This window comes from Aeromonas eucrenophila (genome assembly GCF_000819865.1).
GTDB lineage: Bacteria > Pseudomonadota > Gammaproteobacteria > Enterobacterales > Aeromonadaceae > Aeromonas > Aeromonas eucrenophila.
Genome location: NZ_CDDF01000006.1, coordinates 57672 through 109196 on the forward strand (window position 1 = coordinate 57672; position 51525 = coordinate 109196).

Here is a 51525-nt window from a genome sequence, read left to right on the forward strand (position 1 = left end):
GATTGTTTGCCCTCCATTAGGACGGGCGCCTGGTCGAAACCTCTATTGAGCGTTCCGGCCTTGTTACCTATATAGGGGTCAGCTTTTTGCTTTCAAGGGAGATTTTTAAAAAATTTTTCCCCGCTCACTCTCGCGCTACAATTTGGCCCGATTGTGATGATTATCGGCCCGCGGGCCACTCATGCCCTCGCTCACCCGGCGCCATACTGGTTGCACTTCCCCCAACCCGCAGAGAAGAACGCCATGAAAATCACCCAGGTTCGCAACGCCACCCTGCTCGTCCACTACGCCGGAACCCGCTTCCTGATCGATCCCATGCTGGCACCCAAGGGAACCTATCCCGGCTTCGAGGGCATGGCCAACAGCCACCTGCGCAATCCCCTGGTCGAGTTGCCGCTGCCCATGGCGACCCTGCTCGAGGTGGACGCCGTGATAGTGACCCATGACCACCTGGACCACTGGGATCCCGCGGCGCAGCAGCTGGTCCCCAAGCACCTCCCCTTGTTCGCGCAGCACCAGCAGGACGCCGATACCCTGCGTGCCAGCGGCTTCCAGGATGTGCGCCTGCTGGGCAGCGCGGGGGAATTTGCCGGTATCCGGCTGCAACAGACGGAAGGTCAACACGGCAGTGACAAGATCATGGCCGTGTTGGGAGAGCGGCTGGGAGAGGTTTGCGGCGTGGTCTTCTCCCATCCAACCGAGAAGACACTCTACCTGGCCGGCGATACGGTCTGGAACGAGCGGGTGGCCCAGAGCATGACACGGCACAACCCCGAGGTGATAGTGCTCAACTGTGGCGATGCCCATATTCCCGGGCTCGGCCCCATCATCATGAACAAGGAGGACGTACTGGCGGTGCACCAGGCGGCCCCGCAGGCCACCCTGATCGCCAGCCACCTGGAGGCCGTCAATCATGCCCTGCTGTCCCGACGCGAGCTGCGCGACTACCTTGGCGAACAGGGCATACAGCAGCGGGTACTGGTGCCGGAGGATGGTGAGACCCTGGTGCTGTGAGCAAGAGGGCCATGCAACTGCATGGCCCTTCGTCTTTTCGTGACCAGAGATTATCATCCTTGTGCAACGAGCAGAGGAGTCTACCGCCATGCCCAGCCCGATAGTCGCCGTGGTGACCTTCGATCAGTTCAGCCCCTTCCATTGTGCCGTGCCCTGCCTCATCTTCGGCGACATGATGATGCCGGGTCAGCCCCTGTTCGAACTCAGACTCTGCGCCGGTGACGACATCCGTCAGCCCGGCTCCTCACAAGGCTTCTTCATCCATCCTCCCCACGGGCTCGACGCCCTGGCCGAGGCGGACATCATCATAGTCCCCTTCTGGCGGGATCCGGCCGAGCGCCCGACCCAACCCTTGCTCGACGCCCTGGTGGCCGCCCACGACAGAGGAGCCCAGGTGGTGGGGCTCTGCCTCGGCACCTATGTGCTGGCTTACGCCGGCCTGCTGGAGGGACGCAGGGCCTCCACCCACTGGGAATACGAGCAGGACTTCATGCGGCGCTTTCCCGGTGTGCGGCTCGATACCAATGCCCTCTACGTGGACGATGAGAACCTGATCACCTCGGCCGGCACGGCGGCCGGGCTGGATTGCTGCCTCTATCTGGTGCGCCAGCATCATGGCAGCCGGATAGCCAACAAGCTGGCAAGACGGCTGGTGGTGCCACCCCATCGAGAAGGGGGCCAGGCCCAGTTCATCGAGCAGCCGGTGCCCGCCTCCACCCGGGACGCCAGAATGAATCAGCTGTTGGATCATCTGCGCGGCCATCTGGCGCAGCCCCACAACCTGGACAGCCTGGCGGAGCACTGCCTGATGAGTCGGCGCACCTTCACCCGCCGCTTCCAGCAGGCGACCGGCCTCTCCGTCGGTGACTGGCTGCTGGCCGAGCGGCTCAGGCGCAGCCAGGAGTTGCTGGAATCCAGCTCTCACTCCATGGAGCGCATCGCCGAGCTGGTGGGGTTGAAGACGGCCACCAGCCTGCGCCAGCACTTTCGCACCCGCTTCGGGGTGTCTCCGAGCGAGTGGCGTCGCACCTTTCGTGGCGACAGGCTGTAACCCTGCTCTTGCCGCTCAACCCGCTCGGCAACACCAGCCAGACCTCAGGGCCGGATTGAACTGGCCTGACGCCAGCGCATCGGAGTGGGTGTTTCACGTGGAACGTGGCTCTTTATACCCAAGTCCTGAAAACAAAAAGCCGGTCACGAGGACCGGCTTTTTTATTGCTCTACTGAGTCGTTAGACGTCGAGGTTCGCTACCCGCAGGGCGTTGGTCTCGATAAAGTCACGACGCGGCTCAACCGCATCACCCATCAGGGTGGAGAACAGCTGGTCGGCACCGACGGCATCGTCGATGGTGACACGCAGCATGCGGCGCGCTTCCGGATCCATGGTGGTTTCCCACAGCTGATCCGGGTTCATCTCACCCAGCCCTTTATAGCGCTGGATGTAGATGCCGCGTTTGCCTTCGCTCATCAGCCAGTCGACGGCTTCCACGAAGTTGGCGACCGGTTTGACCTTCTCGCCACGCTTGATAAAACCACCGTCCTCGATCAGGTTCGCGATCTCCTTGCCCAGAGAAACCAGCTGACGGTATTCACCGGACTGCAGGAAGTCGTAGCTGATCGGGTATTCACGATCGACACCGTGCTGACGCACCACGGCGTGCGGCACGAACAGGCTGCGCTCTTCGTCGCGACGTACCTGGATCTGGTACTGGACGCCGTGGTTGCTCTCGTTGAGCACGGCCTCCATGCTCTGGCACCAGGCCAGCAGGTCGCTCTCGCTGGCCAGCAGGGCTTCGTTCAACTCAGGCTGATAGATCAGCTGGGTCAACACGGCCTCGGGGGCACGGCGGGACATGCGGCCAATCAGGTGAGACACGGCGCGATGCTGGTTGACCAGACGCTCCAGCGCCTCGCCACCGATGGCCGGGGCAGACTCGTTGACGTGCAGGGTAGCACCGTCCAGCGCCATGGCGGTCTGGTACTGCAGCAGCGCATCTTCGTCTTTCAGATACTGCTCCTGCTTGCCCTTCTTGACCTTGTACAGCGGCGGCTGGGCGATGAAGACATAGCCACGCTCGATGATTTCCGGCATCTGGCGGTAGAAGAAGGTCAGCAGCAGGGTCCGGATGTGCGCACCATCGACGTCCGCATCCGTCATGATGATGATGTTGTGGTAGCGCAGCTTGTCCGGGTTGTACTCGTCACGACCTATGCCACAGCCCAGGGCGGTGATCAGGGTGCCCACCTCTTGCGAGGAGATCATCTTGTCGAAACGGGCCTTCTCCACGTTCAGGATCTTGCCCTTGAGTGGCAGTATGGCCTGGTTCTTGCGGTTGCGACCCTGCTTGGCGGAGCCGCCAGCAGAGTCCCCTTCCACTATGTAGAGTTCGGACAGGGCCGGGTCTTTCTCCTGACAGTCCGCCAGCTTGCCGGGCAGACCGGCGATGTCCAGTGCACCCTTGCGGCGAGTCAGTTCACGCGCCTTGCGGGCCGCCTCACGGGCACGGGCCGCGTCGATGATCTTGTTGACCACGATCTTGGCATCGCCCGGGTTTTCCAGCAGGAACTCCGCCAGCTTCTCACCCATCGCCTGTTCAACGGCGGTCTTCACTTCGGAAGAGACCAGCTTGTCCTTGGTCTGGGAGGAGAACTTAGGGTCAGGTACCTTGACCGAGATGACCGCAATCAGACCTTCACGTACGTCGTCGCCGCTGGCGGCCGACTTGGCCTTCTTGCTGTAGTCCTCTTTGTCCATATAGGTGTTGAGGGTACGGGTCAGCGCGGTACGGAAGCCCACCAGGTGAGTACCGCCATCCCGCTGCGGGATGTTGTTGGTGAAGCAGTACACCCCTTCCTGATAGGCATCGTTCCACTGCATGGCGACTTCGACGCCGATGCCGTCCTGCTCGGTGGAGAAATGGAACACCTTCTGGTGGATCGGAGTCTTGTTCTGGTTCAGGTATTCGACGAAGGCCTTGATGCCACCCTCGTAGCAGAAATGCACCTCGCGGCCATCGCGCTCGTCTTGCAGACGGATGGAGACGCCAGAGTTGAGGAAGGAGAGTTCGCGCAGACGCTTGGCCAGGATCTCGTAGTGATACAGGGTATCGCTGAAGATGGTCGGGCTCGGCCAGAAACGCACCTCGGTACCGGTACCGGAAGAGCTGTCGCCGATCTGCTTGAGCGGTGCCTGCGGCTCGCCCAGGTGATAGGTCTGCTCGTAGACGTGCCCGTTACGACGAATGGTCAGCAGCAGCTTGTCGGACAGGGCGTTAACAACGGAGACGCCCACGCCGTGCAGGCCGCCGGACACCTTGTAGGAGTTGTCATCAAACTTACCGCCCGCGTGCAGCACCGTCATGATGACTTCGGCGGCGGAGCGACCCTCTTCCTCGTGGATGTCGACCGGAATGCCCCGGCCATTGTCACGTACGGAGACGGAACCGTCTGAATGGATCTTGACCAGAATATCGGAGCAGTAGCCAGCCAGAGCCTCATCAATGGAGTTATCGACGACCTCGAACACCATGTGGTGCAAACCCGAGCCATCGTCCGTATCGCCGATATACATCCCCGGGCGCTTGCGGACCGCATCCAGGCCCTTCAGCACCTTGATATTCGAGGAGTCGTAAGTATTTTCACTCATAGCTTACTCTCTGCCTTCTCTAACGTTTCGGAGATCTTGCCTTGTTCCACGTGGAACAGCTTGCAGTCACTCGCATCCATCATGTCTGCGAGCTGACCGGTATCGATGGCGGTGATAAACACCTGAGACGCACACTGCTTCAGCCTTGCAGCCAGCAGTCGGCGCTTGTCGACATCCAGTTCAGAGGCAAAATCATCAATTAAAAAAATACAGCCACGGCTGCTATGTTGATTCAAATAGAGCCCTTGGGCCAGTCGCATGGCGCAGACCAGCAACTTCAGCTGACCCCTGGACAAAATATCCTGAGCGGGCACACCGTTCGCCTTGAGTCGCACATCGGCCTTCTGCGGGCCTACCCCTGTGTAACCCAGCGAGCGATCCCGCTCGAACCCCGCCTCCAGCAAGTCGCCGAGGGGAGTCTCTTTCTCCCAGCCCCGATAAAAACCGAGGCTGATGTCGAATTCCGGCAGAAAATCCGCCGTCATTTCCTTGATCAGAGGCGTAATGGCCTGACAATAACTGGCGCGAAATGCCGCCAATTCACTACCTAGCCGCACCAATTCCTGATCCCAGAACGCCAACTGGCGATACTGACTGCTTTGACGCAGCAGGGCATTACGTTGTTTCAACAGCCGCCGCACTCGCCCCCACAGGGAGAAGAAGGTCGGCTCCTGATGAAAGACGCCCCAATCCAGCCAGGCTCGACGGGCCTGGGGCCCACCGGTCAGCAGGTTGAAGCCATCGGGATGGATCAACTGTACCGGCAACAGCTCGGCCAGATCGGCCAACCGCTGGGCCTGGGCCCCGGCGATCTTGAGCTGGGTCTCGCCACTCTTGTCCTTGGCGAGCCCGATGGGCACCTGGCGCCCCTCCAGCTCGCACTGGGCAAACAGGGTGAAGGCCCGCTCCCCCTGGCGGATGACCCGCCCGGTCAGGTGAGTACGAAAAGAACGACCGAGACCGAGGTAGTGAATGGCTTCCAGCACGCTGGTCTTGCCGCTGCCATTGCACCCGACCAGGATGTTGAGGCCGGGGGACAGCTTGAGACTGGCCTGCTGGATATTGCGAAAGTCGCTGAGCTGGAGCTTGACCAGGGACACGACTAGATCCGCATCGGCATCACCACGTACTGAGCATCTTGGCTGTCAAAATCCTCAATAATGGCACTGCTGATGGAATCGCTCAGGCTGATCCGGATCTGGTCACATTTTAACGTATTCAACACGTCCAGCACATAGGAGACGTTGAAGCCGATCTCCATCTCGCCAGCCTCGTATTGTACGTCAAGCAACTCTTCCGCTTCTTCCTGTTCCGGGTTGTTGGCGGTGATGCGCAGCAAATGTTGCTGCAAATTGAGACGCACCCCACGGAATTTTTCATTGGAGAGGATGGCGGCACGGGCGAAGGCCTGGCGCAGATCCTCGCGGCCGGCGATCAGGGCCTTGTCACTGCCCCGCGGTATGACGCGGCGCCAGTCAGGGAAGCGACCATCCACCAGCTTGGAGGTAAAGATGAAACCGTCCAGCGCGGCGCGCAGGTTGCTGCGACCGATCTGCAACCGTACCGGCTTGTCTTCCGCTTCCAGCAGGCGCACCAGCTCCAGCACTCCTTTACGGGGCAGGATGACCTGATGATCGGGCAGCGAATCCTGCACCACCTCGCGGCGGCAGGTGGCCAGCCGGTGACCATCGGTCGCGACCGTGCGCAGGCCGTGGCCCTCGCTCTCGAACAGCATGCCGTTCAGGTAGTAGCGCACGTCCTGGCTGGCCATGGAGAACTGGGTCGCATCGATCAGCTTCTTCAACTCCAGCTGACTGATGTCGAACTCGAGCACGGACTCCCAGTCCTCGATGTTCGGATACTCGGTCGCCGGCAGGGTAGACAGGTTGAAGCGGGAACGACCGGAACGGATGATCAGCCGCTCGCCCTCGGTGTTGAGGCGAATGTCCGCCCCTTCCGGCAGGCCGCGGCAGATATCCAGCAACTTGCGGGCCGGCACTGTGGTGCGGCCATCCTGACTGTCGCTGTTGAGATAGACCTGACCGATCATCTCCACCTCGAGGTCGGTCCCGGTCAGCGACAGCAGACCGTTGCTGACATCGAGCAGGACGTTGCCGAGGATGGGCAGGGTCGGCCGGCCGCCCAGGGCACCGGACACCAGTTGCAGAGGACGTAACAGGGCCTCACGGCTAATTTCGAGCTGCATCTGTGCTCTCCGTTGTGATTAGGAGGAAAAAGTTCGGATCAGGTTGGAATATTCAAACTGCATCTGTCCACTCGGTTCCGTTATCAGGAAGAAAGGGTACGGATCAGATTGGAATAGTCTTCCTTGATGTCGTGACTCTCCTCCTTCAGCTGCTCGATCTTGCGGCAGGCATGAAGAACGGTGGTGTGGTCACGGCCACCAAAGGCATCGCCTATCTCCGGCAAACTGTGGTTGGTCAGCTCCTTGGCCAGGGCCATCGCCAATTGGCGTGGACGGGCGACGGAGCGTGAACGGCGCTTGGACAGCAGATCCGCCAGCTTGATCTTGTAGTACTCCGCCACCGTCTTCTGGATGTTGTCGATGGTGACCAGCTTCTCCTGCAAGGCCAGCAAGTCCCGCAGCGCTTCACGCACGAAATCGATGTTGATGGCGCGGCCGGTGAAGTTCGCGTTGGCGATCACCCGATTGAGGGCGCCTTCCAGTTCACGGACGTTGGATCTCAGCCGCTTGGCGATGAAGAAGGCGACTTCGTCCGGCAGGTGGATCTGGTTCTCGTCCGCCTTGCGCATCAGGATCGCGACCCGCGTCTCCAGCTCCGGCGGCTCGATCGCCACGGTCAGGCCCCAGCCGAAGCGGGACTTGAGGCGATCCTCGACCCCGTTGATCTCCTTCGGATAGCGATCCGAGGTCAGGATGATCTGCTGGTTACCCTCGAGCAGCGCATTGAAGGTGTGGAAGAACTCCTCCTGGGAGCGCTCCTTGTTGGCGAAGAACTGGATGTCATCGATGAGCAGGGCATCGACGCTGCGGTAGTAACGCTTGAACTCTTCGATGGCGTTATTCTGCAGCGCCTTCACCATGTCCTGAACGAAACGCTCGGAGTGCATGTAGATGACTTTGGCGTCTTTCTTGCGTTCCTTGATGGCATTGCCAACGGCGTGCAACAGGTGGGTCTTGCCCAGGCCGGTGCCGCCATAGAGGAACAGCGGGTTATAGGCACCACCCGGATTGTCCGCCACCTGACGAGCCGCCGCACGAGCCAACTGGTTGGACTTACCCTCGACGAAATTCTCGAAGGTATAGTTCACGTTGGTGTTGCTCTTGTGGTTCGGCTCGGGCTTGGTTTCCGTCTTGCTTTCCCAACTCTTGTGAGAGTTATTCACAGGCGCAGCACCACGCGTCGGCGCTCTGGCGACCGCGACGGGATGGGGACGATTACCGATGTCAAAACGCAGGGTGGGACCATCGACCCCACAGAGCTCGTTGATGATGCCGTTGACCCGGAGCAGGTACTTGTCGCGTACCCAATCCAGAACGAAGCGATTAGGTGCATACAGGGTCAGAGTATTGTCACTCAACTCCGCTTGAAGCGGCCGGATCCACATGCTGAATTCTGCCGAGGGCAACTCATCTTGCAGCCGGTTTAGGCACTGCTGCCATAGCGAAGCAGTCACTCTAGACTCCCGTCAATTGATTAACTAAAGACCGGCTATTCTACGTTTTTAGCGGCTGGATCTCCAGTTGCCGCCACGGGGATCCAGCAAATAAGATCCTTGACTTTCAAGGATCCAACGCCCCAGGATCTGATTTCATCCCCAAAGTTACCCACAGCCCCCAGCTGGGGTGTGGACAGAATGTTTCCATGTTGTCCCGGTTATTTTATATAACCAAATATCATTTATTCTTTATATTTTATTCCAATAACATCTGCGCCAACCCGTTATTACAACTAAAAATACAGAACTACAGAGAGAGGAATCCCATGAAATCGACCATCAAGCTGATATCCGGCGCCGCCATTCTGCTGGCCACCCTGTCTGGCCAGGCCATCGCCCAGGAAACCATCAAGGTCGGCATGTCCGGCAAATATTTCCCGTTCACCTTCGTCAAGCAGGACAAGCTGCAGGGCTTCGAGGTAGACATGTGGAACCAGATCGGTGAGCGCGCCGGCTACAAGGTCGAATTCGTCACCGCCAGCTTCTCCGGCCTGTTCGGCATGCTGGAAACCGGTCGCGTCGATACCATCTCCAACCAGATCACCATCACCGACGAGCGCAAGGCCAAGTACGCCTTCTCCCAACCCTATGTCTATGACGGCGCCCAGATCGTGGTGCGCAAGGGCAACGACAGCATCCACGGTCTCAAGGATCTGGAAGGCAAGACTGTCGCGGTGAACCTCGGCTCCAACTTCGAAGAGCTGCTGCGCAAGAACGACCCGAACAAGAAGATCGACGTTCGTACCTATGACTCCAGCTTCGAGCAGGACGTCGCCCTGGGCCGCATCGATGCCTTCGTGATGGACCGCGTCTCCACCGCCCAGCTGATCAAGGAATCCAAGCTGCCGCTGCAACAGGCTGGCAAGCCATTCGAGACCATCGAGAACGCCCTGCCCTTCCTGAAGACCCCGGAAAAACAGGCCGTGCTGAAGAAAGTTGACGATGCCCTGACCGCCATGCGTAAAGACGGCTCCCTGCGTCAAATCTCCGAAAAATGGTTCGCTGCGGACATCACCACTAAATAAATGATGCATTTCGATCTCGAGTACACGCTCGGGCTGTTCCCCATCCTGCTCAAGTATCTGGGCACCACGATGGAAATGGCCCTGTGGGGATTCGTATTGGCACTCGTACTGTCGCTGGCCCTGGCGATAGTGCGGGTGTTTCGCGTTCCCGCGATTCACTGGCTGGCGATGCTGTATATCTCGTTCTTTCGGGGTACTCCCCTGCTCGTCCAGCTGTTCCTGCTCTATTACGGCCTGCCGCAACTGTTCCCCGTCTTCGTGGGGATGGATGCCTTTACCGCCGCCATCATAGGCCTGACCCTGCACTTCGCCGCCTACATGGCCGAGTCGATTCGGGCCGCCATTCTGGGCATCCACAAGAGCCAGATGGAGGCAGCCCTCAGCATCGGCATGAGTCGCTACCAGGCGATGCAGCGGATCATACTGCCGCAGGCGGCCCGCATAGCGACTCCGTCTCTGATGAACTACTTCATCGACATGATCAAGAGCACCTCCCTGGCCTTCACCCTGGGGGTCGCGGAGATCATGGGCAAGGCGCAGATGGAAGCCGCCTCCTCCTTCAAGTTCTTTGAGAGCTTCATGGCGGTGGCGCTGGTCTACTGGGTCGTGGTCATCTTCTTCACCCGCTTGCAGCATCTGCTGGAAGTGCGTCTTAACCGCGCCTATTAAGGAGGGCCGATGATCAAACTTAGCGGCCTGTCCAAGGCCTTTCACGGCAATCAGGTGCTCAACGGCATCGATCTGGAGGTCAAGAAGGGGGAAATAGTGGTCATTATCGGCCCCTCGGGGACCGGTAAATCGACCCTGTTGCGCTGCCTGAACCTGCTGGAGACCCCGGATGCCGGTGCACTTGCCATCGACGACCTGCAGTTGGATCTGGCCCGTGCCAGCGAGCAGCAGGCCATCGAACTGCGCAAGCGCGCCTCCTTCGTGTTCCAGAATTACGCCCTGTTTGCCAACAAGACGGCGCTGGACAACATCGCCGAAGGGCTGATCACCGTCTGGAAGCAGCCCAAGGCGGAGGCCCGCGCCACTGCGCTGGGCATCCTCAAGGACATAGGGCTCGCCGACAAGCAGGATGCCTACCCGGCGTCACTGTCAGGCGGCCAGCAGCAGCGCGTCGGCATAGGGCGCGCCATGGCGGCCCACTCCAAGGTGATTCTGTTCGATGAACCCACCTCTGCACTGGATCCCGAATGGGTCGATGAAGTGCTGGGCCTGATGAAACTGCTCGCCAGCCAGCACCAGACCATGGTGGTGGTGACCCACGAGATCGAGTTTGCCCGTGATGTCGCCGATCGGGTGATCTTCATGGAAGGAGGCAGGATCGTGGAACAGGGCCCACCGAGCCAGATATTGGTCGATCCGCAGGATCCCCGTACCCGGGAATTCCTGCGGAAAGTGCTTAAATAGCTCTCTCTTTGGCGGCCTTGCCGCCTTTTTTCTTGGAGGATCCTTGTTTAACCCCGGGTTGCCAGTATAATTCGGGACCCTTGATCCTTCGGATCCTGTCAGCTTTCACCGTCTCTTTGATGAGTCAGTGCAAGATGAGGGGTGCGGCGGATTGACGAGAAGCCGAACTCTGTTTAGAATTCGGCCTCTTTTGCTAGTCGTCACACGCTATAGCTGGCGCGTCGGCTAAGTGTGACAATCAAAACTGTACAGAAATACGGAATCGAATCATGAAACGTACTTTTCAACCGTCCAACCTGAAGCGCAAGCGCTCTCACGGTTTCCGCGCTCGCATGGCTACTGCCAACGGTCGCAAGGTTCTGGCCGCTCGTCGTGCCAAGGGTCGTGCCCGCCTGGTAGTCTAATGCCTACCCAGCACACCTTCTCTCGGGAGTTACGTCTGTTAACTCCCGAACACTTCAAACGCGTTTTCGCCGAGCCTGTCCGGGCCGCTTCTCCGCAAATTACACTTCTTGCTTGCCCCAACACTCTCGAACATCCCCGTCTTGGCCTCGCCGTGCCCAAAAAAGCACTCAAGCGTGCGGTCTGGCGTAACCGTGTCAAACGAGTGGTACGGGAGAGCTTCCGTCTCAATCAGGCCAATCTGCCCGCTATCGACATCGTCGTTATCGCCAAGGGTGGCGTCAAAGAGATGGATAACGAGGAGTTGTTCAAGTTACTGGAAAAGCTATGGCGCACTCTGTCACGCCGTTGCAATGGGTAGCTATCAAACTGATACGCCTGTATCAGCTAATCATTAGTCCCCTGCTCGGGCCGCGCTGCCGTTTCACTCCGACTTGTTCCCAATTTGCGATAGAAGCCATCCGACTTCACGGTTTCATAAAAGGCGTTTGGTTAGCTAGCAAACGTCTATTAAAATGCCATCCCTTATCCGAGGGTGGTTATGACCCGGTTCCGCAACCAAAGCGAAGAAACTGAAGACTATGGAATCACAACGCAATTTACTTCTGATCGGTTTGCTGTTCGTGAGCTTCTTGCTCTGGCAACAGTGGGAGTCCGACAAGGCTCCGAAGCCCGCCCCGGTTACCGTGGCCCAAACCGAACATTTCGTGCCTGAAGCCGGTCAGACCGGTGATATTCCTCAGGTTTCCGAGCAAGCCAACGCCACCGCCGCACGCAAGCTTGTGACTGTCTCCTCCGACGTACTCAAGCTGACCCTGGATACCCAGGGTGGTGACATCGTCTCTGCCGAACTGCTGGCCCACAAGCTGGAAGAAGGCAAGGAACAGGCGTTCACGCTGCTGACCAGCCAACCTGCGCACATCTACGTTGCCCAGAGCGGCCTGGTGGGTCGTGATGGCCCGGACAGCCAGCCTCAGGGTCGTCCTACCTATGAAGCCGCCCAGACCAGCTACCAGCTGGCCGACGGTCAGGATCAAGTCGTGGTTCCCATGACCTGGACCGACAGCAAGGGTGTGGTCTTCACCAAGGAATTCGTGCTCAAGCGCGGTGACTATGCGATTGGCGTCGATTACAAGATCGACAACAAATCCGCCGAACCGGTTCAGGTGCAGTTCTATGGTCAGCTGAAGCAGACCGTGACCACGCCGAAGGATCAGGAAGGTCATGCCATGGTGGCCAGCGCCTACCGTGGTGGTGCCTTCTCCAGCGAAGACACCCGCTACAAGAAATACACCTTCGACGAGATGAAGGATGCCGACCTGAACAAGACCACCAAGGGTGGTTGGGTCGCCATGCTGCAACACTACTTCGTCTCTGCCTGGGCGCCGAATGCCGACGACACCAACAGCTTCTACAGCCGCGTGATCCCGGGTAAAGACCAGGCCATCATCGGCTACAAGGCGCCACTGGTTGACGTAGCCGCCGGCCAACAAGCCGAAGTGGGCAGCAAGCTGTGGGTTGGTCCCAAGCTGCAAGACCAGATGGCCAAGGTGGCAAACCACCTCGACCTGACCGTCGACTACGGCTGGCTCTGGTTCATCGCCCAACCGCTGCACTGGCTGCTGACCGTGTTCCACGGTTTCGTCCAGAACTGGGGTGTGGCCATCATCATGCTGACCCTGCTGGTGCGCGGTATCATGTTCCCGCTGACCAAGGCCCAGTACACCTCCATGGCCAAGATGCGCATGCTGCAACCCAAGCTGGCTGCGCTCAAGGAACGCTTCGGTGACGATCGCCAGAAGATGTCCCAGGGCATGATGGAGCTGTACAAGAAGGAGAAGGTCAACCCGCTCGGTGGCTGTCTGCCGATCCTGGTGCAGATGCCCATCTTCATCGCCCTCTACTGGGCACTGATGGAGTCGGTTGAACTGCGTCATGCGCCGTTCGCCCTGTGGATCACCGACCTGTCGGTGAAGGACCCCTTCTTCGTACTGCCGATCCTCATGGGTGCCTCCATGTGGTATCTGCAGAAGATGAGCCCGACCACCATTACCGACCCGATGCAGCAGAAGGTGATGCAGTTCATGCCGATCATCTTCACCTTCATGTTCCTCTGGTTCCCGGCTGGTCTGACCCTGTACTGGCTGGTGAGTAACGTCATCTCCATCACCCAGCAGACCATCATCTATCGTCAGCTGGAGAAGAAAGGCCTGCACACCCGCAGCTAATCTTCCTCGATGACAAAAGAGGCGGCCTTCGGGCCGCCTTTTTTATTACAATGTCCGCAATCACCGAACAGACGAGTCAAGCACATGACAACAGATACGATCGTGGCACAGGCCACCGCCCCCGGTCGGGGTGGCGTCGGCATAGTCCGGGTCTCGGGCCCCGCCGCCCAACAGGTCGCCGAGGTGGTACTCGGCAAGTTGCCTCGAGTGCGTTACGCCGAATATCTGCCGTTCAATGACGAGCAGGGCCAGCCGCTGGATCAGGGCATAGCCCTGCTGTTCAAGGCCCCCAACAGCTTCACCGGCGAAGACGTGCTGGAGCTGCAGGGTCACGGTGGCCCTGTCATCCTGGACATGCTGATCCGTCGCATCCTGCAGATTGACGGCATCCGCCCCGCTCGCCCCGGCGAGTTCAGCGAGCGCGCCTTCCTCAACGACAAGCTGGATCTGGCCCAGGCCGAGGCCATCGCCGATCTGATCGAGGCCTCCAGCGAGCAGGCCGCCCGCAGCGCCATGCACTCCCTGCAGGGCCAGTTCTCCGGCAAGGTGCAGCAGCTGGTGGAGAGTCTCACCCGGTTGCGGATCTACGTGGAGGCCGCCATCGACTTCCCGGACGAGGAGATCGACTTCCTCTCCGACGGCAAGGTGGCGGGGGATCTCTACGCCATCATGGACGAGCTGGATGCCGTGCGTGGCGAGGCCAAGCAGGGCGCCCTGCTGCGGGAAGGGATGAAGGTGGTGATCGCCGGTCGTCCCAATGCCGGCAAGTCGAGCCTGCTCAACGCCCTGGCCGGCCGCGAGTCCGCCATCGTCACCGAAATTGCCGGCACCACCCGCGACGTGCTGCGCGAGCACATCCACCTGGATGGCATGCCGCTGCACATCATCGACACCGCCGGCCTGCGCGATACCCAGGACAAGGTGGAGCAGATCGGCATAGAGCGCGCCTGGGCCGAGATAGAACAGGCCGATCGGGTGCTGTTTATGGTGGATGGCACCACGACCGATGCCATAGACCCCCACGAGATCTGGCCGGAATTTGTTGATCGGTTGCCAAAAAACATCGGCCTCACGGTGGTGCGCAACAAGGCCGATCTGACCGGCGAGGATCTGGCACCGAGCCAGGAACTGGGCCACGCCGTCTACCGCATCTCCGCCAAGACCGAGCTGGGGCTGCCCGCCCTGCGGGAGCACCTGAAGGCCTGCATGGGCTTCCAGGGCAACACCGAGGGGGGCTTTATGGCCCGCCGTCGCCACCTGGATGCGCTGGAGCGCGCCGCCGAACGGCTGCTGGTGGCGAAAGAGCAGCTTGAGGTCTACGTGGCCGGTGAGCTGGTGGCCGAGGAGCTGCGCCTGGCGCAGGAGTCGTTATCCGAGATCACCGGTGAATTCAGCTCGGACGATCTGCTTGGCCGCATCTTCTCCAGCTTCTGCATCGGCAAATAACGCCGCACGGCAGACAATAAAAAGCCCGGGTTCATCCCGGGCTTTTTTGTGCGTTTTTTCTGCGAAAACCTATAGCCGGCGCAGGCACCACATGAAGTAAGCGCCCCCTAACAGGGTGGAGACCAGCCCGACCGGCACCTCCTGCGGGAACAGCACCTGCTGGCCGACCCAGTCCGCCAGCACCATCAGCAGGGCGCCGCAACCGGCCGCACCGAGCAGGTGCCAGCGCGCCCGCACCAGCCCCATCAGCTTGGCCATGTGCGGCGCCAGCAGGCCGGCGAAGGAGAGCGGGCCTATCACCAGGGTCGCGCTGGCGGTGAGCACCGCCACCAGCAGCAGTATGATGAGCTGGGCACGGTTGAGGCGGATACCGAGGGCCGTAGCCACCGCCGGTCCCATGGGCATCAGATCGAGCCAGCGGCTCACCAGCAGGCAGACCCCCAGCATCAGCAGCGCCAGCCCAGTCAGGCCATAGCCCACCGGCAGGGTGACGTAATAGGTGGAGCCGGACATCCAGGAGAGCAGCTGCTGCACCCGCAGATCGCCGTTGGCGAGTGCTATGGCCTGCAGCGGCTCGAACAGCGCCGTGATGGCGATGCCGGACAGCAGGATCCGCTCCGGCTGGAAGCCGTGCTTGCGATTGACCAGCACCAGCAGCAACAGGCTACCGAAGGCCCCCAGCAGGCCTCCCAGCAGCAACATGGGCAGTGGCAAGGCGGGCAGCAGCAAGGCCGTCGCTATCACCCCCATGAAGGTGCCGCCGCTCACCCCCAGCAACTCCGGGCTCGCCATGGGATTGTTGCTGACCCGCTGCAACAGGGTGCCCGCCAGCGCCAGCAGCACGCCGGCCGCACCGGCCGCCAGGGTGCGTGGCAGGCGCCACTCCAGCTGGGCCTGCCAACGCAGCCAGCTCGGCCAATCCCAACCGTGCATCCCCTGGCCAAACAGCAGGGAGCCCAGGATGGCAACGACCAAGCCGACCAGCATCAGACCGATGAGGCGACGCGGTGCTGGGTGGCGCTCCACCAGCAGTCCCCCGCCGGTTCTGGGGGCTCCGGACTTGAAGGAGAGGCGCGGGATCAGCCAGAGCAGCAGCGGTGCCCCCAGCAGCGCCGTCATGGCGCCGGTCGGGATCAGCACCGGCCAGAACCGGCTCAAGGATTGCAACAGCAGATCGGTGGCCGCCAGCAGCAGAGCCCCCAGGATGGGGGCCCACAGCAAACGCTGGCCGAGTCGTCTCACCCCCAGCATCCGCACCATGGCCGGCGCCGCCAGCCCGATGAAGCCGATCAGCCCCACCACGCTCACCACGCAGGCGGTGACGAAGACCGCGAGGCCGAGCCCGGCGAAGCGCAACTGCTTGAGGGAGACTCCGAGACTGCGGGCGCTGGCGTCGTCCAGCTCCAGCACCGCGAGCGGGCGGATCAGCAAGGCGGCCAGCAAGCCGGCCACCGCCAGACGCGGCAGCAGATAGCCGACGCCGCTCCAGCTGTTCTGGGCCAGTGAGCCACTGCCCCACACCAGCAGGCCTTTCAACTCTTCCTGGAAGAACAGCAGCAGCCCCATGCTGATGGCCGCCAGATAGAGGTTGATCACCAGGCCCGCAAATACGATGACCACAGGGTTGAGCTGACGGCGCCAGGCCAGGGCAAACACCAGCCCCATGGCGAGGCTGCCCCCGGCCATGGCGATCCACTCCCGGCCGAGCAACAGCCAGGAGGGGGCAAACAGGGTCACCACCATCAGCGCCAACTGGGCGCCGGAGGCGACCCCCAGGGTGGTGGGGGACGCGAGCGGGTTGCGCAGCACCTGCTGCAACAGGGTGCCGGCCAGTCCGAGGGCTGCGCCGGCCAGCAGACAGATCGCCAGCCTCGGCAACCAGCTGAAGTGGATCACCGCCTGGCGGGCATCATCCAGCTGGGGCGAGAACAGGGCCTGCCACCAGAGTGCCTGCGGCAGCTGGCGCGCCAACTCACCACCGGCCAGCAGCAGCGTCAGCGCCAGCAGAGCGAGTCCCGGGCGCTGCAAGGGGGAAGAGATAGCGCGGTTCATCGGGCGGCTCCCTGGGTGACCAAATCGGTGCCGGCCTCGCCCTGCAGGGCCTCACTCAGCAAGGTAGCGAAGCGGCGGGCGGCGAGCATGCCACCAAAGCTCCATGTAGCAGGCAGATGTATTACCGGAGCCTGCTTAACCAGTGGTAGATGCTGCCACAGCCCGGGCTCCTGCAGACGCTCGCTCACCCCCACGGGCACGGGATCGACCACCACCAGCCTGGCCTGTGAAATGGACAGGAACTGCTCGAGACTGGCGACCGAGAAGCCCCAGGCATTGGTCTCCCCCTGCCAGGCATTGCGCAGACCCAGCCGGTTCATCACCGCCTCGAACAGGCTGTGGCGGCCAAATACCCGCACATGGCGCTCATCGATGAACTGCACCACCAACAGGGGCGGCAGATCCCCGGGCAGTTGTCCCTTCATCTGCGCCAGATCCCGCTCCAGCGTGGCGAGCTGTCGCTCGGCTTCGGCAGTCTTGCCCACCAGTTCGGCTATGGTCAGGGTCGCCTCGTGCAGCCGCTGCCACAGATCGGTATCGGGTTCATAGAGCGCGATGGATTGCACCGGTGAGATACGCGACAGGGTCGGCTCAAGGGGCGCCGCCAGCGGTGAGATGAGGATCAGATCGGGCTTTAGCTCGGCCAGCAGCTCGCGATTGGGCTGGGCCCGCAGGCCTATGTCCACCACCTCGGCGGGCAGCCTTGGCTCTCCCACCCAGGCGCGATAGGACTCCACATCCCCCATCGCCAGCGGGGTCACGCCCAGCGCCAGCAGGGTCTCGGCTATGGTCCAGTCGACGGTGGCGATGCGGGGCACAGCCTGGTGCTCGCCAGACGGAGCAGTATCGCCGCTGGCGTTGCTCGCCGGACCGGCCTGCGCAGCCAGCGGTGCCAACAGGCAGAGCAGCCAACCCGCCTTTTTCAATGAAGCTCTCAAGATAGCGAACCTTGTCTAAACGATGGCGATGGCGTGGTCATGGGCCGGGTGGCGAATGACCTCCATGGGGATGCCATAGATGGCGTGCAGGGTCTCGCTGGTCATGATCTGTTCCGGCTCACCATGGATCAGCAAGCGACCGCTGTGCAGCGCCACCAGTTGATCGCAGAAACGGGAGGCCATGTTGATGTCGTGGATGACGATGATGACCCCGAGGTTGAGCTGCCGGCTCAACTGCTTGACGAGTGTGAGCACCTCCACCTGATGGGCCACGTCCAGGGCGGCCAGCGGCTCATCCAGCAGGATGAAGCGGCTCTCCTGGGCCAGCAGCATGGCCAGCCAGACCCGCCCCCGCTCGCCACCGGACAGGGTATCCACCAGCCGATCCGCGAAACGCTCGGTATGGGTGAGGGCGATGGCCTTGTCGACCTGGCTATGATCCTCCTCCCCCATGCGGCCCAGCAGGCCACGCCAGGGGTAGCGCCCCATCTCCACCAGCTCCCGGCCGAGCAGATTCTCGGCGCTCGGCAGATGTTGTGGCAGATAGGCCACCTGGCGGGCGAAGTCCCTGTTGCTCCAGTCGGGCAGCGGCTTGTCATCAAACAGGATCTCGCCATCGCTCAGGGGCTGCTGGCGGGCCAGCAACTTGAGCAGGGTGGACTTGCCGGAGCCGTTGTGGCCGATGAGGCCATAGACCTGGCCCTGCTCGAAGCGCAGGTCGGTGGGGTGCAGCAGTTTGCGGTCGTTCACCGCAAAGCTGGCGGCTTTCATCTCAAACATGATTCATTCCTGTACTGAAGGGGGCAGGCTCTCACCTCCCCCTTGCGGCCGGTGTCAGACCGGCACCTCGCTATCCAGATGGGCGACGGCATCCTGGCTGACCCGCTCGCGCCGTTCGCCAGTCAGCTCGGTGAGCTGCCCCTGGCGCATCTCCAGCAGGCGGTCCGCCTGGGAGAAGTAGAGATCGTCGTGACTGATGGCGATCACCGTCTTGCCCATCTCCTTCAGCCGTGGCAACAGCACCTGATAGAAAATGCGGCGAAACTGGGGATCCTGATCCGCGGCCCATTCGTCGAACAGCATGATCTCGCGCTGCTCCGCCAGCGCCAGCAGCAGGGCGACCCGTTTGCGCTGGCCCTGGGAGAGTTCGATATCGGTGATGAAGTCGTCCTCGATGCGCAGCTTGCTGCCCATCTGCAGCCGCTCCAGCCACTCGGCGATCAGTGCCTGCTTCGGCTCTGGCCCCAGCAGGTGCTGGAACAGGTGATAGTCGGTGAAGATGGCGGAGAACAACGCCAGATAGGCGTTGCGATCCGCGATCGGCTCGCCATCCAGCAGGATCCGGCCAGAGACCGGCTGATAGAGCCCGGTCAGCAGCATGGCCAGGGTCGACTTGCCGGAGCCATTGCCCCCGATGATGAAGATCTGCTCCCCCCGCTCGATGGTGAGATTGATGGGGCCCACGGCGAAGCCACCCTCTCCCTGATAGTGGAAGCTCACTTCCTCCAGCTGAATACGCTGCCAGGCATGAGGGGCCGGCGGCAACGGGAAGGCGGGATCCGGCTCGGCCAGGGTCAGGGTCGCTATCTTGTCGAACGCCACCTGGGCGGCGATCAGGGTCGGCAAGGCGCCTATGCCCTGCAACAAGGGGGTACGCAGGAACAGCAGGGTCAGGGCGAAGGTGGCGGCCACGTTGGTGTTGGCCCAGCCCAGGCCGTTGGCCAGGAAGAACACCAGACCTATGGCCCCCAGCATCATGATGTTCGACCAGTTCACCGCGCTCAGGTGATAGGTATCTGCGCTGATGATGTGGCGGCGATAATCCTGCGCATTGCGCTCATAGAGCTGGTGGTAGACGAAGTGAGCACGCTCGCGGTTGAGCGCCAGCTCCTTGCTGCCGGCGATGATGGCCTGATAGTTCTGATAGAGCTTGTCTTCGGCCTGCCGCATGCGGGACAGGTGGCGATAGACATGGTTCACCAGCAGCCAGCCCACCACCATGGTGAAGGTAACCCAGAGTGCGGTGACGCCGAGCAGGGCCGGCGACAGCCAACCGAGGTAGAGGGCTGAGCCCAGGGTGAGCACCAGCCCCTGCACCAGCTCCGGCAGGCGCACGAAGGCGATGGTGATCTGGCCGATGTCGCTGGAGAGGGAGGCCAGCAGCGGCCCCTGCCCTATCTGGCGAATGCGGGCGACATCGGTGTCCAGCAGCTGTTTGAGCAGGCGGCCACGCAGACGATAAACGAAATGATGACCGAGTGTGGTCAGAGCCAGCTGAGAGCCGAGCGTGATCACCAGCAGCAGCAGAATGAGACCAAGCAGTTGGCCGAGCACCGGTAGCGGGTCGCCAATTGATTCGATAAGGGATTGATTGATAAAGGCAATAACACCTATCCCGCTCACTGCACTGAGCAGGCTGAGCAGGCTGATGACGATGAAGGGCCAACGGTATTGGCGGTAAACGAGTGACAAGAGTTCCATGACAGGCCTGTGTACAAAAAGAAGGAGGGCGGGAGCTAATGCTCCCGCCCGGCCTGTATCTTACCAGCGGTAGTTGACGGTGCCGACTATGCTGCGCGGCTCACCGTAGTAGCAGTAGTAATCACAGCTCGCTACGTAGGTGTCGTCCAGCAGGTTGTTGACGTTGATCTGGGCACGCCAGTTCTTGGCAAAGTCATACCCGATCATCGCATCCCACACCGTCTGGGCCGGCACCTGGGCCGAACCATAGATGGGGTTGTAGTTGGCATCCACGGCGCCTATACCGACGCTGGAGCCGATGTAGCGCACCCCGGTGCCGACTTCGAGCCCGGAGACAGGACCTTGCTGCACCTTGTAGTTGCCCCAGAAGGAGGCCTGGTGGCGCGGGATCAGGCTGGCTTGACGATCGCCATTGCCGGTGTCGTTGGTCTTGGCATCGGTGTAGGTATAAGCAGCGGTCAGGCGCAGTGCGGCTGTGGCTTGCACGCTCCCTTCCAGCTCGACACCCTGGGAGGTCACTTTACCGGCCTGGGTCTGCTGGCCGGTACCGGTGGAGACCAGCGAGTTGGTCTGCTCCAGATCGAACAGCGCCAGGTTGATGTAACCATCGAGGAAGCTCGGCGCATACTTGATGCCGGTTTCGTACAGCTTGCCTTCCAGCGGCTTGTAGGAGCTACCGGTGTTGGGATCTATCCCAGCCAGCACTTCGAACGACTCCGCATAGGTGAAGTAAGGAGCTAGGCCGTTGTCGGCCAGGTACATCAGGCTGCCGGAGAGCGAGAGGTTGTCGTCGTACTGCTTCTCGTCCTTGCTCTTGGCTTCGCTGATGTTGTGGGTCTCCACGTAGTCGAAGCGACCACCGGCGGTCAGCAACCAGCGATCATCCCAGCGGATCTGGTGCTGGGCATAGAGGCCGCTCTGGCCCTTGGTGCTCTTCTGATAGGTGGCGGTGGACTCATCAAAGCCGGGGAAGCCGCTGTAATCCGGGTTCATGGTATCGATGGATCCCATGGTGTAGTTGTCGGCCTCGACCCCTTCGTTCACGTGGCGCTGCAGATCGATCCCCATCAACAGGGTCTGCTCGGTGCGATCCGTGCTCCAGTAACCCACCATCTGGTTGTCCATGGTGGCACTCTTGGTGTCCCCATCACGGTAGACCAAGCCACGGTAGGCGGTGGTGCCTTGATAGGTCGGGAAGATATAGGTCTGGCGCAGCAGCAGATCGTTGTAGTTGAAGCGGACGTTCTGCTTGAACTCCCAAGTCTGATTGATCTCGTGGGCCAACTCATAGCCGGCGGAGATCTGGGTGTTGCGGTTGCGATCGTAATCCGGCTGGCTCAGGTTGGTGCTGGGATCGATCTGGCCACCCTCGGTATTGAGGGTACCGTAGACGGGGAAGAAGCCGTTGGTCGGCACCCCTTCGTCGTGGAGGAAGCTGCCAAGCAGGGTCAGGCTGGTGCGATCCGAGATATCCAGGGTCACGCTCGGTGCCAGATAGGTGCGCTCGTTGTAGGTGCCATCCAGCACGCCGTCACGCTCTTTATAGAGAGCAACCATGCGATAGCGGCTGTTGTCGGTCAGCTCGTCGGAGAAATCAACCCCGACCTGACGCAGATCCCGGTTGCCCAGCTGCAGATTGACCAGGCCCTGGGGGGTCTCGGTGGGGTGCTTGCTGATGGCATTGATCACGCCGCCGGGAGGGGCCTCACCGTAGAGGATGGAGGCCGGCCCTTTCAGCAGTTCCACGCTCTCCATGCCGAAGGGCTCGGGTGTCCAGACATAATAACCGGTGCTGAACAGGCGGTTGCCATCCAGATAGGAGGCGGCATCGAAACCACGGACCTTGAACCAGTCGGTGTTGTTGTCTGAGCCATAGAGACCGGTGAGCACGCCCGCACGGTAACGCACGGACTCGTCGAGCTGCTGCACGGCGTGCTGATCCAGCTCCTCGCGGTTGACCACGGAGACGGCACGGGCCGTCTCGGCCATGGGCACGTCGATCTTCATGGCAGTACCAGTCACCACCATGGTCTCGTTGGTCTTGGCCTGCTCTTTCTCTACTTGTTCCGCAGCCAGAACCGGCAGACCAGCCAGCAAACAGGAGAGCGGCAACAGCTGGGCAGCCCTCTTTCGCACCACTGCATTGGGGGTATTTTTATGCGCAATCATATTAAGTGTCTCAAATATCAATGAGTTATATGTTGGTTTCTTATTATTGGCGCCACTGCTGCCGGTTAGCCCGACTCCTTAGGCGAATAAAGCAGCATCATGCTACTACAGGAGCCATGATCGAATCGATTCAATAATTGCTAATCATTTGCATCTGTATTGTTACTTAACGTATCGATGCGGCGAGGTTTTGAGCGACAGGACTCATTCATGCATTGAGCAAAACGGCTGGTTCCTGGAGAGGATCAAAAAAGATGGCGGATCTCGTCTCGCGATAAAAAAACCGGAAGGATCCTTTATCCCCAAGCTTTATCCATATTTATCCACATCCTTTGGCGGTAGAATCCCGCTTTCGATTTTTCAGGATCCATACCATGGCCAAACTCAATCTCGTCGTCGGTTCCATGCTGGGGGCCGCCGAATATGTCGCGGATCATGTCGCCAACCTGCTGGAGCAGGCGGGTCATCAGACCAAGATCCACAACCCGGCCAGCCTTGCCGAGGTGCTGTCAGAACCGGATGCCATCCTGCTGGTGGTCACTTCCACCCATGGCGCCGGTGATGTTCCCGATAACCTGCAGCGCTTCGCTCAGGATCTTGCCGAGCAACATCCGGATCTTAAGAGCTTGAAATATGGCGTGATCGGGCTTGGTGATCGCAGTTATGACACCTTCTGCCAGGGCGGCAGAACCCTGGATCAGCTGCTGGCCAACTGCGGCGCCAGCCGGATAGGGGATCGTCTCGATATCGATGTGACCCAGCACGAGATCCCGGAAGATGCCGCCGAGGCCTGGATCCATGACTGGATGACAATGATCGCCTGATCAGCATCGGGAGATCCTGAAAAAAGGCTTGATCTCCCCACTTATCCCCAGATCAACTATCCACCATGTTATTAACAGATTGATCCGGACGAGTTGTTCTACATGGTTACCCACAACGCCCAGGGGTAATGTGCATAACTATGGTGTAAAGCTCTGCAAAACCTATAGTTATCCATGTATGAGATCCTGGCCGCCAGTCGTCTGTGTATAAAAGCACTGGTTATCCCCCTGTTCACGGCCCTGGGATCCAAGCTTTTCCACAAGCTGAGATCGTCTTTAACCAGATGATCTTTATGATCAAAAAGTGCTTATCAACAGAAACCCCGGATCCTAATAAAAGATCCAATAAAAGATCGATCTAAAGATCCTTAAGATCTATTTAACGATCCTTCATCCATTCTGATCCTGAAGTAGACGTTCCCCTCAGGATGCGAAACAGATAGAATGATCCGCCCCTGAACCCAGGCAAATACAGATCTTCAGGCGTGCAGATCAAGGTGATCCCCAATGCAATACCATGAACAATTTGATGTGATCGTCGTCGGTGGCGGTCACGCAGGCACCGAAGCAGCGACGGCAGCTGCCCGTATGGGCCTCAATACCCTGTTGCTGACCCACAACATCGATACGCTGGGACACATGTCCTGTAATCCAGCGATCGGCGGGATCGGCAAGGGACACCTGGTCAAGGAAGTGGACGCACTCGGCGGGATCATGGCGCAGGCCATCGATCTTGGCGGGATCCAGTTCCGTACGCTGAATTCCTCCAAGGGGCCCGCCGTGCGAGCCACCCGTGCCCAGGCGGATCGCCTGCTGTACAAGGCGGTGGTACGCCAGACCCTGGAGAACTATCCAAACCTGAAGATCTTCCAGCAGGCCTGTGACGATCTGATCATGGATGGGGATCGTGTTGCCGGTGTCGTGACCCAGAGCGGGATCCGCATCAGCGGCAAGACGGTGGTGCTGACCGTGGGGACCTTCCTGAACGGTTTGATCCACATCGGCATGGAAAATTACAAGGGCGGTCGCGCCGGGGATCCTCCCTCGATCGCGTTGGCTCAACGCCTGCGTGAGATGCCGTTTCGCATGGATCGCCTCAAGACCGGCACGCCACCGCGCATCGATGCCCGTACCGTCGATTTCTCCGTGATGCAGCAGCAACACGGCGACGATCCGCGCCCCGTCTTCTCGTTTATCGGCGATGCCAGCCAGCACCCACGCCAGGTGCCCTGCTACGTCACTCATACCAACGAGCAGACTCACGAGGTGATCCGCAATAACCTGGATCGCAGCCCCATGTACGCCGGGGTGATCGAGGGAATAGGTCCTCGTTACTGCCCGTCGATCGAAGACAAGATCACCCGCTTCGCGGACAAGACGGCGCACCAGATCTTCGTCGAGCCGGAAGGCCTGACCACCCACGAACTCTACCCGAACGGGATCTCCACCAGCCTGCCATTCGATGTGCAGGTGCAGATCGTGCGTTCGATCCGTGGCTTCGAAAACGCCCACATCACCCGCCCCGGCTACGCCATCGAATATGACTTCTTCGATCCGCGGGATCTCAAGGCCAACATGGAGAGCAAGTGCATCGAAAACTTGTTCTTCGCCGGCCAGATCAACGGCACCACGGGTTACGAAGAGGCGGCGTCCCAGGGCCTGATGGCCGGTTTGAATGCCGGTCTGCGTGCCCAGGGCAAGGATCCCTGGCATCCCCGTCGGGATCAGGCCTACATGGGCGTGATGATGGACGATCTCTCCACCATGGGGACGCGCGAGCCTTATCGCATGTTCACCAGCCGCGCCGAGTACCGCCTGCTGCTGCGGGAAGACAACGCCGATCTGCGCCTGACCGCTATCGGCCGCGAGCTGGGTCTGGTGGATGATCACCGCTGGAGCAAATTCAACGCCAAGATGGAGCAGGTCGAGCAGGAGCGTCAGCGCATGCGGTCGACCTGGATCCACCCGCAACACCCCTCTCTGGAGGCGGTCAATGCCCTGGTCAACACCCCCTTGTCCCGTGAGCAGAGCCTGGAAGAGCTGCTGCGTCGTCCCGAGGTCACCTACGAAGCCCTGATGGCTATCGAAGGGGTAGGCCCTGCGCTGGCAGACAGGGCGGCGGCGGATCAGGTGGAGATCCAGATCAAGTACGCCGGCTACATCGAGCGTCAACACGACGAGGTGGAGAAGCAGCTGCGCAACGAGAACACCCTGTTGCCGCTGGACATGGACTACCGCGACGTGAACAGTCTCTCCAACGAGGTGATCGCCAAGCTCAACGATGCCAAGCCGCAGACCATAGGTCAGGCTTCCCGCATCTCCGGCATCACCCCGGCGGCCATCTCCATCCTGTTGGTTCACCTGAAGAAACACGGCCTGCTGCGTAAAACCGCCTGAGGATCCCCATGCTGGAAAGATTGAACGGCCTGCTCATGCAGGCCGGTATTGTTATCACCGATACCCAGAAGAGCCAGTTGGTGCACTTGGTCGAGTTGCTGCACAAGTGGAACAAGGCTTACAATCTCACCTCGGTGCGCGATCCCGACGCCATGCTGGTCAAGCACATCCTCGACAGCCTGGTGGTGAGCCCTCACCTGCACGGTGAGCGTTTCATCGATGTCGGCACCGGCCCCGGCCTGCCCGGCCTGCCGCTGGCGATCATCAACCCGGACAAGCAGTTCGTGCTGCTGGACAGCCTGGGCAAGCGAATCAACTTCATCCGCCAGGTGATCCTGGAGCTGGGCTTGACCAATGTGACGCCGGTTAAATCCCGGGTGGAAGAGTATCAGCCCGAGGTGGGGTTTGATGGCGTACTCAGCCGGGCCTTTGCTTCCCTTGAGGACATGCTGGGCTGGTGTCATCATCTACCGTCACCCGAAGGCAGCTTCCTGGCGCTCAAGGGGCAATATCCCGAGCAGGAACTGGCCCAGTTGCCCGCCAGCATCCGTCTGGTTGCCGCCCACAAGCTGGTGGTGCCCGAGCTGGAAGGTGAACGTCATCTGCTGGAGTTTAAAGCCATCCAGCCCGAATAGGGCCGCTGTATTCATTTAGGGGATAGTGTGGGAAAAGTCATTGCCATAGCCAACCAGAAGGGTGGAGTGGGTAAAACGACCACCTGTGTCAATCTGGCCGCCTCCCTGGCCGCCACCCGGCGCAAGGTGCTGGTGATCGATCTGGATCCGCAGGGCAATGCCACCATGGGCAGCGGCATCGACAAGTACGAAGTCGAGCGCACCGCCTATGAACTGCTGATCGAAGACACTCCCATCAACGAGGTGATCATCCCCGAGACCTCGGGGGGCTATCACCTCATCGCCGCCAACGCCGACGTCACCGCGGCTGAAATCCGCCTGATGGAATTCTTCGCCCGCGAGATCCGCCTGCGCAACGCGCTGGCCTCGGTACGGGACAAATACGACTACGTCTTCATCGACTGCCCGCCTTCTCTCAACATGCTGACCGTCAACGCCATGGCCGCCGCCGATTCCGTGCTGGTGCCCATGCAGTGCGAGTATTACGCGCTGGAAGGGCTGACTGCCTTGGTCGACACTATCAGCAAGCTGGCAGCCGTGGTCAACCCGGAGCTGAAGATCGAAGGGGTGCTGCGCACCATGTTCGATCACCGCAACCGGCTGGCCAATGATGTGTCCGATCAGCTGAAACAGCACTTCGGGGACAAGGTCTATCGCACCATCATCCCCCGCAACGTACGACTGGCGGAGGCGCCGAGCTTCGGAGCCCCGGCCATGCACTATGACAAATCATCGGTGGGGGCCAAGGCCTATCTGGCGCTGGCCGGCGAGATCCTGCGCCGCCAGGAGCAGGAACATCAGCCCACCACCGCAGATCGAGAGAGCCTATGACTCCGAAGAAACGTGGACTGGGCAAGGGGCTGGATGCCCTGCTCAGCACCAGCACGGCCGCCCGCCAGAAGCAGGTGATGAGCGATCAGCGCACCGAGCAGGCCATGGCGCCCACCAACCAGGGTGAGCTGCGCAAGCTGCCGGTGGAGTGGTTACAGTCCGGCAAGTACCAACCGCGCAAGGACATGTCGCAGGATGCGCTGGAAGACCTGGCCAACTCGATCCGTGCGCAAGGTGTGATTCAGCCCATAGTGGTACGCTCGATCGGTGAGAACCGTTTCGAGATCATCGCCGGTGAGCGGCGCTGGCGCGCCTCCCAGCTGGCCCGGCTCGAGGTGGTCCCCTGTATCGTCAGGGATGTGCCCGACGAGGCCGCGGTAGCCATCGCGCTGATTGAGAATATCCAGCGCGAGGATCTCAATGCCATCGAGGAGGCTGTTGCCCTGCAGCGACTGCTGACCGAATTCGAGCTGACCCATCAGCAGGTGGCCGAGGCGGTGGGCAAGTCCCGCACCACGGTGACCAACCTGCTGCGACTCAATCAGCTCAATGAGGACGTGAAGCGCTTCGTCGAGCACGGCGATCTCGACATGGGTCATGCCCGTGCCCTGCTGGCACTGAGCGGTTCGGCCCAGTCCGAACTGGCCAAGCTGGTTGCCCAGAAGGGCCTGACCGTGCGAGATACCGAGAAACTCGTTCAAAAGACGCTGGAGCCGGCAAAAACTAAGGTTGAGCCCGTTCGTGATCCCCAGTTTGGTTACCTCGAGCGCCAGATTGCAGAAAAAATTGGCAATCAGGTACAACTTCAACCGGGCAAGCAGGATAGCGGTAAGTTAGTAATAAGTTACGATAACTTAGCGGATTTGGACCGCTTACTGTGCTATTTTGGCCTGTCAGAATCGTGATTTTTACGCTTTTTGTAGTAATAAAACATCCATTCCTTTCGATATGAACATAACCTTAATTTCGCGCGGAAAGCCGCAAAAATTAAGGATTTTTGCCATATTGCAATAGCCGTCTCCACGGGTATAATTTGACCGGCTTTTCGAGCTGTGAACCTGGGGTCTTCGGATCCCGATTTTTTACAGTTCTGTAATGTTCAGGGGTAGGTTGGTGAAACAGAAAGTAGCCTTGGAAGGTTTGATGCTAGCCTTGGCTATGCTCGTTTGTCAGCTCATCCTGATCCTGGCGATCAGTACCGTCTGGTTTTATCAGTCGGGAGCGTTTGCCGGACGTTCTTCCCTCTATGGGGGGGGAATGTACTGGGTTCCTCAAGCCCTGTTCACACTCTGGGTTCTGCGCCGCAAGGTGACGAAAGAGAGTGTGGGTCTGGTTTTGCGGGACTTTTATGGTGGGGCAGGGATTAAGCTCATTACTACAACAGGACTCTTCGCCCTGATGTTTGGCTCCGGGATCGAGGTCAACACCGTCTCGTTCTTCGCCACTTATATCCTCGCCCTCGTTGTACAGTGGATAGTTTCATTCACGCTTAACAACCACTATTAGGAAAACTCATGTCTGCAACCGGAGAAGTCCTGACTCCTCAGGGATATATCTCCCACCACCTGACCCACCTGCAAGTCGGGTCCGGGTTCTGGACGGTCAATATCGATTCCATGATATTTTCCGTCTTGCTAGGCGCCCTGTTTATCTGGTCGTTCCGCCGCGTAGCCGTCAAGGCAACCAGCGGTGTGCCCGGTAAGCTGCAGTGCTTTGTGGAGATGCTGGTCGAGTTTGTGAATGGTAACGTCAAGGACATCTTCCATGGTCGGAACCCGGTCATCGCGCCGTTGGGACTGACAGTGTTTGTCTGGATCTTCCTGATGAACTTCATGGATCTGATCCCCGTTGACTTTATCCCTCACGCTGCACAGTTGATGGGTGTTCCCTATCTGCGTGTGGTTCCCTCTGCTGACGTTAACATCACCATGTCCATGGCTTTGGGCGTGTTCTTCTTGATCCTGTATTACAGCATCAAGGTCAAGGGTATCAGTGGATTCGTGAAGGAGCTGACGCTTCAGCCTTTCAATCACCCCGCTGCCATCCCGGTTAACTTCATCCTTGAAACCGTCACGTTGATTTCCAAGCCTGTTTCGTTGGGTCTGCGACTGTTCGGCAACATGTATGCTGGCGAACTGATCTTTATCCTGATTGCGGGTTTGTTACCCTGGTGGTCACAGTGGATCCTGTCCGTGCCTTGGGCAATTTTCCACATCCTGATCATCACTTTGCAGGCGTTTATCTTCATGGTTCTGACCATCGTCTATCTGTCGATGGCACAAGAAGACCATTGATGATGCAACTCAAATAATCGTTCTTATACAATCAATTACATCTAAATAAATGGAGATCCTCATGGAAAACTTGAACATGGACCTGCTGTACATCGCTGCTGCAATGATGATGGGTCTGGCGGCTATCGGCGCCTCCATCGGTATCGGTATCCTGGGTGGTAAGTTCCTGGAAGGTGCTGCTCGTCAACCGGACCTGATCCCTGTGCTGCGTACCCAGTTCTTCATCGTGATGGGTCTGGTAGATGCGATCCCGATGATCGCCGTTGGTCTGGGTCTGTATGTGATGTTTGCGGTTGCCTAAGTCGTTTCGACTCACGCAGAACCCATTAACTAACTTAAGAGGACATCGGCTGTGAATATCAACGCCACCCTCCTCGGCCAAGCAATTGCTTTTTTCATCTTCGTAGTGTTTTGCATGAAGTACGTATGGCCGCCGTTGATCGCTGCCATCGAAGCCCGTCAGAAAGAAATTGCTGATGGTCTCTCTTCTGCCGAACGTGCCAAGAAAGATCTGGATTTGGCCAAGGCCAACGCCACCGATCAGCTGAAAGAAGCCAAGCTTCAGGCTGCTGAAATCGTCGATCAGGCCAACAAACGCAAGGCCCAGATCATTGATGAAGCCGCTGTCGGAGCTCAAGCAGAGCGGGAAAAAATCCTGGCTCAGGGCCGTGCAGAGATCGAAGCTGAACGTCATCGTGCCAAAGAAGAACTGCGCAAGCAGGTTGCTGCTCTTGCCATCGCGGGTGCAGAGAAGATCCTGGCACGCCAAATCGACCAGGCTGCCAACAGCGACATCGTCGACAAACTGGTAGCAGAACTGTAACGGGAACGGGGCTATGTCTGAACTGACTACAATCGCTCGCCCCTACGCCAAGGCTGCTTTCGAGTTTGCCGTTGAGCACAAGGCGGTTGACCAATGGCTGGGGATGCTCGGCTTCGCTGCACAAGTAGCGGAGAACGAGACCATCCACAACCTGGTGAACGGCTCTGTGGCTGCCGAAGAACTCGCAAATCTGTTTGTGGGTGTCTGCGGTGAGCAACTCGACGAGCATGGTCAGAACCTGATCCGGGTGATGGCCGAGAATGGTCGCTTGGGTGTGCTGCCGGCAGTCGTTGCTGAATTTGTATCGCTCAAGGCTGAACTGGACAAAGAAGTTCAGGCTGACGTGATTTCGGCGATCGAACTGACCGACCAGCAGAAAGCCAAACTTCAGGCTTCTCTGGAACAACGTCTCGCGCGCAAAGTGAAGCTGAAGTGCAGCATCGATGCGTCCTTGATGGCCGGGGTGCTCATCAAGGCCGGTGATCTGGTTATCGACGGCACAGTCCGCGGTAAGCTGGATCGCATGGCCGATGCGCTGCAATCTTGATTGGGGTATTAGAGCATGCAACTGAATTCCACTGAAATCGCCGAGCTTATCAAGCAGCGCATCGCGCAGTTTGATGTCAAGAGCGAAGCGCGTAACGAAGGTACCATCGTCTCTGTGAGCGACGGTATCATTCGTATCCACGGCCTGGCCGATGCCATGCAGGGTGAGATGATCGAGCTGCCGGGCAACCGCTTCGCTCTGGCATTGAACCTGGAGCGTGACTCCGTTGGTGCCGTAGTAATGGGTCCCTATGCCAACCTGGCCGAAGGGATGAAAGTAAAAGGTACTGGCCGCATTCTGGAAGTGCCGGTCGGTCGTGGTCTGTTGGGCCGGGTGGTCAACACCCTGGGTCAGCCGATCGACGGTAAGGGTCCGGTAGACAACGACGGCTACTCGCCGATCGAAGTCATTGCCCCGGGCGTTATCGAGCGTAAGTCTGTTGACCAGCCAGTCCAGACCGGTCTGAAAGCCATCGATGCCATGATCCCTATCGGTCGTGGCCAGCGTGAGCTGATCATCGGTGACCGTCAGGTAGGTAAGACCGCCATCGCGATCGATACCATCATCAACCAGAAAGACTCCGGCATTAAGTGTGTCTACGTTGCGATTGGCCAGAAGGCCTCCACCATCGCCAACGTGGTGCGCAAGCTGGAAGAGCACGGCGCCCTGGCCAACACCATCGTCGTCGTTGCTTCTGCGTCCGAAGCCGCTGCCCTGCAGTACCTGGCACCTTATGCCGGTTGCTCCATGGGTGAGTACTTCCGTGACCGCGGTGAAGATGCGCTGATCATCTATGATGACCTGTCCAAACAGGCCGTAGCTTATCGCCAGATCTCCCTGCTGCTGCGCCGTCCGCCAGGACGCGAAGCTTACCCGGGCGACGTCTTCTATCTGCACTCCCGTCTGTTGGAGCGTGCTTCCCGCGTCAACGTCGAGTACGTCGAGAAGTTCACCAAGGGTGCCGTGACTGGCCAGACCGGTTCTTTGACCGCGCTGCCGATCATCGAAACCCAGGCTGGTGACGTTTCTGCGTTCGTTCCGACCAACGTGATCTCCATCACTGATGGCCAGATCTTCCTGACCACTCAGCTGTTCAACTCCGGTATTCGTCCGGCGGTTGACCCGGGTATCTCCGTATCCCGTGTAGGCGGTGCTGCTCAGACCAAGATCGTCAAGAAGCTGTCCGGTGGTATCCGTACCGCGCTGGCCCAGTATCGTGAGCTGGCGGCATTCGCCCAGTTCTCTTCCGATCTGGACGACGCGACTCGCAAGCAGCTGGATCACGGCCAGAAAGTGACCGAGCTGATGAAGCAGAAGCAGTACTCTCCGATGAGCGTGGCTCACCAGGCTCTGGTGCTGTTCGCCGCCGAGAAGGGTTATCTCGCCGATGTCGAAATCGCCAAGATCGTCGACTTCGAGGCCTCTCTGCTCTCTTACGCCAATACCCAGCACGGTCCGCTGATGGCTGAAATCAATGCCTCGGCTGACTACAACGACGCTGTCGTTGGCAAGCTGACTGCGTTGCTGGATGACTTCAAGGCAACCCAGACCTGGTAAGCGTGTGTGGCAGCGCAAGCTGCCACTTGATGGAGAGAAGAGATGGCCGGCGCAAAAGAGATACGTAACAAGATCGGGAGTGTGAAAAACACTCAGAAGATCACCAGCGCTATGGAAATGGTGGCAGCCAGCAAAATGCGCCGTGCGCAGGAACGCATGTCTGCCAGCCGTCCGTACGCTGAAACCATGCGCAAGGTGATCGGCCATATCGCTCAGGGGAACTTGGAATACAAGCACCCCTACCTCATCGAACGTGAGGTCAAGCGAGTGGGTTACATCGTCGTCTCCACCGACCGTGGCCTGTGTGGGGGTCTGAACATCAACTTGTTCAAGGCTGCCCTCAACGATATGAAGAAATGGAGCGAGCAAGGTGCCAAGGTTGACATGGCACTGATCGGTAGCAAAGCCTCCAACTTCTTCGAACGGCACGGCGCCAAGGTGAAAGCCCATGTCTCAGGACTGGGTGACAACCCGAGCGTCAATGACCTGATTGGTTCAGTCAAGGTCATGCTGAAGGCTTACGACAACGGTGAGATTGATAGGCTGTATCTGGTGTACAACAAGTTCGTTAACACCATGGTTCAGCAACCGAAGGTCGATCAACTGCTGCCTTTGCCCGTAACAGAAGACAGCAAGCTGAACAAGAAGAACCACTGGGATTACCTCTATGAGCCGGATCCCAAGCAACTGCTGGATGCCCTGCTGATTCGCTATGTCGAATCCCAGGTGTACCAGGGTGTGGTAGAAAACTTGGCCAGTGAACAGGCAGCCCGAATGGTTGCCATGCAAGCCGCGACTGACAACGCCGGTAACCTGATTAACGATCTGCAACTGGTGTACAACAAGGCCCGTCAGGCCAGTATTACCCAGGAACTGACAGAGATCGTGTCCGGTGCTGCTGCGGTGTAAGGCAAGGGTTATCAAAGGTTTAGAGGATTTGACATGAGTAATGGTTTCATCGTCCAAATCATCGGCGCCGTGGTGGACATCGAGTTCCCGCAGGATGCCGTGCCCCAGGTGTACGATGCACTGAAAGTGATCAGCGAAGGCCAAGGCCAGGGTCTGGTACTGGAAGTTCAGCAACAGATCGGCGGCGGCGTCGTTCGCTGCATCACCATGGGTTCCTCCGACGGTCTGCGTCGTGGGTTGGAAGTAGTTAACAGCGGCAAGGCCATCCAGGTACCGGTTGGTACCTCGACCCTGGGTCGTATCATGAACGTACTGGGCGAGCCTATCGATGAGAAAGGCCCGATCGGCGAAGAAGAGCGTTGGTCTATCCACCGCGAAGCCCCCAGCTACGAAGATCAGTCCAACAGCGCCGAGCTGCTGGAGACCGGCATCAAGGTTATCGACCTGGTATGTCCGTTCGCCAAGGGTGGTAAGGTCGGTCTGTTCGGTGGTGCCGGTGTAGGCAAGACCGTCAACATGATGGAGCTGATCCGTAACATCGCGATCGAACACAGCGGTTACTCCGTGTTCGCCGGTGTGGGTGAGCGTACCCGTGAGGGTAACGACTTCTACCACGAGATGATGGAGTCCAACGTACTGGACAAAGTATCTCTGGTTTACGGTCAGATGAACGAGCCGCCCGGAAACCGTCTGCGCGTCGCGCTGACCGGCCTGACCATGGCCGAGAAGTTCCGTGACGAGGGTCGTGACGTGTTGTTCTTCGTGGATAACATCTACCGTTACACCCTGGCCGGTACTGAAGTATCCGCACTGCTTGGCCGTATGCCGTCCGCAGTAGGTTACCAGCCGACTCTGGCCGAGGAGATGGGTGTTCTGCAAGAACGTATCACCTCCACCAAGACTGGTTCCATCACTTCAGTCCAGGCCGTTTACGTGCCTGCGGATGACTTGACCGACCCGTCTCCGGCGACCACCTTCGCCCACCTGGATGCGACCATCGTTCTGTCCCGTCAGATCGCGGCACTGGGTATCTACCCGGCCGTTGACCCGCTGGACTCCACCTCCCGTCAGCTGGATCCGCTGGTGGTAGGCAAGGAGCACTACGAGACCGCTCGTGGTGTACAGATCGTGCTGCAGCGCTACAAAGAGCTGAAGGACATCATCGCCATCCTGGGTATGGATGAACTGTCAGAAGAAGACAAACTGACCGTATCCCGTGCCCGTAAGATCGAGCGTTTCCTGTCCCAGCCGTTCTTCGTGGCCGAAGTATTTACCGGTTCTTCCGGCAAATACGTGCCGCTGAAAGAGACCATCCGTGGTTTCCAGGGCATCCTGAAAGGCGAGTACGACGATCTGCCAGAGCAGGCGTTTTACATGGTTGGCAGCATCGACGAAGTCGTCGAGAAAGCCAAGAAACTGTAAGCTTCGATAGGAGGGCCTATGGCTGAGATGATCTCCTTTCACCTGGATGTGGTGAGCGCCGAAGGGAAACTGTTTTCCGGTCGAGTGCAATCTGCTCAGGTAACAGGCTCCGAGGGTGAGCTGGGTCTCCGCCACGGTCATGCTCCGTTGCTGACTGCCATCAAGCCGGGCCTGGTCCGCTTGATCAAGCAAAATGGTAGCGAAGAGGTGTTGTACATCTCCGGCGGTATGCTGGAAGTGCAACCCGAGTCCGTGACCGTGCTGGCCGATACCGCCATTCGTGCCGAAGACTTGGATGAGGCGAAAGCCCAGGAAGCCAAGCGTCGTGCCGAAGAGCGTATCCACAGCTCCCATGGTGATATCGACTATGCGCAGGCATCTGCCGAGCTGTCCAAAGCGATGGCCCAGCTGCGGGTTATTGATATCGTCAAAAAGAATTACCGCTAATCACGGTGATCCAAAAAGCGACCTTCGGGTCGCTTTTTTTTTATCCGTTGGATAGACTCCGCCGGGTATTTCATCAAGTTTCAAAGGCTGACTATGTCTCTCAACGTCGTGATCCTGGCTGCGGGTAAAGGTACTCGTATGCGCTCCTCCCTGCCCAAAGTACTGCACCCCGTCGCCAACAAGCCCATGGTCTCCCATGTCATCGAGACCGCGCGCCAGATCGGTGCCGAGCAGTTGCACCTGGTCTATGGCCACGGCGCCGAATTGCTGAAGGAGCGGATAGCCGCGCCGGATCTGAACTGGGTGCTGCAGGCGCAGCAGTTGGGCACAGGCCATGCGGTCGCCCAGGCCATCCCGTTCTGGAACGACGAAGACGACGTGCTGGTGCTGTACGGCGATACCCCGCTGATCCAGCCAGAGACCCTGCAACGGCTGCTGGCCGCCAAGGTGGATGACGGCATGGCGCTGCTGACCGTGGTGCTGGATAACCCGACCGGTTATGGCCGCATCGTGCGGGCGAACGGTCAGGTGGTCGGCATCGTCGAGCAGAAGGATGCCAATGCCGAGCAGCTCGCCATCCGCGAGGTGAACACCGGCGTGCTGGTGGCCAAGGGCGCGCAGCTGCGCAGCTGGTTGTCCCGTCTGGACAACAAGAATGCCCAGGGAGAGTTCTACCTCACCGACGTGATCGCCATGGCCCACGGGGATGGTTGCCCCATCGCCGCCGTCCACCCGGACGGCGCCATGGAAGTGGAAGGGGCCAACAACCGGGTGCAACTGGCCCAGCTCGAGCGCACTTATCAGAAGATGCAGGCCGAGAAGCTGATGATCGCCGGTGCCACCCTGATCGACCCCGCCCGCTTCGATTTGCGCGGCGAGCTCGAGATCGGGGAAGAGGTGGTGATCGACGTCAACGTCATCATCGAGGGCAAGGTGAGGCTCGGCAACCATGTGCGCATCGGTGCGGGTGCCGTGCTGAAGGATTGCGAGATCGGCGACCATACCGAAGTGAAGCCCTACTCCGTCATCGAGGGTGCTTTGGTGGCCGATCAATGCTCGGTCGGTCCCTTCGCCCGCCTGCGCCCCGGCGCCGTGCTGGAGCAGGATGCCCACGTCGGCAACTTCGTCGAGATGAAGAAGTCGCGGCTCGGGGTTGGCTCCAAGTGTGGTCATCTGACCTACCTGGGGGATGCAGAAGTCGGCGCCAGGGTGAACATTGGCGCCGGCACCATTACTTGTAATTATGATGGGGTGAACAAGTTCCAGACCATCATCGAGGACGACGTCTTCGTCGGCTCCGACACCCAGCTGGTGGCGCCGGTGCGGATCGGCAAGGGCGCGACCCTGGGGGCGGGTTCCACCATCACCAAGGATGTGGATGAGGATGAGCTGGTCATCACCCGGGTACCCCAGCGTCACATCAAGCACTGGGCCCGCCCGGTGAAGAAGTGATGCCCGATCAATGAAATGAAACCGGCGCCCAAGGGCGCCGGTTTTGTTTTTGGCTTGCCGGCTATGACTCGCGCGGGGAGGAGGACGTGGCCATCACCCGATACCAGTCCAGCTTGCGGGTCAGCATCATGACCAGCGCCAGTATGGCAAACAGCAGCAGGGCGCCGAGCAGCAGGGCTATCTCTTCTGCCTGCAGTAATCCGAACAATATGCTGTATACCAGCCCGAGCAGAGCCGCGAAGCCAAGGCCCTGACGCGGCCCGCCCAGCACGTGGCTGAGGTAGAAGCCGTTGAGCGACACGCTGGCGAGGCTGGCGACCAGGTAAGCCCAGCCAAAGCCCAGGTGCTCGGTCAGCGCCAGCAGCACCAGATAGAAGATGGCCAGCCCCATGCCCACCAGGGCGTACTGGATTGGGTGCACCCGCAGCCCCTTGAGCAGCTCGAACATGAAGAAACTGAGGAAGGTGAGGCCGATGAACAGCAGGGCATACTTGGCGGCCCGCTCGTTCAGCTGATAGTGATCCACCGGCTGTACCAGGCTGACGCTGAAACTCGGCAGCTTGGCGCCCACCCCTTTCATCAGGCGGGTGAAGCGGGTCTCCATGTCGGTGGCAAACCAGCTGGTCTGCCAGCTGGCTTCGAACCCCTGCTCGCCCAGGGTGCGGTTGCCCGGCAGGAAGTCGCCGATGAAGTTGGGGTGGGGCCAGTTACCGCTCAGATGCAACTTGCTGTCCTGACCGAGGGGGACCACTTCCAGCGCGTTCATCCCCTGCAGGTTCAGCTCGATGTGAAAGCGGCCATCCTCGCCGGGCAAGGCATCGAGTGGCGCGTGGATGCCGGCCATCCCATCTCCCAACAGGGCGCCGGGCGCGAAGGGGATACGCGCCTCCCCCAGCCGCAGCTCGGGCACGCTGTTGATGCCGCGGGCATCGGACAGCACCAGGCTGAGGTAGGGCTTGCCCGGGACAAGGGCGGGATCCGCGCCGTCAAAACGCAAGTCCGGGTTGCCGGCCACCAGCGCCTTGTCGTTTAGATTGCTTGGCAAGCGGCCGGAGAGGGAGAGGCGGGCCTGGTACACCTGCGCCTGATAGATGCCGAGCTTGCGCGGGGTGACCTCCATGCTGGCCCGCACATCCAGCTGATCCGGCAGCAGATAGCGGTAGACCCGCTCCTCGCGCACGAAGCGCTTGCCGTCCTGCTCCACGGTGACGGCTCGGGTATAGGGTTGCACCAGCACAGGCCCCAGCAAGCGCTGCGGACCGCTGCTGCTGGCCATGATGCTGTGGATGGCCTGACTGCGGTAAGCCTGGCGTTCCCGGTTCAGCTCCATGATGGAGTGAACGGGGATCATCAGCAGCAGGCTGAGCAGTAGCAGCAGGACAATCTTGTGGGTGAGTATCTGTTTGACCATGACGCATCTCCTTGTTGATGGGTGCCATGGTGCAGAGTCAGGGTGAAGGGGTGATGGGGCCCTGTGAAGTGAGGGTGAAGGGCAATAAAAAAACCGGCGCCAGGCGCCGGTTGAGGGAAGGGGTTACAGCTTCTTCAGCTGGGCCGGCAAGGCGGCGAACACCTCTTCCTTGGCTCTGAGCGAGGCAAACTGTTTACCCGGCTTCTGGATGACGGTGTGGACGAAGATGAGCTTCTTGTCCTGCTTGCTGGCCCAGCCGACGAACCAGCCGATCTGCTGCTCCCGGTTGAGGCTGCCATCCAGCAGCTTGGGATAGCCCATGCCGGTCTTGCCGTGGATCTGCCAGCCGTCGATGTCGGGCTGTCGCAAGATATTGGCCGTGTGCTGCAGCGTCTGGGCTGAGACCGGCAGCTTGCCGCTCACCAGCTTGCCGAGGAAGCGGGCCTGCTCCTGCGGGCTGATGGCGAGGCTGGAGCTGAGCCAGGCCTGGGTCAGACCGTCGTGCTTGCCCGGGTTGCCGGAGAGATCCCGGTTGCCGTAGTCGAAGCGGTCGACGTATTGCTGGAGGCGAGCCATCCCCAGCCACTCGGTGAGGCGCTGGGAGTACCAAATCACCGAGTAGGTCATCCAGCGGCTCGGGGTGGTGGTCTCCCGCCACTCCGGCAGGAAGTCGGCGTCGCCGGGCTTGAACGGCAGGGCTGGCAGCTGTTCATCCACCAGGAAGCCGCTGTCATAGCCCATCAGCGCCAGCGGGATCTTGAAGGTGGAGGCGGGTGGCAGCTGGGCGGCGCAATCCCCCTCGGTGGAAATCGGTTTGCCGCTGCCATCGGCAAACAGCAGGCAGCCGGAGGCTGCGCTGGCGGGCAATGAGCAGAGCAGGCCGGCGGCGAGCAGGCCGGACAGCAGGATGCGGGGCATGAATATCTCCTTGATTCATCTGAATGCGCGTCTATGCCCCTGGTGGGGCAAGCTCTCGAGGAGGCACAGCCTAGCTGCGCTCTGTGTGCTCGGTGTGAAGTCAGCCGGCCGGCAGCCACAACTCGGCCAGCACCCCGCCTTCCGGCAGGTTGCCCAGGGTCAGTTGGCCGCCGTGCTGGCGGGCCACCTCGGCGGCAAAGCTGAGCCCCAGGCCGCTGCTCTTGCCCTTGTCGGGCCTGGGCAGGGAGTAGAAACGCTCGAAGATCCGTGGCAGCGCATAGTCCGGGATGCCGGGCCCCTGATCCCGCACCCGGAAGCAGTAGCCGTCGGCGCTCATCTTGCCGCTCAACCAGACTTGGCCCCCCAGGGGGGAGAAGTCGAGGGCGTTATCCAGCAGGTTGCCGAGGGCCTGCTCCACCAGCAGGGGATCCCATCGCTGCTTGGGAGCCTCGCCGAGCTCGGCCTCCAGGCTTATCTGGCGGCGCTCTGCGACTATCTGGCGGGCGTCCAGGGTCCGCCTGCCTAGCCTGGCGGGTGCGATGGCCTGTCTGTCCAGCCCCTGACCCGACTCCAGCTTGGCCAGTTGCAGCATGCGCTCGATCAGTCGCTGCATGCGGGCCGTCTCCAGGTTGATGTTGCCGATAAAGCGCTGGGCAACCTCCGGTGGCGGTGCCTCGGCCAGTATCTCCCCTGCCCCGCGAATGGCGGCCAGCGGGCTCTTCAGCTCGTGGGTCAGGCTGTGCACATAGCCTTCGATGTAGGACTTGCCGTCGAGCTGGCGGCGCATGGTCTCCAGGGAGCGGCCGAGCCGGTCCAGCTCCGGGCTGTGGAGTCTGGGCAGGCTGGCGGGCTGATCCTGACTGACCGCATCGGCGTAGTGCACCAGCTTGCCGATGGCGCGGGTGAGCCACCACACCAGCAGGGCGCCGATCAGCAGCGAGAGGCAGAGCAGCACCGCCGCCCCCTGCAGCAGCTGGCGCTCGCTGCGCTCTATCATGGGCAGCAGGGTGCGGTTGGGCTTGGCGACCGTGAGGGAGCCGAGGATCTGCTCCCCCGAGCGCAGCGGGGCGGCCACGTGCATCACCGAGCTGGCGGGATCGTCTGGGTCACTGCGGGTGCTGCGGGCGCCGTACTCACCGCGCAGGGTGCGGTAGACGTCGTTCCAGCGGGAGTAGTCTTTGCCGAGATCCTGACCGCTCGAGTCATAGACCACCTTGCCCTTGGCATCGGCTACGTAGATGCGGTACTCCGCCTGCTGCTTGAGGTGGCCGTCGATCAGGGCGTTGATGGGGCTCTGGTTGAGGCGGGCGAAGGCGCCGGCCAGTCGGCCATCTTCCATCCTGCCTTCCTGCAGATCGTCCAACGCCAGCGGGGCCAGCAGCTGGGCCATGTCGACCAGGGTGTCCTCGGTGGCGCTGCGCACCCCGGGTTTTATCTCCTCGACGAAGATCTCCAGCACGAACCAGGCGGCCAGCGCGAAGATCAGCACCAGCCCGCACAGCAGTTGCAGCCCTATTCTCATGCGTAGTCCCGCCAGTACGGCTGTTGGAGTCCTGTTCTCATACCTAGCCTCGTCCTAGAGCGCATGGCAGTTGCGGTTTTATGCTCATGCCAGTTCCAGGCTGTAGCCCAGCCCGCGGTGGGTCAGGATCAGATTGGCCTCGGCGTCACGCTCCCGCAGCTTGGCGCGCAGGGTCTTGATGTGGGTGTCGACGGTGCGATCCAGGCTCTCTTCGGCCCCGCTCCACACCAGATCCATCAGCTGCTGGCGGGAGTAGACCCTACCCGGCGCCTGCATCAGGGTCTTGAGCAGCAGGTACTCGTAGCGAGTGAGGGCCAGCGCCTGGCCGTGGAAGCAGATACGGGCCCGCTCCTCGTCCAGCACCAGCGGCTGGCTGGTGGCCTGAGCGACCGGCTGGCTACGGCGCAGTATCACCCGCACCCTGGCGCACACCTCCCGCGGCGAGAACGGCTTGGCCACGTAGTCGTCGGCCCCAATCTCCAGCCCGATCAGCCGGTCTATCTCCTCGCTGCGGGCGGTGAGGAACATCAGCGGTGTGTCGCAGCGGGCTCGTACCTGCTTGCACAGTTCGAAACCGCTGATGTCAGGCAGCCCCACATCCAGGATCAGAAAATCGGGTCGCGTCTGTTCCAGTCGCACCAGCAACGGCTGACCGAGAGGGAACCACTCCACCTCGAAACCGTCGGTTTGCAGCGCATAGATCAGGGTGTCGGCGATGCTGGCCTCATCTTCCACCAGCCAGATGACTCGTTTTTGCATGGCGTCCTCGTTGCAAATCAGCCTGTCCATTCTGGCATCGAACCAAATCGGATCCTATTTGCGGTTTTATTTTTCCAAAAAAGACGCTAACATTTCGACATTATTTCGAATCGAAACTTTAAGATGACCAAGCGAAACACTCAGCAGCGTCGCCACACCATAGTGACCCTGGTACAGGAACAGGGGGAAGTGAGCGTCGATACCCTCGCCAAATACTTCTCCACCTCGGAAGTAACCATCCGCAAGGATCTGGCCGTGCTGGAGACCGGTGGTCTGCTGCTGCGTCGTTACGGTGGTGCTGTGCCCCTGCCGAGCGAGATGGTGGCGGACAGCAACCTCGAACAAGTTTCGAACCGAAAGCTGGCCATCGCCCGTGCCGCCGCCGAGCGCATCCGCGATCATAACCGCGTCATCATCGACAGCGGCAGCACCACCAGCGCCATGATCCCCATGCTGGGCAGCAAGCGTGGCCTCATCGTGATGACCAACTCCCTCAACGTGGCCGGCGCCCTGCGCGAGCTGGAGAACGAGCCCACCCTGCTGATGACCGGCGGCACCTGGGATCCCCACTCCGAATCCTTCCAGGGCCAGGTGGCGGAGCAGGTGCTGCGCTCCTACGACTTCGACCAGCTGTTCATCGGTGCCGACGGCATAGACCCGGAGCGAGGCACCACCACCTTCAACGAGCTGGTGGGCCTGTCCAGGGTGATGGCCGAGGTGTCCCGCGAGGTCATCGTCATGGTCGAGTCGGAGAAGATAGGCCGCAAGATCCCCAATCTGGAGCTGCCCTGGGCACAGATCCATACCCTGGTCACCGACGCCGGCCTGGCCGACGAGACCCGGCAACTACTCGAATCCAAAGGGGTGACGCTGATCTGCGCCCCCCTCGCAGGCTGAATCTCGCCTGCTCATCCCATTGTTAACAGTTCAAGTTCAAGGAGAAGTCTATGTGTGGCATCGTCGGGGCCGTGGCCCAACGTGATGTGGCTGAAATTCTGGTGGAAGGCCTGCGCCGTCTCGAGTACCGCGGTTATGACTCCGCCGGGGTGGCCGTGTTCAGCGCCAACCAGCCGCTGCAGCGGGTGCGTCGTCTGGGCAAGGTGGCCGAACTGGCCAAGGCGCTGGAAGAGCAGTCCGTCCACGGCGGCACCGGCATCGCCCACACCCGCTGGGCCACTCACGGCGAGCCGTCCGAGCGCAATGCCCACCCCCACATCTCCGAACATATCGTGGTGGTGCACAACGGCATCATCGAGAACCACGAAGAGCTGCGCAGCAGGTTGCAGGGCATGGGCTACGAGTTCAGCTCCGACACCGACACCGAGGTGATCGCCCACCTGGTACACCACGAGCTGAAATCCGCCCCCAGCCTGCTGGCCGCCATGCAGGTGGCGGTGAAGCAGCTGCGCGGTGCCTACGGCACTGTGGTGATGGACAGCCGCGACGACAGCCGCGTGGTGGTGGCCCGCTCCGGCTCTCCGCTGGTGATTGGCCGCGGCATCGGCGAGAACTTCATCGCCTCCGATCAGATGGCCCTGCTGCCAGTGACCCGTCGCTTCATCTTCCTGGAAGAGGGGGACGTGGCCGAGGTGACCCGCCGCGACGTCCATGTGTTCGACACCAACGGCGACGCCGTGGTGCGCGAGGAGCTGGAGTCCGAGCTGTCCCACGATGCCGGTGACAAGGGCGAATATCGCCACTACATGCTCAAAGAGATCTACGAGCAGCCCAAGGCCATCACCAACACCCTGGAAGGGCGTCTTGGCAACGATCACGTGATCGTCGAGTCGTTCGGCAACGGCGCCCGCGCCATCTTCGACAAGGTCGAGCACGTCCAGATCGTCGCCTGTGGCACCTCCTACAACTCCGGCATGGTGGCGCGCTACTGGTTCGAGGAGATCGCCGGTGTCTCCTGCGACGTGGAGATCGCCTCCGAGTTCCGCTATCGCAAGTCCGTGGTACGCCCCAACAGCCTGCTGGTGACCCTGTCCCAGAGCGGCGAGACCGCCGATACCCTGGCCGCCCTGCGTCTGGCCAAGGAGTCCGGCTACATGAGCTCGCTTGCCATCTGCAACGTGCCGGGCTCTTCCCTGGTACGTGAATCGGATCTCGCCTTCATGACCCGGGCCGGTGCCGAGATCGGCGTCGCCTCCACCAAGGCCTTCACCACCCAGCTGGCCGGCCTGCTGATGCTGGTGGCCTCCGTCGGTCACTGCCGTGGCAACCTGAGTGCCGCCGCCGAGGCCGAGCTGGTCAAGGCGCTGCAAGCGCTGCCGCTGCGCATCAAGGAGAGCCTGGCGCTGGCCAAGCAGATCGAGACCCTGGCCGAAGAGTTCGCCGACAAGCACCACAGCCTGTTCCTCGGCCGCGGCAGCCAGTACCCCATCGCCATGGAGGGGGCGCTCAAGCTGAAAGAGATCTCCTACATCCATGCCGAGGCCTATGCCGCCGGTGAGCTCAAGCACGGCCCGCTGGCGCTGATCGATGCCGAGATGCCCATCATAGTGGTGGCGCCGAACAACGATCTGCTGGAGAAGCTGAAGTCCAACGTGGAAGAGGTGCGTGCCCGCGGCGGCATCCTCTACGTGTTCGCCGATGCGGATGCCGGCTTCAAGAGCGACGAGACCATGCGGGTGATGAGCCTCAACCACGTGGAAGAGATGATAGCCCCCATCGTCTACACGGTGCCGTTGCAGTTGCTCTCCTACCACGTCGCCCTGATCAAGGGCACCGACGTGGATCAACCGCGCAACCTGGCTAAATCCGTCACCGTGGAATAGACCCCAGGTTCACTGCGCCGTCCGCCCCGGGAGATCCCGCCTGAAAACCGGCGCACCATGCCAGTGGTGCGCCGGTTTTTTATTGCTCAACTTATTGAAAGCAGGCAGTTTATATCAAAGCTAAGCTTCCTCTAGATCGAGTGGCTTATGGCAATGGTCACTCATTATTGAACTGGAGCAGGAAGCACCATGAATCATCCTCAAGACTTCCATCAGTCAGCAACCGTGCTGGTGGTGGACGATACCCCGGACAACCTGATGCTGATGGCCGCCTTGCTCAAGGACAAGTACAGGGTCAAGGTTGCCAACAGTGGTGAGAAGGCGCTACGCATCCTGCAGGGGGATCCTCTGCCTGAGCTGATACTGCTCGACATCATGATGCCGGGACTCTCCGGCCATCAGGTGGCCGAGCGGCTCCTGCAAGAGCCGCGAACCCGCGATATTCCCATCATTTTCCTCACCGCCATGACCGCCGTGGAGAGCGAGATCCAGGGACTGGCGCTCGGTGCCGTGGATTACATCACCAAGCCCATCAGCCCGCCCCGGGTGCTGGCCCGGGTTGATACCCAACTGAAGATCAAGGCTGCCGCCGATTTCCTGCGGGATCAGAACGACTTTCTCGAGCAGGAGGTCCAGCGCCGCACCCGCGAGGTGATGGCCATCCAGGACGTGACCATCCAGGCCATGGCCTCCCTGGCGGAGACTCGTGACAACGAGACCGGCAATCATATTCGCCGCACCCAGCACTACGTCAAACTGCTGGCCGAGCTGCTGCGGGATCACCCCCGTTTTCGTCACTTCCTCGACGACGACACCATCGGGCTGCTGTTCAAGTCGGCCCCCCTGCACGACATCGGCAAGGTCGGCATCCCGGATCACATCCTGCTGAAACCCGGCCGTTTAACGGTGGAAGAGTTCGAGATCATGATGACCCACACCACCCTGGGGCGTGATGCCATCCAGCGGGCCGAGGATCAGCTCGGCATCTCGGTGGACTTTCTGCGTCTGGCCAAGGAGATAGCCTACAGCCATCAGGAGAAGTGGGACGGCAGCGGCTACCCGCAGGGTCTGGCCGGAGATGCCATTCCCATCAGCGCCCGGCTGATGGCGGTGGCCGACGTCTATGATGCGCTGATCAGTCGCCGGGTGTACAAGCCAGGCATGTCTCACCAGGAAGCGGTGGAGATCATCCGCCAGGGGGGGGGCCGGCACTTCGATCCGGACGTCTGCGATGCCTTTCTGTCTGCCCACGAGCAATTCCGGGCTATCGCCGAGCGTTTTAGCGACAGCGAGCAGGATATGACCAATCTGCTGGCGGCCAAGCATAGCCCAACCCCCTGAGCCAGGAACAAGGAGCCCATGATGAGAGTGCTTGCCCTGCTTGAGCGGCTCGCGCTGCGACACAAGCTGATACTGGGGTTTGCCGTGTTGCTGGTGCTTGCGCTGGCACTTGGGGTGCAGAGCCTGCGTGTCCAGACCAAACTGACCCGGGATCTGGATCATCTCTACAGCAAGGATTTGGTAGGTGCCCTCCACCTACAGGAGGCGCGGGTACAGTTGCCGCATATCGTACAGGCGCTCCACAAGGCCGTCGGTACCGATGATGAAGACATCAGGCGCGAGGCCATCAAGCAGCTGCATGACGCCCAGTTGCGCCTGCGCGAGGAGCTGGCTCTGACCCAGCCGACACTCTGGCGTACCGAAAACCTGATCAATGCCTCCGAACTCAAACTACAGCTCGAACGTCACCAACAGCTCGGCGACAGAGCCTTGCAACTGGCCGCGCAGGGCCATCAGGATCAGGCGCAGGCGCTGCTCAACGGCGATGAGTTCGAGCTGCTGGATTTTCGCGCCGACAGCATGCTGACGCAGATTGCAAAGATCAAACAGGAGGCTCTGCGGGATCTGGTCATGCAAATCAGCGATTATGCCAAGCGCAGCAGCGTGCTCACCTCCATCCTGCTGCTGGGAGGCCTGGCGCTGGCGCTGATGCTGGCCTGGTTGGTCAGCAAATCGATCAACAATCCGCTCGATCGAGTGCGCCATGCGGTGGACCTGCTGGCGGCCGGGCAGCTGGATCAACCCATACCCCATGTCGATATGTCCAACGAGACTGGCGACTTGGCGCGGGCCATCGCCACGCTGCAGCTCGAGGCACGCCAGCTCGAGCTGCAGCGCAAGGTCAAGTCCCATGTCTCTTTGCTGCAGGTCGAACTGCAGCAGGCAGAGACTCCGCAGGAGTTGGCGCAAGTCTTCTTCGCTCACATGGCCCCATCCCTCGGCATCTGCCAGGGGGGGCTCTACAGCCTGCATCAAGGCTCAAGCAGCCTGCAACTGTTGGGGGGTTATGCCAATGATCCCGCGCATCCGCTGGCAGTGACGGTTGCTCTCGGTGAGGGGCTGCTCGGTCAGTGCGCGATCGATCGTCGGCCGCGTCAGCTGGAGGGGTTGGCCGAGTCATTCTGGCATGTGCGTTCCCAGCTGGGGGAGGCGCCTGCCAGCCACCTGCTGGTGCAACCCGTGATGCGTGGCGATCGACTGCTCGGTGTAATGGAGTTGGCCGGTTTCCATCCCCTTGGGGAGACTGAGGCTCTCTTATTGCAGGAGGTGTTGCCCAGGCTGGCTGGTGCCATGGCCATCATGGAACGCAGCGAGGCCGCCCTGACTCTGTTACAGGAGACCCGGCGCCAGGCCGACGAGATGGGGGCACAAACCCTGCAACTGGAGCGTCAGGCGGTAGAACTGGAGGTGCAGCAATCTGCGTTGCGGGCCACCGAGGCCTGGTATCGCGGCATTATAGAGGCGGCGCCAGACGGCATGCTGGTGATCGGTGCCGATGGCCGCATCCTGCTCACCAATCCGCAGCTGGACAAGCTGTTCGGCTATGCCAGCGGCGAGCTGATCGGTCAATCCATCGAGTGTCTGGTACCGGAGAGCGGCCGTGGCGCCCATGTGGCGCGGCGTGATGACTTCATCACTCACGGCAGCACTCGCCAGATGGGGGAGAGCATCGAAGATCTGCAAGGGGTGCGCAAGGATGGCGGCCTGTTCTCCGTGGAGATCGGCTTGTCCCACCTGCCCACTCTGGCCGGGCGTGGCACCTGTGTCTGTGCCTCGGTGCGGGATGTCAGTGAGCGCCGGGCGTTGGGGGCCAGGTTGCGCACGGCCAGTGAGCGCCTGACGCTGGCGCAGGAGGCTGGCGGCATAGGTCTGTTCGACATGGATCTCGTGACCGGCCATGGCTACTGGACACCCCAGCTGGAAAATATGTTCGGGCTGGAGCCGGGTGGCTTCGGCGGCACGCTGGATCACTGGAAGGCGCTGCTGCACCCCGATGATGCGACGCCTGCCGGCGACGCCTTCGAAATGGCGATCGCAAACGGCGATGACCGACTCGAGATCGATTTTCGTATCCTGCGTCAACGGGATGGTGCGGTGCGCACCTTCAAGTCCCTGTGTCGCTTCACGCGCACCCCGGAGGGAACGCCGCTGCGGGCAACCGGGGTCAATATCGACGTCACGGCGCTGACCGAGGCACGCGCGGTCGCGGAGGAGGCGACCCAGGCCAAGAGCGCCTTCCTCGCCAATATGAGCCACGAGATCCGTACCCCGATGAACGCCATCATCGGCATGAGCCATCTGGCGTTGGGTACAGAGCTGGATCGTCGCCAGCGCAACTACATCGAAAAGGTGCATCGCTCGGCGGAGAACCTGCTCGGCATCATCAACGACATTCTCGATTTCTCGAAGATCGAGGCCGGCAAGATGGATCTGGAGCAGATCCCCTTCCATTTGGAGGATGTGCTGGACAATTTTGCCAACATGATTGGCCTGCGTGCCGAAGACAAGGGCCTTGAGCTGCTGTTTGATACTGCCCTCGAGCTGCCTACCGCACTGGTGGGGGATCCGCTGCGGCTGGGGCAGGTACTGATCAACCTGGGCAATAATGCCGTGAAGTTCACCGAGCGCGGCGAGATAGTAGTAGGTGCCGAGTTGCTCGGCGATGATGGCGCTGGATTGGAGCTGCACTTCTGGGTGCGTGATACCGGTATTGGCATGAGCATCGAACAATGCGAAGGGATATTCCGCTCCTTCAGCCAGGGTGACAGCTCCATCACCCGCAAATACGGTGGCACCGGATTGGGTCTCTCCATCTCCAAACGCCTGATCGAGTTGATGGGGGGGCGCATCTGGGTAGAAAGCGTGCCTGGGCAGGGCTCCACCTTCCATTTTACGGCCATCCTTGGACGCCAGGACGAGCTGTTGCCACGGCGCATGTTCACCCAGGACGAGCTGCGCGGTGTGCGGGCGCTGGTGGTCGACGACAATGCCAGCGCCCGCGAGATCCTATCTGGCATGGCCAGCAGCTTTGGGGTCGAGGTGGACGTGGCCGATAGTGGTCGCATGGCCCTGGCAATGCTGGTGGAAGCCGAGCACAAGCACTTGCCCTATGACCTGGTGTTGATGGACTGGCGCATGCCGGGCATGGACGGAGTTGAGACGGTGCGGCAGATACATGGGGCCAACCTGGTCCGCACACCGTCGGTGATCATGGTCACAGCCTTCGGCCGTGAGGAGGTGCGTGAGCAGGCAGAGTTGCACGGTGTCGTGTTGCCCATGGTGCTGACCAAGCCGGTGACACCATCCACCTTGCTGGAGGCGTTGGGGGGGGCGCTCGGTAGGACGCCTCAGCTCGATACCCGCCTGGCTGAACGCAGCGAGCAGAGCGCCAGCACCACGGCCAGCCTGCGTGGTGCCCGCCTGCTGCTGGTGGAGGACAACGAGTTGAACCGTGAGCTGGTCAACGAGCTGTTGCAGGGCGTGGGCATAGAGTTGCATCAGGCGTTTGATGGTCAGCAGGCGCTCGATCTGCTGGAACGTGATGCCGACTTCGACGGCGTCTTGATGGATTGTCAGATGCCGGTGATGGACGGTTACACCGCGACCCAGCTGATCCGCCAGCAGCCGCGTTTCGCGACGCTGCCGGTGATCGCCATGACGGCCAACGCCATCAGCGGAGATCGTGAGCGCGTGCTGGCGTGTGGCATGAACGATCACATCGCCAAGCCACTCAATGTGGATATCATGTTTGCCACTCTGGCCAGGTGGATCAGGCCGCGAGCCCGTTTGCCGGCGGCTAAGGTGGCAGAGGTTACACTGCATGCCGGCATCATCTTGCCCGTCGAACTTGATGGCATCGATCAGGCCGCCGGATTGGCCACCTGTCAGGGGCATGCCGATCTCTATCAGCGACTGCTGCACAAATTCCTTGCCGCCTATCGAGGCTTTGCCGAACAGTTCGAAGTCGCACTTGCCGACCCCGATCCTGCGGCGGCGGCTCGGCTCGCACACAGCCTGAAGGGAACGGCTGGCAATATCGGCGCCTTCGGGATAACACAAGCGGCAGCTGAACTGGAACGGCTCTGCCAGACAGGAGCGGCGGATGACCTGGTCCAGGCCAGTCTGGCCGAGGTTGAGTTAAGACTGGGGCCGGTGCTCGATGCTCTGGCCTGTCTGGGAGAGGAGCAGCCTGCGCCGAAACCGCGGACACAGGAGTCCGATCCCTACCTTCAGCCACGATTGGCCCGACTTGGCCGTTTGCTGGCCGAGAGTGACAGCGAGGCGGTCGAGGCGCTGCTTGAGCTGCGAGCCCTTGCCTTGGCACCCGCACTGGCCGAGCGTCTGGCTCGGGTAGCTCAACAGGTGGATCGCTATGATTTCGACGCCGCCCTGGCCCTGCTGGAGGGCTGAACAGGACACGCAGGATAAATTGGAATGATTGCTATCCTAGGGTGATATGACCTAGCCACAGAATGGAAAAGAGCCGCATCGCGGCTCTTTTTGCTTTTCCATCGGCCTGTCTAGGACAGACGCAGATTGGTGATGGTCACATCATCCAGGGAGGGCACTATGATGCCGCTGGAGATGCTCTTGGCGATCGCCTGGTTGCGGTTCTTGGAGTCCGTCTTGTTGGTGACCTGGTTGAGGTGGAAGTTCACCGTGCGTTCGCTGATGCCGAGTATGGTGGCGATCTCCCAGGAGGTTTTGCCCTCGCTGGCCCAGAACAGGCACTCTTTCTCCCGATCCGACAGCTCGGCCAGGTGCTTCATCAGGTCCGGTCTGCTCTTTATCAGCTGCAGCGCCGAGTTGAAGATGTAGCTGGCGCAAAATGACAGCAAGGGAACGTTTTCAAACATCAGGTCAGAACTGGATTTTTCCTTGCTGATAAAGGAAAGGATGCCGTGCTCTCCTTGCGGGGTATGCAGCGGGAAGGAGACGCCATTTCTCACCCCGAAGTCGGCCGCCAGGTTCATCACCTCCCGACTGGCGCTGGGCAACCAGGGGGAATCGCAGTCGAGTTTGTTCCAGAAGATGGGCTGGGTCTGCTTAAGGCCCAGAAAAACCACTGGATCCTGAGTCAGGTAGTGCCGCTCCGAATAGGCTTCAAACCAGCTGGTTGGGCAATTGTTAAATAATGCTACGTGAGATTTTTGCATGCTGATGGGAAAAATAATCAGCAAACGGAAGTAATCAAACCCCATCTGATGACTGAAGCGCTCCAGTTGTTGCTGGATATCGCTGGTCTTCTTGGCCTTGGTGAACCGATCAATGTGTTCCCAGATCGCATCGTTAAACATGTCACTCTCCTTTTCCGACCTCTATCGATCCTGATCGAAAAGACATTTTTTAGTTATTTAATATGGTGTTGTGACAACCAACGCCCGTAACTCCCGTGTTTGTCTAAAAATTATCCTGTTTTTTCGGCAGAAGGCCAAGAAAATCATCTGATTGTCTCTGGCAGGATATGCTGATGCGGTCAGAGTCATTGTCATTATCTATCTCGTCTGTGCGCCGTGGAATGGCCTTGGAGGCAGGTCTTTTGGCCATTGGCCTTTCATCTCTTTATTAAAGCAGGCGTTCTGGTCGTACCCGCACTGGATGACGGCAAATCCTTCCAACGACGTTATATAGAGAAAGTAGCCGAGGTGGCCGTCTAGCCATGACAGAGTTGCAGCAAAGCAAAACGGACTAGGCCATAAATCAGTTGGCAGCCAGAGAGTGAACAGGGCAAAAGAGCCAAGACTGCAAACACACCTTATATAAGGAGCAGCACACACAGGTGCTGGAATTGGCCTTTGAACTCCAAAGGGTCGATAACTGGCAGCAACACGCAAGCGGTTGGGTAAACTGCATCCAGGCCAAGAGCGATAATTTGGGTAAAAAAGTAGCGTGAGACAGAAGGGATGCAGGTGTTTTGTACACTTCAGCCTGCTTTTTCAGCAAACGGGATCTTTTTCACAAAAAGCCCTTGTCATCGTGCGCTGGCTCCCTATAATGCGCCCCTACCAGCACGGCGGAACACGCCGGACTGATGAGCTAGCTTCCTGGTGAAGTGGGCGCCGAAAGAAAAGCGAAAACAAGCGCTTGACTTTCGAAGTGAGGAGCGTAATATGCGCCTCCTCAACGCGATAAGCGTGACG

The 51525-nt window shown here is 60.2% G+C and carries 43 protein-coding genes; 29 read left to right on the plus strand and 14 right to left on the minus strand.

Annotation, left to right across the window (positions count from 1 at the left end; translation table 11 throughout):
• The first annotated feature begins 243 nt into the window (after positions 1 to 243).
• The gene (locus BN1124_RS08775; protein WP_042641088.1) at positions 244 to 1014 is read left to right on the plus strand and encodes an MBL fold metallo-hydrolase; all 771 of its coding nucleotides are present in this window, start codon (positions 244 to 246) and stop codon (positions 1012 to 1014) included.
• Between the two features lie 88 nt (positions 1015 to 1102).
• Entirely contained in the window at positions 1103 to 2065 is a 963-nt protein-coding gene (locus BN1124_RS08780) for a GlxA family transcriptional regulator (protein WP_042641090.1), read from the plus strand.
• 180 nt (positions 2066 to 2245) lie between these two features.
• On the opposite strand, the gene gyrB is transcribed toward BN1124_RS08780, so the two are convergent.
• From gyrB to dnaA, 4 genes are all read right to left on the minus strand, one after another.
• Positions 2246 to 4660 (minus strand): DNA topoisomerase (ATP-hydrolyzing) subunit B, encoded by a 2415-nt coding sequence (gene gyrB, locus BN1124_RS08785; protein ID WP_042641092.1) that lies wholly within the window; start codon positions 4658 to 4660, stop codon positions 2246 to 2248.
• Entirely contained in the window at positions 4657 to 5760 is a 1104-nt protein-coding gene (recF, locus tag BN1124_RS08790; RefSeq protein WP_042641094.1) for a DNA replication/repair protein RecF, read from the minus strand. The genes gyrB and recF overlap by 4 nt, the downstream gene beginning before the upstream one ends.
• A 2-nt stretch (positions 5761 to 5762) precedes the next feature.
• The gene (gene dnaN, locus BN1124_RS08795) at positions 5763 to 6866 is read right to left on the minus strand and encodes a DNA polymerase III subunit beta (protein WP_042641096.1); all 1104 of its coding nucleotides are present in this window, start codon (positions 6864 to 6866) and stop codon (positions 5763 to 5765) included.
• An 83-nt stretch (positions 6867 to 6949) separates the two neighbouring features.
• A complete protein-coding gene (dnaA, locus tag BN1124_RS08800; RefSeq protein WP_042641098.1) occupies positions 6950 to 8320 on the minus strand; it encodes a chromosomal replication initiator protein DnaA in 1371 nt (456 codons plus the stop codon).
• A 308-nt stretch (positions 8321 to 8628) separates the two neighbouring features.
• Between dnaA and BN1124_RS08805 the strand changes: the two genes are divergently transcribed.
• From BN1124_RS08805 to mnmE, 8 genes are all read left to right on the plus strand, one after another.
• Positions 8629 to 9387, plus strand: a complete 759-nt coding sequence (locus BN1124_RS08805) for an amino acid ABC transporter substrate-binding protein (protein WP_042641100.1) — start codon at positions 8629 to 8631, stop codon at positions 9385 to 9387.
• A complete protein-coding gene (locus BN1124_RS08810) occupies positions 9388 to 10056 on the plus strand; it encodes an amino acid ABC transporter permease (RefSeq protein ID WP_156128218.1) in 669 nt (222 codons plus the stop codon).
• 9 nt (positions 10057 to 10065) lie between these two features.
• Complete coding sequence (locus BN1124_RS08815) at positions 10066 to 10800, plus strand: amino acid ABC transporter ATP-binding protein (RefSeq protein ID WP_042641102.1); 735 nt, start codon at positions 10066 to 10068, stop codon at positions 10798 to 10800.
• A 269-nt stretch (positions 10801 to 11069) separates the two neighbouring features.
• Positions 11070 to 11204 carry a 50S ribosomal protein L34 gene (gene rpmH / locus BN1124_RS08820; RefSeq protein ID WP_005307156.1) on the plus strand — a complete coding sequence of 45 codons (135 nt, stop codon included), beginning with the start codon at positions 11070 to 11072 and terminating at the stop codon, positions 11202 to 11204.
• Positions 11204 to 11563, plus strand: a complete 360-nt coding sequence (rnpA, locus tag BN1124_RS08825) for a ribonuclease P protein component (RefSeq protein WP_033129678.1) — start codon at positions 11204 to 11206, stop codon at positions 11561 to 11563. Before rpmH ends, rnpA begins: the two co-directional genes overlap by 1 nt.
• Complete coding sequence (gene yidD, locus BN1124_RS20845; protein WP_010672280.1) at positions 11530 to 11778, plus strand: membrane protein insertion efficiency factor YidD; 249 nt, start codon at positions 11530 to 11532, stop codon at positions 11776 to 11778. The genes rnpA and yidD overlap by 34 nt, the downstream gene beginning before the upstream one ends.
• 5 nt (positions 11779 to 11783) lie before the next feature.
• Positions 11784 to 13430, plus strand: a complete 1647-nt coding sequence (gene yidC / locus BN1124_RS08830) for a membrane protein insertase YidC (protein ID WP_042641107.1) — start codon at positions 11784 to 11786, stop codon at positions 13428 to 13430.
• An 84-nt stretch (positions 13431 to 13514) separates the two neighbouring features.
• Entirely contained in the window at positions 13515 to 14876 is a 1362-nt protein-coding gene (mnmE, locus tag BN1124_RS08835) for a tRNA uridine-5-carboxymethylaminomethyl(34) synthesis GTPase MnmE (RefSeq protein ID WP_042641109.1), read from the plus strand.
• 69 nt (positions 14877 to 14945) lie between these two features.
• Here the strand turns inward: mnmE and fhuB are convergent, their stop codons facing one another.
• Genes fhuB through BN1124_RS08860 form a run of 5 tightly spaced genes read right to left on the minus strand, consistent with a single transcriptional unit; the run spans position 14946 to position 22516 of the window.
• Entirely contained in the window at positions 14946 to 16928 is a 1983-nt protein-coding gene (gene fhuB / locus BN1124_RS08840) for a Fe(3+)-hydroxamate ABC transporter permease FhuB (protein WP_042641111.1), read from the minus strand.
• The gene (locus BN1124_RS08845; RefSeq protein ID WP_042641112.1) at positions 16925 to 17854 is read right to left on the minus strand and encodes an ABC transporter substrate-binding protein; all 930 of its coding nucleotides are present in this window, start codon (positions 17852 to 17854) and stop codon (positions 16925 to 16927) included. Before BN1124_RS08845 ends, fhuB begins: the two co-directional genes overlap by 4 nt.
• Positions 17855 to 17881: 27 nt before the next feature.
• On the minus strand, positions 17882 to 18646 hold the full coding sequence (locus BN1124_RS08850; RefSeq protein WP_042641113.1) for an ATP-binding cassette domain-containing protein: 765 nt from the start codon (positions 18644 to 18646) through the stop codon (positions 17882 to 17884).
• A 54-nt stretch (positions 18647 to 18700) separates the two neighbouring features.
• Entirely contained in the window at positions 18701 to 20347 is a 1647-nt protein-coding gene (locus BN1124_RS08855) for a multidrug ABC transporter permease/ATP-binding protein (protein WP_042641114.1), read from the minus strand.
• Between the two features lie 60 nt (positions 20348 to 20407).
• Complete coding sequence (locus BN1124_RS08860; protein ID WP_042641115.1) at positions 20408 to 22516, minus strand: TonB-dependent siderophore receptor; 2109 nt, start codon at positions 22514 to 22516, stop codon at positions 20408 to 20410.
• 374 nt (positions 22517 to 22890) lie between these two features.
• Here BN1124_RS08860 and mioC point away from each other — a divergent pair, with 374 nt between their 5' ends.
• The 15 genes from mioC (at position 22891) to glmU (ending at position 36654) form a co-directional block, all read left to right on the plus strand.
• Positions 22891 to 23340: an FMN-binding protein MioC gene (gene mioC / locus BN1124_RS08865; RefSeq protein ID WP_042641116.1), complete on the plus strand. Its 450-nt coding sequence runs from the start codon at positions 22891 to 22893 to the stop codon at positions 23338 to 23340.
• Between the two features lie 507 nt (positions 23341 to 23847).
• Positions 23848 to 25737, plus strand: coding sequence for a tRNA uridine-5-carboxymethylaminomethyl(34) synthesis enzyme MnmG (mnmG, locus tag BN1124_RS08870; protein ID WP_042641117.1), 1890 nt, complete (start codon positions 23848 to 23850; stop codon positions 25735 to 25737).
• A gap of 8 nt (positions 25738 to 25745) precedes the next feature.
• Complete coding sequence (gene rsmG / locus BN1124_RS08875) at positions 25746 to 26372, plus strand: 16S rRNA (guanine(527)-N(7))-methyltransferase RsmG (RefSeq protein WP_033129668.1); 627 nt, start codon at positions 25746 to 25748, stop codon at positions 26370 to 26372.
• A 27-nt stretch (positions 26373 to 26399) separates the two neighbouring features.
• Positions 26400 to 27203 carry a ParA family protein gene (locus BN1124_RS08880; RefSeq protein WP_042641118.1) on the plus strand — a complete coding sequence of 268 codons (804 nt, stop codon included), beginning with the start codon at positions 26400 to 26402 and terminating at the stop codon, positions 27201 to 27203.
• Positions 27200 to 28108: a ParB/RepB/Spo0J family partition protein gene (locus BN1124_RS08885; protein WP_042641119.1), complete on the plus strand. Its 909-nt coding sequence runs from the start codon at positions 27200 to 27202 to the stop codon at positions 28106 to 28108. The genes BN1124_RS08880 and BN1124_RS08885 overlap by 4 nt, the downstream gene beginning before the upstream one ends.
• A 190-nt stretch (positions 28109 to 28298) precedes the next feature.
• A complete protein-coding gene (locus BN1124_RS08890) occupies positions 28299 to 28709 on the plus strand; it encodes an ATP synthase subunit I (RefSeq protein WP_033129665.1) in 411 nt (136 codons plus the stop codon).
• A gap of 8 nt (positions 28710 to 28717) precedes the next feature.
• Positions 28718 to 29497, plus strand: coding sequence for a F0F1 ATP synthase subunit A (gene atpB / locus BN1124_RS08895; protein ID WP_033129664.1), 780 nt, complete (start codon positions 28718 to 28720; stop codon positions 29495 to 29497).
• A 61-nt stretch (positions 29498 to 29558) separates the two neighbouring features.
• Positions 29559 to 29798: a F0F1 ATP synthase subunit C gene (atpE, locus tag BN1124_RS08900; RefSeq protein ID WP_010672265.1), complete on the plus strand. Its 240-nt coding sequence runs from the start codon at positions 29559 to 29561 to the stop codon at positions 29796 to 29798.
• A gap of 51 nt (positions 29799 to 29849) precedes the next feature.
• Complete coding sequence (gene atpF / locus BN1124_RS08905) at positions 29850 to 30320, plus strand: F0F1 ATP synthase subunit B (RefSeq protein ID WP_033129663.1); 471 nt, start codon at positions 29850 to 29852, stop codon at positions 30318 to 30320.
• Positions 30321 to 30333: 13 nt separating this feature from the next.
• Entirely contained in the window at positions 30334 to 30867 is a 534-nt protein-coding gene (gene atpH, locus BN1124_RS08910) for a F0F1 ATP synthase subunit delta (protein ID WP_033129662.1), read from the plus strand.
• A gap of 15 nt (positions 30868 to 30882) precedes the next feature.
• Positions 30883 to 32424, plus strand: a complete 1542-nt coding sequence (gene atpA / locus BN1124_RS08915; RefSeq protein WP_033129661.1) for a F0F1 ATP synthase subunit alpha — start codon at positions 30883 to 30885, stop codon at positions 32422 to 32424.
• A gap of 42 nt (positions 32425 to 32466) precedes the next feature.
• Positions 32467 to 33333, plus strand: a complete 867-nt coding sequence (gene atpG / locus BN1124_RS08920) for a F0F1 ATP synthase subunit gamma (protein ID WP_033129660.1) — start codon at positions 32467 to 32469, stop codon at positions 33331 to 33333.
• Between the two features lie 33 nt (positions 33334 to 33366).
• The gene (atpD, locus tag BN1124_RS08925; RefSeq protein ID WP_033129659.1) at positions 33367 to 34755 is read left to right on the plus strand and encodes a F0F1 ATP synthase subunit beta; all 1389 of its coding nucleotides are present in this window, start codon (positions 33367 to 33369) and stop codon (positions 34753 to 34755) included.
• Positions 34756 to 34773: 18 nt separating this feature from the next.
• Positions 34774 to 35202, plus strand: a complete 429-nt coding sequence (locus BN1124_RS08930) for a F0F1 ATP synthase subunit epsilon (protein ID WP_033129658.1) — start codon at positions 34774 to 34776, stop codon at positions 35200 to 35202.
• A gap of 93 nt (positions 35203 to 35295) precedes the next feature.
• Positions 35296 to 36654 carry a bifunctional UDP-N-acetylglucosamine diphosphorylase/glucosamine-1-phosphate N-acetyltransferase GlmU gene (gene glmU, locus BN1124_RS08935; RefSeq protein WP_042641120.1) on the plus strand — a complete coding sequence of 453 codons (1359 nt, stop codon included), beginning with the start codon at positions 35296 to 35298 and terminating at the stop codon, positions 36652 to 36654.
• Positions 36655 to 36715: 61 nt separating this feature from the next.
• On the opposite strand, the gene creD is transcribed toward glmU, so the two are convergent.
• The 4 genes from creD to blrA form a co-directional block, all read right to left on the minus strand.
• Complete coding sequence (creD, locus tag BN1124_RS08940; RefSeq protein WP_042641121.1) at positions 36716 to 38065, minus strand: cell envelope integrity protein CreD; 1350 nt, start codon at positions 38063 to 38065, stop codon at positions 36716 to 36718.
• A 123-nt stretch (positions 38066 to 38188) separates the two neighbouring features.
• Positions 38189 to 38983, minus strand: coding sequence for a class D beta-lactamase (blaOXA, locus tag BN1124_RS08945; RefSeq protein WP_042641123.1), 795 nt, complete (start codon positions 38981 to 38983; stop codon positions 38189 to 38191).
• Positions 38984 to 39083: 100 nt separating this feature from the next.
• Positions 39084 to 40505, minus strand: coding sequence for a beta-lactam sensor histidine kinase BlrB (blrB, locus tag BN1124_RS08950; protein ID WP_042641124.1), 1422 nt, complete (start codon positions 40503 to 40505; stop codon positions 39084 to 39086).
• Positions 40506 to 40589: 84 nt separating this feature from the next.
• Positions 40590 to 41264 carry a beta-lactam response regulator transcription factor BlrA gene (gene blrA / locus BN1124_RS08955; protein ID WP_042641146.1) on the minus strand — a complete coding sequence of 225 codons (675 nt, stop codon included), beginning with the start codon at positions 41262 to 41264 and terminating at the stop codon, positions 40590 to 40592.
• Between the two features lie 123 nt (positions 41265 to 41387).
• Between blrA and BN1124_RS08960 the strand changes: the two genes are divergently transcribed.
• The 4 genes from BN1124_RS08960 (at position 41388) to BN1124_RS08975 (ending at position 49795) form a co-directional block, all read left to right on the plus strand.
• The gene (locus tag BN1124_RS08960) at positions 41388 to 42161 is read left to right on the plus strand and encodes a DeoR/GlpR family DNA-binding transcription regulator (RefSeq protein ID WP_042641126.1); all 774 of its coding nucleotides are present in this window, start codon (positions 41388 to 41390) and stop codon (positions 42159 to 42161) included.
• Between the two features lie 50 nt (positions 42162 to 42211).
• Entirely contained in the window at positions 42212 to 44044 is a 1833-nt protein-coding gene (gene glmS, locus BN1124_RS08965; RefSeq protein ID WP_042641128.1) for a glutamine--fructose-6-phosphate transaminase (isomerizing), read from the plus strand.
• Positions 44045 to 44233: 189 nt separating this feature from the next.
• Positions 44234 to 45385 carry a response regulator gene (locus tag BN1124_RS08970; RefSeq protein WP_033129651.1) on the plus strand — a complete coding sequence of 384 codons (1152 nt, stop codon included), beginning with the start codon at positions 44234 to 44236 and terminating at the stop codon, positions 45383 to 45385.
• 21 nt (positions 45386 to 45406) lie between these two features.
• Positions 45407 to 49795, plus strand: a complete 4389-nt coding sequence (locus BN1124_RS08975; RefSeq protein ID WP_197066199.1) for a response regulator — start codon at positions 45407 to 45409, stop codon at positions 49793 to 49795.
• 110 nt (positions 49796 to 49905) lie between these two features.
• Here BN1124_RS08975 and BN1124_RS08980 read toward each other — a convergent pair whose 3' ends face one another.
• Positions 49906 to 50682 carry a LuxR family transcriptional regulator gene (locus BN1124_RS08980; protein ID WP_033129649.1) on the minus strand — a complete coding sequence of 259 codons (777 nt, stop codon included), beginning with the start codon at positions 50680 to 50682 and terminating at the stop codon, positions 49906 to 49908.
• Positions 50683 to 51525 lie beyond the last annotated feature (843 nt).

Excerpts from the sequence above, each read along its gene's own strand:
- BN1124_RS08775 (WP_042641088.1), top strand. The coding sequence starts at position 244 with ATGAAAATCACCCAGGTTCGCAACGCCACCCTGCTCGTCCACTACGCC.
- BN1124_RS08780 (WP_042641090.1), top strand. The coding sequence starts at position 1,103 with ATGCCCAGCCCGATAGTCGCCGTGGTGACCTTCGATCAGTTCAGCCCC.
- gyrB (WP_042641092.1), bottom strand. The coding sequence starts at position 4,660 with ATGAGTGAAAATACTTACGACTCCTCGAATATCAAGGTGCTGAAGGGC.
- dnaN (WP_042641096.1), bottom strand. The coding sequence starts at position 6,866 with ATGCAGCTCGAAATTAGCCGTGAGGCCCTGTTACGTCCTCTGCAACTG.
- BN1124_RS08805 (WP_042641100.1), top strand. The coding sequence starts at position 8,629 with ATGAAATCGACCATCAAGCTGATATCCGGCGCCGCCATTCTGCTGGCC.
- BN1124_RS08810 (WP_156128218.1), top strand. The coding sequence starts at position 9,388 with ATGATGCATTTCGATCTCGAGTACACGCTCGGGCTGTTCCCCATCCTG.
- BN1124_RS08815 (WP_042641102.1), top strand. The coding sequence starts at position 10,066 with ATGATCAAACTTAGCGGCCTGTCCAAGGCCTTTCACGGCAATCAGGTG.
- rpmH (WP_005307156.1), top strand. The coding sequence starts at position 11,070 with ATGAAACGTACTTTTCAACCGTCCAACCTGAAGCGCAAGCGCTCTCAC.
- rnpA (WP_033129678.1), top strand. The coding sequence starts at position 11,204 with ATGCCTACCCAGCACACCTTCTCTCGGGAGTTACGTCTGTTAACTCCC.
- yidD (WP_010672280.1), top strand. The coding sequence starts at position 11,530 with ATGGCGCACTCTGTCACGCCGTTGCAATGGGTAGCTATCAAACTGATA.
- yidC (WP_042641107.1), top strand. The coding sequence starts at position 11,784 with ATGGAATCACAACGCAATTTACTTCTGATCGGTTTGCTGTTCGTGAGC.
- mnmE (WP_042641109.1), top strand. The coding sequence starts at position 13,515 with ATGACAACAGATACGATCGTGGCACAGGCCACCGCCCCCGGTCGGGGT.
- fhuB (WP_042641111.1), bottom strand. The coding sequence starts at position 16,928 with ATGAACCGCGCTATCTCTTCCCCCTTGCAGCGCCCGGGACTCGCTCTG.
- BN1124_RS08850 (WP_042641113.1), bottom strand. The coding sequence starts at position 18,646 with ATGTTTGAGATGAAAGCCGCCAGCTTTGCGGTGAACGACCGCAAACTG.
- BN1124_RS08855 (WP_042641114.1), bottom strand. The coding sequence starts at position 20,347 with ATGGAACTCTTGTCACTCGTTTACCGCCAATACCGTTGGCCCTTCATC.
- BN1124_RS08860 (WP_042641115.1), bottom strand. The coding sequence starts at position 22,516 with ATGATTGCGCATAAAAATACCCCCAATGCAGTGGTGCGAAAGAGGGCT.
- mioC (WP_042641116.1), top strand. The coding sequence starts at position 22,891 with ATGGCCAAACTCAATCTCGTCGTCGGTTCCATGCTGGGGGCCGCCGAA.
- mnmG (WP_042641117.1), top strand. The coding sequence starts at position 23,848 with ATGCAATACCATGAACAATTTGATGTGATCGTCGTCGGTGGCGGTCAC.
- rsmG (WP_033129668.1), top strand. The coding sequence starts at position 25,746 with ATGCTGGAAAGATTGAACGGCCTGCTCATGCAGGCCGGTATTGTTATC.
- BN1124_RS08885 (WP_042641119.1), top strand. The coding sequence starts at position 27,200 with ATGACTCCGAAGAAACGTGGACTGGGCAAGGGGCTGGATGCCCTGCTC.
- BN1124_RS08890 (WP_033129665.1), top strand. The coding sequence starts at position 28,299 with ATGTTCAGGGGTAGGTTGGTGAAACAGAAAGTAGCCTTGGAAGGTTTG.
- atpB (WP_033129664.1), top strand. The coding sequence starts at position 28,718 with ATGTCTGCAACCGGAGAAGTCCTGACTCCTCAGGGATATATCTCCCAC.
- atpE (WP_010672265.1), top strand. The coding sequence starts at position 29,559 with ATGGAAAACTTGAACATGGACCTGCTGTACATCGCTGCTGCAATGATG.
- atpH (WP_033129662.1), top strand. The coding sequence starts at position 30,334 with ATGTCTGAACTGACTACAATCGCTCGCCCCTACGCCAAGGCTGCTTTC.
- atpA (WP_033129661.1), top strand. The coding sequence starts at position 30,883 with ATGCAACTGAATTCCACTGAAATCGCCGAGCTTATCAAGCAGCGCATC.
- atpG (WP_033129660.1), top strand. The coding sequence starts at position 32,467 with ATGGCCGGCGCAAAAGAGATACGTAACAAGATCGGGAGTGTGAAAAAC.
- atpD (WP_033129659.1), top strand. The coding sequence starts at position 33,367 with ATGAGTAATGGTTTCATCGTCCAAATCATCGGCGCCGTGGTGGACATC.
- BN1124_RS08930 (WP_033129658.1), top strand. The coding sequence starts at position 34,774 with ATGGCTGAGATGATCTCCTTTCACCTGGATGTGGTGAGCGCCGAAGGG.
- glmU (WP_042641120.1), top strand. The coding sequence starts at position 35,296 with ATGTCTCTCAACGTCGTGATCCTGGCTGCGGGTAAAGGTACTCGTATG.
- creD (WP_042641121.1), bottom strand. The coding sequence starts at position 38,065 with ATGGTCAAACAGATACTCACCCACAAGATTGTCCTGCTGCTACTGCTC.
- blaOXA (WP_042641123.1), bottom strand. The coding sequence starts at position 38,983 with ATGCCCCGCATCCTGCTGTCCGGCCTGCTCGCCGCCGGCCTGCTCTGC.
- blrB (WP_042641124.1), bottom strand. The coding sequence starts at position 40,505 with ATGAGAATAGGGCTGCAACTGCTGTGCGGGCTGGTGCTGATCTTCGCG.
- blrA (WP_042641146.1), bottom strand. The coding sequence starts at position 41,264 with ATGCAAAAACGAGTCATCTGGCTGGTGGAAGATGAGGCCAGCATCGCC.
- BN1124_RS08960 (WP_042641126.1), top strand. The coding sequence starts at position 41,388 with ATGACCAAGCGAAACACTCAGCAGCGTCGCCACACCATAGTGACCCTG.
- glmS (WP_042641128.1), top strand. The coding sequence starts at position 42,212 with ATGTGTGGCATCGTCGGGGCCGTGGCCCAACGTGATGTGGCTGAAATT.
- BN1124_RS08970 (WP_033129651.1), top strand. The coding sequence starts at position 44,234 with ATGAATCATCCTCAAGACTTCCATCAGTCAGCAACCGTGCTGGTGGTG.
- BN1124_RS08975 (WP_197066199.1), top strand. The coding sequence starts at position 45,407 with ATGAGAGTGCTTGCCCTGCTTGAGCGGCTCGCGCTGCGACACAAGCTG.
- BN1124_RS08980 (WP_033129649.1), bottom strand. The coding sequence starts at position 50,682 with ATGTTTAACGATGCGATCTGGGAACACATTGATCGGTTCACCAAGGCC.